Origin of the sequence: Psychrobacter sp. AOP5-GZ1-6 (assembly GCF_052376345.1) — a bacterium.
GTDB lineage: Bacteria > Pseudomonadota > Gammaproteobacteria > Pseudomonadales > Moraxellaceae > Psychrobacter.
Map to the genome: position 1 here is coordinate 1 of NZ_JBQSVP010000014.1, position 44,800 is coordinate 44,800.

Below are 44,800 nucleotides of genomic sequence, written 5' to 3' on the forward strand. Positions count from 1 at the left end.
ATGCCGTTTGGTAAGATGTTTTAATAATACAAACTTTACCCTTGAACAATCCATCTATCGCCCTGATTTACTTACTAACTCATTTATAAAGCTATCAATTATAAAGATAGGTATAACCGTAGGAAGTTGTTATGTTAAGTCGTCATCTTGAAGTTTCTTTGCGTTTAGCAATGACACTTGCGCGTCAAAAATCGCATGAGTATCTTACTGTTGAACACTTACTACTAGCATTGTTAGAAAATACACATGCTGCTAATACATTGACTGCTTGCAATGCAAATGTCTCAACGCTGCGTACTGAGCTAGAAGCTTATATTAATAAGCACACGCCAACGATAGATGCAGATACAGAGCAGTCACCACAGCCAACTCAAAGTTTCGATCGTATCCTGCAGCGTGCTATTTTTCATGTGCAGTCTATCGGTGGTGGACGTTTGGTAGAAGGCTCAGATATTTTGGTGTCTATGTTTTCAGAGCATGATACGTATGCTGTTTACTTGCTCAAAAAGCAAGGTATCAGTCGCCTTGAGCTGACTCAATACTTGTCACATGGTCAAGATAAAGAAGAGCCATCTGAGCCACGTGCCTCTATGACTGGTGAGCGTCGTAATACTTCAGAGAAGACTAGCAAGGACCCATTAGTTGAATTCGCGACCAATTTAAATCAACGTGCTGCGGAAGGTAAAACAGATCCATTAATCGGACGCACTTCTGAGATTGAGCGTGCGGCACAAGTATTGTGTCGTCGCCGCAAAAACAATCCATTGCTAGTCGGCGAGCCTGGTGTTGGCAAAACGTCTATTGCTGAAGGCTTGGCATGGTTGATTATCAACGATAAAGCACCGAAGCCACTTAATGGTTGTGTGATTTATAGTCTTGATATTGGTTCGTTAATTGCAGGTACTAAATACCGCGGCGATTTTGAAAAACGCATGAAATCACTGTTAGACGCACTAAAGAAAAAACCCAATGCTATTTTGTTTATCGATGAGATTCACATGATTATTGGCGCAGGGTCGTCAATGAGTAGCAATATGGATGTGTCTAATTTAATCAAGCCAGCACTGGCTAACGGTGAGCTACGTTGTATTGGTTCGACTACATTTACTGAGTATCGTCAAGTATTTGAAAAAGACCATGCGCTCTCTCGTCGTTTCCAAAAAATTGATGTAAAAGAGCCTAGCGTTGATGACAGTATCGATATTTTGCGCGGTCTAAAACCACGTTATGAAGAGTTCCATAATGTTGAATATACTGATGAGGCATTGGTTACAGCCGTTCAGCTATCTGCCAAACATATTCACGAGCGTTTTTTACCAGATAAAGCAATCGATGTGATCGATGAAGCGGGTGCATATAAGCGTCTAGGTGTGATTCCTGATACCAATGATATCGATGCAGAAGAAAGCTTTATTGCGGATATAGAGCAAGACTTTGATGCGCAAATTGAGGCTGATGAAGAAGGCCTGAATGAAGAGAGCGATAGTGAAATTGACAATGATTTTACTAGTAGTGAAACACAGGACCAAACAAACACTGCAAAAGTTGATGATCCTCTCCAATCAACCAGTGAGGCAAAAGCGGCTAAGACCAAGAAGAAACCACCAATGAAAATCGATGTGGCGGATATTGAGGCCATTGTAGCTAAGCTTGCACGTATTCCGCCCAAGTCTGTATCTAGTGATGATAAGAGTATGCTGAAGCACTTAGACCGTGACCTTAAGCATCTCGTATTTGGTCAGGATGAAGCGATTGAAACCTTAGCAGATGCTATTAAATTATCTCGTGCGGGTCTAAAATCACCAGATAAACCAATTGGATCGTTTATGTTTGCCGGTCCAACTGGAGTTGGTAAAACGGAAGTGTCACGTCAGTTAGCTAATTTGCTTGGTGTTGAGTTGGTGCGTTTTGATATGTCAGAATATATGGAAGCGCATACTGCTTCACGTCTGATTGGTGCGCCTCCAGGTTATGTTGGTTACGATCAAGGTGGCTTGCTTACCGAAAAAATTAACCAGCATCCACATTGTGTGTTATTGCTTGACGAAATTGAAAAAGCGCATCCTGATGTCTTTAACTTGTTATTACAGGTTATGGATCATGGAACATTGACAGATAATAATGGTCGTGTTGCCGTCTTTAAACAGGTTATCGTTATCATGACCACCAACGTTGGTGCTGACAGTATTAGTCGCTCGTCTATGGGCTTTACTGAACAAGACCACAGTCGTGATAATACAGAGTCTCTCAAGCGCGTTTTTACTCCTGAATTCCGTAACCGTCTTGACGCTATTATTCAGTTCAATCCACTGGATACGTCAGTAGTGGTATCAGTGGTTGATAAGTTCTTGGTTGAGTTACAAGTCCAACTTGATGATAAACAAGTGACATTAGAGATTGATGATGATGTGCGTACTTATCTGGCTGAGAAAGGCTATGACCGCTTGATGGGTGCCCGTCCAATGCAACGTTTGATTCAGGATGAAATCAAAAAACCACTAGCTAGCATGATTTTGTTTGGTGAGTTAGTTAATGGTGGGGTGGTGCATTTAACCTTAGAACCTAGTGAGATGAACGAGACACAGAATGATACGGTTAAGCTTGATAAGTCTATAGATAAAGGAACAGAAGACAGTCGCATCACTTTGACGGTGGTTGAGACTCATGAGCCGTATTCTGATTCTGAATCAGTGGCCAGCTGATTGTTGTATTAGCAACATATTGTAAATATTAAACAAGCACGATAAAAACGGTTACCATGTTGTTGCGGTAGCCGTTTTTTTTATTGCTATAATTCATAATAGAACCAATCTAATATTAATTGTCATATGTATTGATTGTCACATGAGCCATAAAGTAGGTACATAAACGGTTATAACAAATAAAAAAGGATATATGATGGAGCTGTTTGATGAGCAAGCAACCAAAACCCCAGAGCAAAAGCAGGCAATTTTAGATAATGTGCGATTGCCAATAGATTGGAAGACTGCGTTAGCAGAGGAGTTAACATCTGAAAACATGGACAAGCTGAGAGCGTTTTTAAAAGAAGCTTATCAATCAGAGGATAGTGTTTATCCGCCTGCACCACTGATGTTTAACGCTTTTAATTTGACACCTTTATCTAGTGTTAAGGTCGTGATACTAGGGCAAGATCCTTATCATCGCCCAGGACAAGCCATGGGACTGTCATTTTCAGTACCTAAAGCGATTCCTAAGCCACCGTCATTAAATAATGTGCTGAAAGAGATGGCCAGTGATATCGGTATCGGTGCGTCTGCGCATGGTGACTTAACCTACTGGGCACAGCAGGGTGTACTACTACTTAATAGTTCGCTGACGGTAAAAGAAGGTGAGCCAAACAGTCATCAAAATAAAGGTTGGGAGCAGTTCACTGATGCAGTGATTGATGTGGTTAATGAACAAACAGAACACACTGTATTTATATTATGGGGTAGTAAAGCACAGAAAAAAGGTAAGTATATTAATACTGACAAACATCTCGTTTTAACAGCTGTGCATCCGTCACCACTTGCTGCGAATCGAGGTGGGTTTTTTGGCTCTAAACCGTTTTCTAAGACCAATGATTACTTAGTGCAGTATGGTCAAACGCCGATTGATTGGCAACTGCCACAGTAAATGATAAGTATTAAGCATATGAATTTAGGTACCTATTCGTTAGTTGATAATCTTACTAGTAATACTCTGCCAACCGAACATCAGATAAAAACCAGTATATTTTGGTCTATCGAAGATGCTAAGTGGATGCACAAAGCCCTTCAGCTTGCTGGGCAAGGTGCTGAATGCGGAGAGGTGCCAGTAGGCGCGATTTTGGTGCATGATGATCAGATCATTGGACAAGGATTTAATGAGCCGATTGGGCGACATGACTCGACGGCACACGCCGAAATTATCGCTTTACGAGATGCTTGTACGCGCTTACAGAACTACCGCCTGCCATTACAGACAACACTCTATGTGACCCTAGAGCCTTGCACAATGTGTATTGGCGCTTTGATTCATGCTCGTGTTGATAGACTAATATATGCAGCGAGCGAGCCAAGGGCAGGTATGGTTGGTAGTCAGATGGATTTATCCATACAGCCTTTTTATAATCATAATATTCGAGTGCATAGTGGTCTGTGTAGCAAGCATAGTAGTCAGATGCTTAAAACCTTTTTTCGCGAACGTCGAAAATTAGCAAAAAGCAAAGAGAAAACAAGTAATTAACAAGATAAGTATCTTGCTGCTAGTGATGCTATCGTTTCTTTGCTATAATATTGCCCTATTTGTTAATGTGATTATATATCTACTATCAAGTATTTGATAAACAAGTAAATATTGATCCATTGCTAACAGTGAGCTGTATAAGTATTGTCTACTATTTAAGTGAGTATTATGACCGTTTCTACATCTGATAATTCTACACTTAATGAGGTTAGCTCTGACAATAATGCCAACCCAATGCAATCACAACGTTACCCAGTTATTTGTATCGACGGGCCAAGTGGTGCAGGTAAGGGTACAGTCACGTGGCGTCTAGCCCAAGCATTGAATTACCAGCTGCTTGATTCAGGTGCTTTATACCGTATTGTAGGGCTTAAAGCATTCGAAGCAGGGTTGATTGCAGCAGATGCCAGCCAAGCCATTGATGAGGCAGCTGTATTAAAACTGACGCAGAGCTTAGAAATTGCATTCGTACCTAATAATCAGTCAGGGCGTGTCGATATTCTTGTCAATGGTGAGACTGTTGGTGAGCAAGTGCGTAATGAAACCGTTGGCGGTTATGCATCACAAATAGCTATATTTCCCAAAGTTCGCGAAGCATTGCTAAAGTTACAACAGGATATGGCAACTCGCTCAGGACTGGTAGCGGATGGTCGTGATATGGGGACCGTTGTGTTTCCAGATGCTGATGTTAAAGTGTTTCTGACAGCGAGTGCGAAAGCGCGTGCGGAACGCCGTGTAGCACAGCTACAAAATGCGGGGCAAGCAGCAGATTTTGACGCAATCTTAACCACAATTAAGGCCCGTGATGATCGTGATGAAAACCGGACAACAGCACCATCAAAGCCTGCAGAAGATGCGTTACGATTAGACAGCTCAACATTAGATGCTGATACGGTTTATGATCAAGTTAAGCAACACTGTCAGATTAAAGGTATATTTTTTAATAGTTAATAAAAACAATATATTAAGCATTAAAAGCTTTGCTATCAGGTTGGGTTTTGGTATAAAATCATACCTGCGAAAATTGACAGGGTTTAGACAACTTAGCAAAGATAGAGTTTTGCACGGTAAATATAATTTTTTTAATATAAGACAGTTGTTGTTAATTAGTTTGTTCTACAATGCGCTTATTAACAACAAAGGTTTTTATATATGATTGCATGAGATATAAAACCAGTATTCTCGTTTTATGCAATCATAAATTTGATCCGTACTGTGCTGGACAGGATACGGCTATACAAAGGTAGACATAATGGAATCATTTGCTGAACTATTTGAAGCGAGCATCGAAGAAACAGGTCTGGATATTGAGCGTGGCTCAGTTATCACTGGTACTGTTGTAGCCATCGATAGCGACTGGATCACTGTTGATACTGGTCTGAAATCTGAAGGTATTGTCGCTCGTGAAGAGTTTTTAAGCGAAGAAGGCGAACTTGAAGTTGAAGTTGGCGATAGTGTTGATGTTGTGGTTGAAGCAGTTGATAATGGCATGGGTCAAACCTTGCTATCACGTGAAAAAGCCAAACGTGTTGAAACTTGGAACTTCCTTGAAAAAATCGCTGATAATGATGAAATCGTAAAAGGTATTATCTCAAGCAAAGTTAAAGGCGGTTTCACTGTAGATATCGGTTCAGTACGCGCATTCTTACCAGGTTCATTGGTAGATGTACGTCCTATCCGTGATACGACGCATCTTGAAGGCAAAGAGCTAGAATTCAAAGTTATCAAACTTGATCAAAAACGCAACAACGTTGTAGTTAGCCGTCGTGCAGTTATGGAAGCTGAAAATTCAGCTGAGCGCGAAGAGCTATTGAACAAGCTTGAAGAAGGTATCGAAATCGAAGGTATCGTTAAGAACCTTACTGATTACGGCGCGTTCGTTGATCTAGGTGGTATTGATGGTCTATTGCACATCACTGACATGGCATGGCGCCGTATCAAGCACCCATCTGAGGTGGTTGAAGTGGGTCAAGACCTAAAAGTTAAAGTATTGAAGTTTGACCGTGAGCGCAATCGCGTAAGCTTAGGTCTAAAACAACTTGGTACTGATCCTTGGGATAACGTTGGCGGCACTTACCCAGTGGGTAGCGTTGTTAAAGCACGCGTAACCAACTTGACTGATTATGGTTGTTTTGCTGAGATTTCTGAAGGTATCGAAGGTCTAGTACACGTATCAGAAATGGACCATACCAACAAAAACATCCACCCATCAAAAGTTGTTCAAGTGGGCGATGAAGTTGAAGTAATGATTCTTGATATCGATGAAGAACGTCGTCGTATCAGCCTAGGTATCAAACAAACTCTTGCTAACCCATGGGATGAGTTTGATAAGAAACATGAGCGCGGTGATAAAATCACTGGTACGATCAAATCAATCACTGACTTCGGTATCTTTATCGGTCTAGATGGTGGTATTGATGGTCTGGTTCATCTATCTGATATCTCTTGGAACGAAACTGGCGAAGATGCTATCCGTAACTACAACAAAGGCGACACCGTTGAAGCAATGGTATTGTCAGTAGATGCAGAAGCTAACCGTATCAGCCTAGGCGTTAAGCAGTTAAGCTCTGATCCATTCAACGAATACCTAGTCAACAATGACCGTGGTGCTATCGTTAATGGTAAAGTAAAAGAAGTAGACGCTAAAGGCGCTACTATCGAACTTGCTGACGAAGTAGAAGCATACCTACGTGCCTCTGAAATTCAACGTGACCGCGTTGAAGATGCAACTAAGCATCTGAATGTTGGTGATGATGTTGAAGCTAAAATCATCAGTGTTGATCGTAAAACACGCAACATCAACTTGTCTATCAAAGCGAAAGACGAAGCTGAAGAGCGTCAAGCGATTAAAGAATTAAGCAGCACAAGTACTACTGCCGCTACTGGTTCTGAAGCTCAACCAAAAACTATTGGTGATTTGATCAAAGAACAAATGCAGTAAGCTGCTAAATTATTGATATTTAAGTAATAAAAAAGCGACTCCGGTCGCTTTTTTTTATGAATAACTTTTAACATTGAGATTCATTGGCGATATTTTTATCCAATATGGGCAAACTCTTATTTGCATTTACTATGATATCCGTTATCATTTGCAGCATTGAGTAACCATTTATGTAGAACGATTATAGTGTCTTAAACGTTTAATTTTCATATGAATGATATTTCATAGATATATGGCTTTAAGATTAATATCTAAAAAAGTTGCTATTGAAATAACAAATAAATATCGTTGTGACTCACAATCATTTTATCCATTAATTTACAAGGCAAGCGTAATAATGCAGCAAGCAATTAATAAGTCTGAATTTATTAGTAATTTGAGTGCGAACTGTGACAACATGGCTGATACCGTGGTCGATGACGCAGTACGTGAAATATTGAATCTAATGACCCATACTCTAGCCAATGATGGTCGAGTAGAGGTTCGAGGGTTTGGTAGTTTTTGTCTACATCATCGCCGCGCCCGTTTAGGACGTAATCCTAAGACAGGAGAGAGCGTGCCAGTACCTGCTAAGGCCATACCTCATTTTAAACCTGGTAAAGCACTACGTGAAGCAGTTAATGATACTGTTGCCAACGGTTAATTCTAATTATTGAGTAAAGCATTTCTTAGAAAATGCTTTGTTCTGTGCTTTTTTTGAAATGGTATTCTAAAAGTATAAATAACACTCCAAACTGAGGTAACTGTCTCATGCGTTTTATATTATTTGTATTATTGTTTTTGAGCTTTGCTTATTCACTTGGTTTGGTGTTGACGAATAATACTGAAGTCGGCGTAAATCTATTATTTTCGCAAGCACCTACGATGAATTTAGGGCTACTACTAATACTTTGTCTAATGCTTGGTATTGTTATTGGTATCCTATTGGCATTGCTTATTTTCCGTGTCTTACAGAACAAATGGGAGATTTCTCGTTTGCATAAACTCAATAAGAATCTGAAAGAGCAAGTTGAGCAAGCTAATATCGTGATTGATCGTCAGGCGAATGCGTCAACGCTAGATGAAGATGGTTATGAGTCTGCGACAAGGAATACAGATGATGTTATGGTCAATGATTTAGATGAAGGGTCTACGCTTACTAAGTCTAAGCGTGATTAACGACAAGCAAGAAGTTTGCAGCTAAACTATCTACACTTCTTTCATAACTCTGATATGGCAAAACTATGAATGATATAACTAAGTCTCCAGTCATCGTTGCTCTAGATAATATGACCATGGAGGCATCTTTAGCTCTGGCTGATCAATTAGATCCAGCATTGTGTCGTCTAAAAGTAGGCAAAGAGCTCTTTACTCGTTGTGGTCCTGAGATTGTTAAATCACTACATCAGCGCAACTTTGATGTATTTTTAGATTTGAAGTTTCATGATATTCCCAATACTACCGCACAGGCCGTCTTGGCAGCAGCTGAGCTAGGTGTATGGATGGTCAACGTGCATGCCAGTGCAGGCCTCGAAGCTATGTCGCTAGCAAAGCAGCGATTGCTAGATGGTGGCTATGAGACATTACTGATAGCAGTGACTGTTTTGACCTCTATGGATAACGAAGCATTGATGCAAACAGGCATTACTGATGGTTTAGATGCACAAGTAAGTCGATTGGCACAATTGACCAAGAAAGCCGGGCTTGATGGTGTGGTTTGCTCAGCACAAGAAGCCAAGACTCTTAAAGCTTTATGTGGAGCAGATTTTAAACTAATAACTCCTGGTATTCGCTTGTTAGAAGACAATGCTGATGATCAAAAACGCATTTGCACGCCGAAGCAAGCATTAACAGATGGTTCAGACTATCTTGTGATTGGACGCTCCATCACTCAAGCAGAAGATCCTGCTGCTAAGTTGCAGTTGATACTACAAAGTATCTGACGGTACATAGCACTAAATAACTCCAAGATATAAAAAAAGACAGCCAAACTCGCTGTCTTTTTACTTTTTGTTGGTAAGTAAAAAGGTGCTAAACTATTTATGTTTATTCAATGATGTTGACATATATGAAATTACAAATTTTGAGTGACTTACATATCGACAGTTATGCTCGTCAGTCACATCCGGTAGGACACATTCCTAAAACGAACGCAGATGTAGTATTAGTGGCAGGAGATACAGCAAACAGCGATAACGGTATGCCATGGCTGCAAGAACAAGCTGCGCGCTTACATGTACCACTCATTACCATTACGGGCAACCATGAGTACTTTGGTGAAGATGTGTTGAGCTTTGATAAAAAATTAGCAATATGGGATAACTATGACGAGGTTTTAGATCAAGGACTGCGTGTACTACAATGTCGTCATGTTGATATTGGGGACGTCAGGATTTTAGGGTGTACTCTCTGGACCGATTACCAGTATCAAGCCAATGAGGATACTATGGTAGCAGTCAAAAAATTTATGCGTGATTACACTCAAATCTATGCAGGTGACACATTATTTTCTCCTGAAGTTTCCATGCAATTACATGCAAAACAACGTCAATGGTTAAAACAGTCACTTATAACGGCACAACAATTGGGAAAAAGAGCTGTCGTGATGAGCCACCATAGTATCAGCCCTTTGTCTGTGTCTGAAAAATATGCATCCTTACCTAGCAATGCAGCTTTTGTTAGTGATTTTTCGGCATGGATGCAAGAGCCATGGGCGCCTGAATTATGGGTACATGGCCACACTCACGAGGCTTTTGATTATCAGATTGGTAAAACACGGGTCGTTGTTAATCCTCGTGCTTATCCAAACGAGGTGAGTAGTACCGCATTAGAGTTTGCATGGGATAGAGTCATCGATATCGGTTAGAGCCATCGATACAGGTTAGGCTGTGTTCTCATTTAAATTGAAAACATCCTCAATTTGATCAGTTAACGGGTTTCTATATCGGTAGGACGAGTATGTTGGTAGGTCTGCCAGTATCGCTTCTGAATGAATCAAGTGTCATCACGTCTATTTATCCAACACTTAAACAGTTATGGTATTCATTACTACCATAAAATCTGCTACGCTTGCTACCATGAGCCAAAATACGAATAGCACACTCTCACAAACTCCCGCTGAAAAGCTTATGAGTCACACTCGTAACGCACCGGCGCCCTCGCACCTGCCTGACAGTATGATTCCCTCAGTCAGCTTATTGCCTGAAAATAAGCGCCTGATTCTATTTACTAGACACTCTCTGCGTGAGCGTTCTGATGGTAATGGTTTTGCCAGTTATCAGTTGCCACTGACGCCGAAAGGTCGTGTATTAGCAAAGTCTTGGGGACGTTGGTTAGGAGGGAATCTACAGTATTCACTCGATGTCGATAGTATTTCAAGCCCGATTGGTCGCTGTGTTGATACTGCCGAGTTGATGCAAGAAGGGGCAGGTCTAAAACGGGATATCTCGCACCAGTCATTATTGGTAGAGCCTGGTAGCCTAGTTACTGAGCCTGATATTGCCAATCCCATATTCAAAGAAGTGGGTGTGCTTAACTTCATCAATCGATTTTTACAAGGCAATCTTGAAGGGACCAAAAATGCTTATCAAGGTGGTCTTGATATATTGTCACTGTTCTATCAGAACCAGCCACAGCACGGGCATTTAATGCTTGCTGTCAGCCATGATACTTTACTGTCTGCATTTTTAGCGGTGATGTTTGATGTCATTGAAATTGATTGGAATGATTGGCCAAAGATGATGGAAGGGGTGTTTTTGTGGTTTGATGACAAACCTTTTGAGCAGGCAAGCGCTCATTTTGTTTGGCGCGGTGTGCTCTATACTCGTCAAATCAATACTCTATTAGAAGGCTACTGTGCAGCAGGACATCATCCAAGCAAGTTATTATTACCACCAGCAGCAAAATGGGAGTGATTGTTTCTTATAACAACAATGCCAAAAAGTACGATTAGCAGTGTCAAATCTGTGTAGTCGACAGTGCGTAGTACCTGTTTTTATTGCAATGGTTTTTCTGACAATCGTTTTCCCCAAAGCTCTCATTTTTGTGAATGGTATCCGTTTTTAGACACGCATAAAAAAGACCTCATCGCTAGGATAAGGTCTTTTTTATCACGCTATTACAGCGTGATAGGGTCTAAACGTGACAAATCTTAAGCTTGTAGGCTTTTGATTGTTTTGTTTAGGCGGCTCTTACGACGAGCAGCTTTATTCTTATGAATAATACCTTTGTCAGCCATACGATCAAGAACTGGTACCGCTTTTTTGTAAGCTTCGGTAGCCGCATCATAATCTTTAGCTGTGATAGCCGCATCAACACGTTTTAAGTAAGTACGAACCATAGAGCGTTGTGACGCAGAGTTCTGACGACGTTTGGTGTTTTGACGGGCGCGTTTACGAGCTTGTGCAGTATTAGCCACGCGTATCTCCTTGATAAAGACAGATAAAATATGAATGTTGGGTGTAAAAAGGTTTAACAATCACCGGTGACGAGCAGCCTCTCGTCAAACATGATATCGATGTCTAATATTAAAGCATCTAATATTAATAGTGCATCGCAATCGCCGTAACTGTTTGGAATAATTAAACAGCGTTGACGTGTAAAGCCGGTTATCTTAGCAAATTATTGAGCTTAGAACAATAAGTTTGATGATTAATAGTAAAAGAAGTTATGCTAGCATATGAATTATCGGTTTCTCTAGTGGTTATTAGAGTTCTGTAGCACCTTTTAGGCCTAAAAGTATTAAGGGAGACTTATAATTCCCGACGGTTGATAACAACTTTTACAATATATTTTATAGAATACCGTCAGTTATGTATTAATTTAGGTATGATACTAAGGCATGTCCTCACTCTGAGTATTACTTTTAAAATGGGGACACTGCCTAAAGTGATGGGCTTATGAAATACAAAATTTAGCATCACTACAAAATTTTTAACACTATATAAATGGATAGGGTATGCAGCGAAAAGCAATTGTGATTGGTGCAACAGGGCTGGTAGGGCAGTATCTTGTTAAGCAACTTAGTGAGCTTTATGACACGTTAATTGTGATTGCAAGGCGTCCACCACGCTATATCAATGCCCGTATGCGTTTTTATCAGGTAAACGATTTTGACAACTTAACTGAAATATTTGCAAGCGTTGGTGCTGATCGTAAGACTGATGCATTTAGTTGCCTTGGTACTACCAAAAAAGAGGCTGGTAGTGATGAAGCTTTTAGAAAAGTTGACCATGATTATAATGTGAGATTTGCTCAATTGTGCCAAGATAAAGGGGTTGAAAACTTCTTTTTATTGTCCTCCATGAATGCCGATATTAGCAGCCGTTTTTTATACAATCGAGTCAAAGCTGAAACTGAGCAGTCCATTATATCATTGGGTTTTACACAGCTCGTGATTTTCCGTCCTTCATTGTTGCTCGGCAAGCATAAAGGCCGGCCACTTGAAAGTATTGGTCAAAAGGCTTTTAAGCTAATATCACCTCTCGTGTCAGAGTCATTGTCACTACATCCTATTTCCGCTAAACGTGTTGCTAGTGCAATAGTAATGAGCGCACATGATATCTATGAACGTAGTAAGTATCGTACTGGTCCTACGATTAAAACGACCGATATTATCGAAAATAAGCAGATGCTTGCGATGACTAGTGTTAATAAATAGCCTAAGTAAAAAATGAAGTAAAGATTTAAAAGTAGCACTGAATGACAAATAACAAGGAGTGTAACCATGCCAAACATGATGCCAGAATCACAAACAATGAATAAAGATAATTTTGTGACGTGTGATTTATTAGATGCTAACCCTAAGTCGCAAGTTTGCTTGCCAAATATCGAAGGTAAGTCGTTTTATAGTTTTGGTGGCAAAGACAAATTTTGTGGCGAAATTATTACAGTTAAGTGTTTTGAAGATAATAGTCGCGTGAAATCGTTGTTAAACAGTGATGGTAGAGATAAGGATGGCAATGGCAAAATATTGGTCGTCGATGGTGGAGGGTCGATGCGCTGTGCACTGTTAGGTGACATGATTGCGCAGGCGGCAATCGATAATGGCTGGTCAGGTGTCATCGTATATGGCTGTGTGCGCGATGTGGATGATATGGCTGCAATGGATATCGGGGTAAAAGCACTTGGTTGTATCCCGCGTAAATCGAATCGTCGTGACGAGGGGCAAACTGATATTGAAATTAGCTTTGGCGATTTAACCTTAACATCAGGTATGTATGTTTACGCAGATAATAACGGTATTATTGCAAGTGATGAGCCTTTAATAGCGTAGATTGTCGTTGGTTTAAATCTAACACAACCACAAACAACTATATATTACAAACGATTATAAAGAAAAAACCCAGTTCAATGACAGAACTGGGTTTTTTGGGTTAAAAATAAGCAATTCGTTAGTATTTTTCAAGCTCCGAGAGCATTTGCTCACGCGCCTTATAAATTCTACGTAAGCCAAGCCATAAGCTAATACACATCACGATCAATACTGAGGTAAAAGGTAAGCCTGTACTTACCGAGCCTGCTTGGATGGTTTTTAGGGCTTGTGCTCCGCCGCCATAAAGAAGCGCAATAGCAATAAAACCTTGAGCAACAGCCCAAAATACACGCTGGTATATAGAAGCTTCAAGCTTACCACCTGCGGTAATCGTATCAACCACCAAAGAGCCTGAGTCTGATGAAGTCACAAAAAACACCATCACTAGAATAATAGCAATTAAAGAGGTAATGGTTCCTAGAGGAAGATTTGCCAACATCTGAAACAAGGTTAATGAGGCATCACTAACCCCTCCTGCCAGCTCGCCAACTTGATTGTCGTATTGGCTCAATCCTGACTGTCCAAATACTGTCATCCAGACGATGGTCACAAGCGTAGGGGCTAACATCACCGAGGTAATAAATTCACGTACAGTACGGCCTTTTGAGATACGAGCAATAAACATACCTACAAATGGTGACCAGCTGATCCACCATGCCCAATAAAACACGGTCCAACCATGAAAGAAATCACCGTCACTGCGGCCTACAGGATTAGATAAGGGAATAATATAAGTGGCATAATCAACGACGGTAGTGCCAATTTGGCTTAGTAGTCCCAGTGAGTTGCCAACAAAAAATACAAATAGCAGTAGAGCTAAAGCGACTAACATATTAACGTTACTCAACAGCTTGACCCCACCATCTAGACCGCGTGCCACTGATATGGTGGCAAGAGCAGTGACGACAACTATAATGACAACCTCAAGTGAATTACCCGCGAAATCCCAACCAAATAAATAGTTGAGTCCGCTGGCTGCTTGTTGGGCACCCAAACCTAATGAAGTTGCTAAACCAAATATCGTCGCTAGTACGGCCAATATATCAATAATATGGCCAGGTAGTCCCCACGTTTTTTCTTTAAAAATAGGATAGAATACAGAGCGCATGGTCAATGGAAAGCGAAAATTATAAGCAAATAAGGCCAATGATAAACCAACAACTGCATAGATACCCCAAGGGTGCAAACCCCAATGGTACATAGTTGCACCCATAGCAGCACGGTAAGCTTCAGGACTGTCTGCTGCCACCCCAAGTGGTGTACCTGCCCAACCGCTTGTATAAGCTAATGGCTCAGCCACACTCCAAAACATGAGGCCGATACCCATACCAGCAGCGAACAGCATCGAGAGCCACGAGCGCCGACTGAAATCAGGTTTGGCATTTATACCGCCAATTCGGATGTTTCCATAGGGGGACACAATCAATATCAGACTAAATATCACCATGATATTAGCTGTGCTGATAAACAGCCAGTCAAAGCTATTGACGACCCAATCTTGGGTGCCATTAAGCCAAGCGTTAGCTGTATTAGGTAGTAATAATGCAAACAATACAAAGCCGATCACGGCAATAGCGGTAAAGAAGAATACAGGTCTGTGTAAATCTAAACCTAATATTTCAGTGTTGTTTTCACCCGTTTTATGCTCAGTGGTATAAAGTCTACGGCGAAACTTGTCGAGAAGGTGCTTTGGGATCTGTTTTTGCTCGTTCATAGGTGACGAATCTCCTGATGAGTTAGCTGAGCTGGACACCGTCAAAGTATCGACTATTCATTGATAATCAATAGTTTTTGGCAGCTACAAGCTTTAGATTTTAGGTGACGTAAAAATGCTTTTACAGGGTTATAACGAGTACAATCTACTGAATAGTTGACACTCAGTTAGACGTGTTTATAGGAGATATTTATTTGAGATAATATATAAAAATTTATATACAAATAATCAAATGCTAACCATAAAAAGTAAGCTTAAAACGGTAATTTTCAAAAGGGTGCCATATTAACAAACTGTTTGGCTTTGTCAAATCGTAGCTGCCCCTAAACCTGTAAATTAGTTTTGGTAATTGCGCAAATATTCGTATAATAGCTATCTGACTCTTAACTTTGACCTTATTCTTTATGCCTATCACTGCTTTGACTGACGCGTTTGACCCGATTAACCAGCAGTTGTTTCCTATCCAAAATGCTGAGCGGCGTTGGTTAGCGCCTGTGCATGGGGCTGTCAGTAGTTTATGGCTGGCAAGTTTGATGCAAACGTCGATAGGAGATGTTGCGGATCGGCTAAAAGTCGTGGTAACACGCGACCAAAACCAGCTCAATCAGATAGAGACTGAGTTGGCATTTAGCGGGGTCGATGCCTATGTGTTTCCTGATTGGGAGACACTGACGTATGATGAGCTGTCACCGCATCAAGACATCGTCAGTGAGCGTATCAACCTATTGACTGATATGCCAACATCAGGTGTATTATTGATATCGGTACAAACGCTGATGCACCGAGTTGCACCGCCTAGCTGGTTAATTGGTCAGCATTTTGATTTGAGCGTTGGCGATCAGTTTGATATTAATGTTCAACGTGGACTGCTAGCAAAGGCAGGCTACCGAGCTGTTGATAATGTCTTTGAGCCAGGTGAGTTTGCTGTGCGTGGTAGTATCATTGATATTTTTGCTATGGGTCAGCCGTTTCCGCTGCGTCTTGATTTGTTCGATGATGAGATTGAGACGATTCGATTTTTTAATCCGGAGACTCAGCGCACATTAACCGTTGATGATCTCAAGTCAATGATGAGCGGCAATGACAGTAGTATGGGTAAAGAGTCACTATCACTACTGCATAAATTGCCAGATATCTCAAAACCCATTCAGAAATTTCAAATACTACCCGCAAAAGAGTTTCCACTCGATGAAGGGCGTGAGACTTTTCGTACCAATTTTGCCGCGATGTTCCCCAATGCCAGTAGTCGTAAATTTGAGCTACACAAAGATGTGATGGCAGGTATCGCGAGCAGCGGACTTGAATATTATCAGCCATTGTTTTTTGATATAAAAGAGTGGGAAGCTGAGAGTAGCTTGTTCGCTTATTTACCAAGCGATGCGTTATTCATCACCGATGAGTTGATAACTGAAAAACAGGCAGACTATTGGTCACAAATTCAGCGCCGTTATGAAGAGCGTCGTCATGACATTGATAAGCCAATCGTCGCCCCTGAGTTGCTCTATTTATTGTCCAACACCCTTAATGAAAACCTCAATCACTATCCGCGTGTCGTTTTAAGTGTACGTGATGAGGTGGTTCAGAGTAAGCAACAAGGGTTAGTCACGATAAGTGCGCAAAAGCCGCCGCAGCTGGCAGTAAATCATCAAAAAGCTGAACCGCTTACTGAGCTGTTAGATTTTTTAGAGACACAAGTGCAAACGGCGACACCTGTGTTAATCGTTGCTGAAACAGCAGGTCGTCGTGAGATTTTGATTGAGCTGTTTAAAGGTAAAATCGATATCAAAGCCTATGACAGCTTTGAGGCGTTTTTATCATCCGATAAGACGCATAATGCTAGCAAGAATAAATTACCACAGGTTGGTTTGACCATTGCGCCTATTGAGCGCGGAGTGTATGTGCCAGAACGTTTGGCATTGATTAGTGAGACACAGCTGTTTGGTCGGCAAGTATTACAAACACGCCGCCGTCGTCAAAGCGGAGTGTCAGAAGAGTTTTTGGTAAAAAGTGTGACCGAGATAACAGAAGGCAGTCCTGTTGTTCATATTGAGCACGGCGTTGGGCGTTATAACGGTTTGATTACCTTAGATGTGGGTGATGGTGAGCAAGAGTTTATTCACTTAAAATACGACGATGATGCCAGTATTTATGTACCAGTTGCGAACTTGCAAATGATCAATCGCTATAGCGGTGGTGATCCAGCGCTTGCGCCACTGCATAAGATTGGTAATGGTAAATGGGACAAGGCTAAGCAAAAAGCATTGGAGCAAATTCACGACGTCGCTGCTGAACTGCTTAATATGCAAGCACGGCGTGAAGCCAAAGTTGGTATTCATTTTAAAATAGACCCTGCGCAGTATGATCTATTTGCTAGCCAGTTTGCGTTTGAAGAAACACCCGATCAAGCCAATGCTATTCATGCAGTGATAGAAGATATGAGACAAAACCAGCCAATGGATCGCCTTATCTGTGGCGATGTTGGTTTTGGTAAAACCGAAGTTGCCATGCGCGCCGCTTTTATTGCAGTTAGTGCTGGCTATCAAGTGGCGGTGTTGGTGCCGACCACACTGTTGGCAGGTCAGCATGAAGACAATTTTCGTGATCGCTTCGCGGATTGGCCGATACGTATAGAAACGCTATCACGATTTGGCGGCAAAAAGCATCAAGATACGGTATTGGCGGATTTAGCAGTGGGTAAAGTTGATATTGTCATTGGTACCCATAAGTTGTTACAACCTGATGTGAAATTTTCTAATCTAGGTCTCATGATTGTTGATGAAGAGCATCGCTTTGGTGTGCGTCATAAAGAGCGTATTAAGGCCATTCAGACCGATGTAGATAGCTTATCTATGACGGCAACGCCTATCCCTAGGACGCTTAATATGGCGTTGTCAGGCATGCGTGATATGTCAATTATCGCAACACCACCGGCACGCCGTCTTGCGATCAAAACCTTTGTGATGCAAAAGACAGAAGCCTTGATGAAAGAGGCTATCTTGCGTGAGTTATTGCGCGGTGGGCAAGTGTACTTACTGCATAATGATGTAGCGAGTATTGAGCGCATGGCAGAGACCATTCGTGAGTTGGTTCCTGAAGCACGTGTAGGTGTGGCACATGGGCAAATGCAAGAGCGCCAGCTCGAACAAGTGATGCAGCAGTTCTATCACAAAAAATTCAATGTACTGGTATGCTCGACCATTATCGAAACAGGCATCGATGTGCCAAACTCTAATACCATTATTATTGAGCGTGCTGATAAGTTTGGTTTGGCACAGCTGCATCAGCTGCGTGGTCGTGTTGGTCGTAGTCATCATCAGGCTTATTGTTATTTACTGGTGCCTTCTATTAAAGGTCTAAAAGGCGACGCGAAACGTCGATTACATGCGATTGAACGTGCCAATACATTGGGCGCTGGGTTTATGCTGGCAAGTGAAGACTTAGAGATTCGTGGGGCAGGTGAGATACTGGGTAAGCAGCAAAGTGGTAACATGCAAGTAGTTGGTTTCAGTTTATATATGGATATGTTAGAGCGTGCAACAAAGGCGATAAAAGCAGGCAAAGAGCCTGATTTGAGTACGCCATTGTCACTCACCAGCGAGATTAATCTACACAGTTCAGCACTGATACCAGAAGAGTATTTACACGATGTGCATCAGCGCTTGTTGTTTTACAAACGCATTAGTAATGCCGATGATAAAGAGGCGCTGATGGATATTCGGACTGAAATGATTGACCGTTTTGGGATGCTACCAGATCAAACCAAGCAGCTATTCGCTATTCATGGGCTGCGTTTACAGGCGGAGCCGTTGAAGATTAATAAAATCGATGCGAATAGCAGTAGTATGACACTAGAGTTTGCCCCTGATACACCCGTTGATGCCTTAGCCATTATTAAATTGATTCAGACAGATGGTCAGCGTTATCGAATGAACGGTGCGTCTGGTATTCGTTACCAAAATGCCGATAAACTCGAAACACCACAACAGCGTGTGACAATGGTTCAAGAATTATTACGCTATTTTAGCGAGCATATGGTGGCAGAGTCTGCTTAGTCGTTTACGTGCGTAACAGTATGCGAGTGATGGCGCTATTTTATCCGATAGATAACTGATAAAATAGCAAGATTATATCTTTCTACGCTTTTATTTAAGCTTCATAACAAGAGAACCGTTATTATGTTCCAACTTCATCATAAACTCGCTGCTGACAGTTTTTTAGTAGGTGATTTTCCATTATCAACCTGTCGCCTGATCAATGATTGTCAGTTTCCTTGGCTGATATTGGTGCCCCGTGTATCAGGTATTAAAGAACTGTATGAACTCACTGAAGCAGACCAGGCTCAGTTTTTGCGTGAGTCTAGCTGGTTGTCAAGCCAACTTGCTAAGACCTTTCAAGCAGATAAGATGAACGTAGCCGCACTCGGTAACCAAGTGTCACAGCTGCACTTTCACCATATCGTTCGTTATCAAAACGACATGCAATGGCCTAATCCAGTATGGGGCATCCCTGCTGTCCCTTACACTAAAGAAGTATTGGCGCAAATGCAGCAGACGCTTATGATGGCACTACGCGGTCACCATCAAATGCCTTTCGATTGGCAAATGTAGTTCAGTTGTTTCTTAAATGAAGGTCTTTCCAATTAAAAAGACTTTTTTGGTTCGTTATTTAAGGCGTGTTGAACATTCAAATATTAGGGCTGCTGATCGCTAAAATTGCATCAAACTAGGCGCAAGCCGACGATAATGTCGAGACCTTAACTAGGCTTGTAACGACGTTTGGGGTGATTTTAGCATCAGCCTTGAGAACGGATCCAGCAAAGCTCTGCTTTGCCCGTTTGCAAGGCGAGAGCTATGCTCGAGTGGAGGGCAGTACTCTTTTTTGCCAATACATGGCGAAATTGTTTAACCTAGAATGACTAGGCATCAAAAACTTCACTGCATATTGTCTAAAAAATAGTCACTGCCAGCACCACATTTGAATGTTCAACACGCCCTAATATTTACTGCCAATTAAATATAAAAAAGCTAGGTATTTATTATCTGGCTTTTCTATTGTCAGTATGGATAATGAATATTATAATTTTATTGATATAACTTTTAAGGCAGTTTGAGTGACAAATGGTAGACTTTTAGCTATCAATGACATAGTTTTTATTATATTTGAAAAGTATAATAATACGTTGACTAAGTTTTTTATATCAAAACAACTATAAAGGTAGGTTCTGTATTTCTCGATTATCCTCATGCCTTCTCGGCTTTCTGATTGTCTGTTCTTCTTAAGCGAATACTTCATATGCCTTTTCTAGATACTCCAAAACCGAATCGCCCATCAAAAAATGAAGCGACCTATCGATTTGACTATCCAGAAGTCTTTGTTTTGATAATTACTGTTGTTTTTCTTGCTTGGCATTTTGATTTCAAAGCTACGGCAATGGCACTTGTTGTGGTTGTTGTCCTACCTAGTTTGCTAATTTTGATTTACAACTACCGTCGCCAAGCCAGTTTTTGGACGTCTAATATTGTTATTATTTTATTGTCTTCAATTATTGGGTCAATACAGTTCTGTGCAGTAATGTCTATTAGCTTAATTACACTAATAATCTTACGTATTATTCTCAGTGGCCGTGAAAACCGATTTAAGCTGATAATCATAGCAATAGTTTCTATCATCATTTTTTATTATGTCAGCGTGACGTTAAATGGTTCAGGGGTAGACTGTAACGAAGGTTGGTTGTCGCCTTTGGTCTTATTGTCGAGTATGATGGCCATTCTATGGCAGTTCAAATATATTTATCAAAAATATATTGATTATGAAGTACGTGCTAATCAGGCAACCAAACAGTCGACTAAGATGGTTTCAGTTATCAATAAGCTGACACGTTTTATTCCACCGCAGATTTGGGAGCCGATTGTAAAGTCTGATGTTCCCGTGGCTGTCTCTAATAAACGTGCCAAACTGACGATTATGTTCTCAGATATCGTTGGTTTTACGGAATTATCTGATAGCCTGAGTTCTGATAATTTGGCTGATATTTTAAATACTTATATGTACTGTATGACTACGATTGCCAATAAGCATAACGCGGTACTTGATAAGTTCATTGGTGATGGCATGGTATGCTTTTTCGGTGAGCCTAATAGTCAAGGTGCGCGCCAAGATGCGTTAGACTGTATTGCCATGGCGATAGATATGCGTCGCGAAATGCGAACGTTAAGACAGAAGTGGCGTCTGATGGGCTTTGAGGGTTTATATATACGTATGGGTATTACCACAGGGTATTGTCATGTGGGTAATTTTGGCAGTAAGAACCGGCTCAGCTATACCTTAATCGGTAAGGAAGCCAATCTGGCCGCAAGGTTAGAGTCGAGTGCTGGGAAGGATGAGATATTGATCAGCGAAAGTACGTACGACTATATTTGTCATAATTATGAGTGTCAGCATGCAGGGGCATTTCAGCTAAAAGGATTTGATAGTAAAGTACATGCATGGCGAGTGTTTGATCCTGATATTGATAAAGTCCATCTGTCAAAGTGGGTTGATTACACACTACCTGGATTTAATTTACATTTAAATTTTAAAGACATGGATTATAACGATTATCAAGATATTAGAACACGACTAAACTTTGCATTAGAGCGTATTGAACAAGAGAAAGAAAAAGCGGTCACTGATAATGTTGCAGAGGACAAACACAATGACATTAATCGTCATTAGACTTTTAGAAAATAGTAGCCAAAGCCAAAAGTATTATTTAAGTGGCTGATATGTAAGTAGTCTTTCAAACGAAGTGCAAAAAAGCCAACTACCATGATGATAGTTGGCTTTTTAATCTGATAGTAAAGAAGTGCATTATTAATGCGTGCCTAATGGTTTTCTTTAGCGTGGTTTAGCGTATATTTAGGTACTTCGATGGTTAAGTCTTCATCATCGAGTATTACCTGACAAGATAAGCGTGAATCAGGTTCTAATCCCCAAGCACGGTCTAACAAATCCGCTTCGATATCATCCATCTCTTCTAGACTATTAAAGCCTTTACGTACGACCACATGACAGGTTGTGCAGGCTTTTGACATCTCACAGGCATGTTCAATTTTAATGCCTTTTTCTACTAATGCTTTGCACAGGTTACTTCCTGCCTCTAGTTCGACTTCGGCGCCGTCAGGGCAAATTTCGTGATGGGGTAGTACAGTAATTTTTGGCATAAATCGTCTTTCCGAGGCTAATCAATTTAAAGAAATAAAAAGTGTAATAGTTGTGTTTAGTATCATTGAACAGCTATATTTTTAAATATATGTATTACTGGGTGTATCTGTCTACCAATCTTGGGCACTAGTGCCAGCCATACTGGTTTTAACGCTTTGATTCATGATACGGGATGCAAAATTATCACTATGAGGCTTAAGCTGTGCCTGTTGTGTTTCAATAACAGCTAGATCATCAGTGCCTAGCGCTGTTTTTAACACTTGTATTTTCTCAGACAATGCATTTTGTTCTTCAGTGGAGAGCAACGCTGCAAATTCATTAAGTGCAGACTCTAGCGCAAGCACTTCACGCTCAGCTTCTACTTTGGTCTCAATTAAAGAACGTGCATTTTTATCTTCCTCGGCATGCTTAAATCCAGCAATCAGTAATTGTTCTTTTTGCTCATCTGATAAACCATAAGAAGGTACAATCTCAATTTTGCTTTCTGTTTTGGTTGTCGTTTCTTGTGCACTGACAGTTAGCTGTCCATTAGCATCAATACTAAAGGTGACTTCAATACGAGCAAATCCAGCTTTCATAGGTGGAATACCATACAGCTCAAAGCGGCCAAGTGAGCGGCAATTATCGACGGTTTCGCGCTCACCCTGTACCACATGAATTACCATGCCCGTCTGACCATCTTGATACGTGGTAAATACTTGACGTTTTTTAACAGGGATAGGTGTATTACGGGGTATGAGCACTTCTACCAAACCACCCATGGTTTCAAGACCAAGCGAGAGTGGTGTCACGTCTAACAACAGTAGGTTGTTGTCACTATCGCCATTGACCAATTGGTGTGCAGTTTGTGCGGCGCCTAGAGCAACGACTTCATCTGGGTTAAGTCGGCAAAGTGGCTGTTTGGCAAAGAAATCAGTCACGACTTGCTGGATAGCAGGCATACGTGTAGAGCCACCAACTAAGATAACTTCATCCAAATCAGCACTAGAGAGTTTGGCATCACGTAGCACTTGCTCGCAGACGCTTAATGTACGGCGGCTGACAGGTTCTATAATAGTCAGTAAATCTACGCGGCTCAAAACACCTTGATACGATTGATTATTGACTGTGATATCGATATCAACTTGTTCAGCATCAGTCAATGCTTGCTTATAAGCTTTGGCCTGTTGCGCCAATATTGATTTATCATGAAGACTGACATCCTTTGGATCGATAGCCAGTTGTTTGATAAGCCAGTTGGTGATGAGACGGTCGATATCATCACCGCCTAATGCACTGTTACCACCAGTTGCCAATACTTCAAAGACCCCATCTGTCAGTTTTAAGATAGAAACATCAAACGTACCACCACCCAAGTCGTAAATTAGGTAGTAGCTTTCCTTTTCGCTGGCTTCTGCAGATTGATCAAGACCATAAGCAACGGCGGCCGCGGTTGGCTCGTTTAACAAACGTAAAACTTTGATACCAGCTGCCTGAGCGGCATCTTTAGTCGCTTGACGCTGTGCTTCATCAAAGTAAGCAGGTACGGTAATAACAGCACCTTCAATACTATCTGCAGGCAGTGCACTCGCTGCACGTTGCTCAAGAGTGGCTAATATGCGTGCTGATACTTCAACAGGAGATACATTACCTTGAGCTGTCACAAACGTAGGCATATCATCTGTGCTGCCACTTAACTCATAAGGGTGAGAGAATTTGATGTCAGCTTGGCTACGACCCATAAAGCGTTTAGCCGAGACGATCGTATTTTTTGGATCATCTGCTAAATGGGCTAAAGCATCATAGCCGACTAATGGCTTGCCTGTGCTTGGGTAGTAGACAACAGATGGTAGTAATGTATCTGTCGCTGCACCGGCCTCTAAGACTTGTGCCTTACCTGAACGTACCACAGCAACTAATGATCGTGTGGTACCAAGATCGATACCTAGACCAAAACGATGCTGGTGAGGTTGGGCGCTTTGATTGGGTTCGGCAATTTGCAATAAAGACATAAAATAACTCAGAGGTAAAATGAATAAGTGAAATGGAGTCAGTGTAGCTTTAGGATAGTCCAGTGACTATAATCAACGCATGTTTAACTTGGTACGGTTTCAATCTCATTTACTGTATCGCCTTATTCTCTGCATTTGGTTGTTTTATATCAACCTTGAACTGCCTAAACTACAGTTAGTCTACTCTACAAATAAAAAGGAGTAATGGCTAACAGTTTTGAGATAAGAGAGTGTACGAGATTGCTACTGCTACTTTAAGTGAATATTGAGAAAATCGGTATTCGACTCTAGTTTATGAAGAAGTACAACTCGCAGATCTCTAAACGTATAAGTCATCGTCGTCTTGATGCTCTGCTGTTGCTACTTCATCAAGAGCAGTAGTGACATCAGCATCTAACTTTACTAAGAACTTTAATTTTTGTGTTGCATCAATTGCCGTATTCCAGTCTTGTGCCTGATAAGCGTCATTAAAGCGTTGCGACTGGTTAGCTAAGCGCCCTGTAATTTGCGGATGTAATTGCTGTAAGGTTAGACGATTTTTATCTTCGGTGGCTTCATCTAAGTCCATACGCATTTCCATAGCGTCTTCTAAAAACGCTAAGTCTGCGATTGAATGTTCTAGATTTTGAGCTTGATCTGCTATGTCTAATAGATAACTTGCACGACTATCAGGTGAGCTAAGTGTCTGATAAGCTTGATTGATCAGTGCTGAATATTTTTCAGACTTTAACTGTGCTTGGATAATATCTGTCTGATTTTTGGCGACATTATCAGGGTGATAACGTTTTTGTAGCAGGCGTAAGTGTTGATCGAGACTGTCTTGATTAACTTCAAATTGTACTGGCTGCTCAAATAAGGCAAAGAAGTTATCAAACTGTGCTTCTGGTGTGATGTCTGTCATATCATACGCCTTGCTTTTTTTGTTTGGTTTGATATTGCTGTCTGGTTAATATTTTATAACTTGATTTGTAATATGGATTGCGGTGGAAGTTATTGACTGCGATTCCAACTTCAGCTTTAAGTAACGCAGTAGGGTTATTATCTGATAGGATACCCTAAATCATTACACTGTAAATGACTCACCGCAGCCACATTCACCTTTTTGGTTTGGGTTGGTAAACTTAAAGCCTTCGTTTAGACCTTCTTTTTCGTAGTCCATCAGCAAACCATCTAAATACACCAAGCTTTTAGGGTCAATAAAGATGCTAACACCACGGCTTTCATAGCGTGTGTCATTTTCGTCAGGTGTGTCTACAAACTCTAAGACATAAGCTAACCCTGAGCATCCTGCTGTACGAATACCCACTCGAATGCCTTCACCTTTACCGCGATTGTCCAAAAAGTCTCGAACATGCTGAGCGGCGCGTTCTGTCATTTCTATCATGCCAACTCCCATTGACTATTAATCATAAATATCAAAATATGTGTACACTGGCAATCAAAATCACGAGTTTGCCAAAGTAATATGCTAGCGACTATCAAGAAATTCAAGTAGAAAATAAAAGGTGACAATTACATAAGTGTCATTGTCACCTCTTTAGCGTCAGTAGCTGTTTTTAACGTATTACTGCTATTATACGTGGTCAATCTAACACCAGGTACAGGCTAGTAGGTTCAGCTTAAATAGTAGCTTCTTCGGCTACTGCTGCTGCGCCATGCTTACCTTGATAGTCGCTAATAGCGGCTTTAATGGCATCTTCTGCAAGAACAGAGCAATGTACTTTTACTGGTGGTAATGCCAGTTCTTGTGCGATATCGTTGTTTTTGATTTCGCCAGCTTGATCCAAGCTTTTGCCTTTGAGCCACTCGGTAACCAGTGAGCTTGAAGCAATGGCTGAACCGCAGCCGTAAGTTTTGAAACGAGCATCTTCAATGATACCGTTGTCATCGACTTGGATTTGTAAGCGCATTACATCGCCACAAGCTGGGGCACCGACCATACCGGTACCAACATTTTTGGCGTTTTTGTCAAGGTTGCCAACGTTGCGTGGATTTTCGTAATGATCAATAACTTGGTCGCTATAGGCCATGGGGTTTTCTCCTAGTTAGATAATGAGCAGTGCTAATTGCTTTGAGGTGCTTCTGCTCATTGGTAATTGGGGTCAAACACTTAATCTTAATTGTCTGATCAATCGTTTAATGGTTATTACTAGATAACCATATCGTTGTTTGCGGTGGCGTTAGTGCTCAGCCCATTCAACTGAATTTAAATCAACACCTTCTTGGTACATATCCCAAAGTGGAGATAGGGCACGTAATTTATCAACGGCTTCATGCATCTGTTTTATCACAGTATCGATATCTTCATCAGTCGTATAACGGCCGAAGCTAAAGCGAATCGAGCTATGTGCCAATTCATCTGGACGACCAATAGCACGTAGTACATACGATGGCTCAAGCGTCGCTGATGTACAGGCTGATCCTGAAGATACAGCTAAGTCTTTAAGTGACATCATTAGCGACTCACCTTCAACAAAGTTGAAGCTGATATTTACAATATTAGGTACGCTATTTTCAAGATCGCCATTTAAGTAAATTTCTTCGATGTCTTGTAGACCATCCCAAAGTCTTTGACGTAATTCAGCTGCATGTGCATGGTCTTCTTCATAGCGCTCATTGGCTAAAGCAAATGCTGCACCTAAACCAACGATCTGATGCGTTGGCAAAGTACCTGAACGCATACCACGCTCATGACCACCACCATGTTGCTCTGCTTTTAGGCGAATACGTGGCTTGCGACGAACAAATAATGCGCCAATACCTTTAGGGCCGTATGCTTTGTGGCCTGAAAAGCTCATTAAATCCACTTTCATCTCTTCAAGATTGACAGATATTTTGCCTACAGATTGTGCGCCATCGACATGGAATACGACACCAGCTTCACGAGTGATTTCACCAATTGCGGCAACATCAGTAATCGTACCAAGCTCATTGTTTACCATCATCAACGACACTAGAATTGTATCATCGCGTAGCGCTGCTTTTACTTGCTCTGGCAAAATAAGGCCAGTGCTTGGCTGTGGCTCAAGATAAGTAATCTCAAAACCTTCTTGCTCAAGCTCACGGCAAGTATCTAGTACTGCTTTATGCTCAATTTTGCTGGTGATGATGTGCTTACCACGAGACTGATAAAAGTGTGCAGCGCCTTTGATAGCTAGGTTGTCAGATTCAGTTGCACCTGAAGTAAAAACGATTTCGCGTGGATCAGCGTGGATCACTTCAGCCACTTGCTGACGAGCTGTTTCTACTGCTTCTTCTGCTTGCCAGCCATAGCCATGCGAGCGTGAGGCCGGGTTGCCAAAGACACCATCTACAGTCAAATACTCGCTCATTTTAGCAGCAACTGATTTAGCAACTGGTGTAGTGGCGGCATAATCTAAGTATATAAGGTTATTATGTTGGCTCATGCTGGGTTTGCCTCGCTGTTCGATAGAGTAATGGTATTTATATCTTTTATGGAAATCTCTTTAGTAGAGCTATGCTGGCGTTCTGAGACCGACTGCACATTTTCCATATCTAATAATTGTGCTAATGTTATATTATTCAAGTACTGTTCGATATGATTGGACAGTGCACACCACAAATCATGGGTTAAGCACATTGTACCACCTTGACAATCACCGCGTCCTTCACACTGCATCGCATTAACTGACTCGTCAACGGCCGATATGATGCTCATGACATCTATTTCATGTAATGGCTTTGCTAAATAGTAACCACCTGCGGCACCACGAATGCTGGTAACAAGTCCACGTTTGCGAAGTTTGGAGAATAGTTGTTCAAGGTAAGAGATAGAAATCGATTGCCGTTGAGCGATATCAGATAAAGATACTGCGTTTTCTTGTTGGCTAGTTTGTAATGCCAAATCTAGTAACGCAGTAACGGCATATCTGCCTCGAGTAGTCAAACGCATGTGTTATCTCCAAACTCTTATATTATTTTATTTAACAACGATCTTAGCGGAATGATATTTATCATCACTTATATAAATTGCTGATATAAATTCTGAATAGCTAAGTTGTGTCTTATCGCTATTAAACAACAGATGGTTAACCCGATGTGTGCAACGATTAAGGTAATTATACTTAATCCTGAGTAAATTAGTCAAGATTAAAATGTGGTTGAATGGTTAATCAATCTTATTACTATGATTGATAAAAACAATGGTTGGAGGGGAGGGTGGAAATCAGGTTGTGCGTAGTAAAGGTTAACCCATTTGAATGACCATTGGTTGAATCGAGGGTAAATTGAACATTGTTATCGGTGTTAAATAAAGGAGGCACCCATACCAACCATGTGATACTGGCATACATCTTCCTTTCTATGACCGTGGAAACAAACAAAGCCTACGCAAAATGCACCTAGTGTCGCTGTATTTATTTTTATAATGGGTAAACTATATGATGACTGAATATGCATCATGTTCCGCTCATAAAAAAGCCATAGCGCAGGGTTAAGTGAGCTAAATCAGCCAATCAATAATGCAGTGATTGCGATAATCATGATAATAAGTGCAGCGATGGTTACGATAATAAGTGTTTTTTGCTTGCTTTGTAATTCTTTGGTCGTGGTTTCAAGCTCGCGATTTTTCATGGTTAGGGTATTGATTTGGGTTTGCTGTTCTTTAATACGTAATTTGTAGTTTTCTTTTTTTTCTTCGGTTTCAGCTTCGGTAGGTTTAGACTTGTCTTTGCCGCCTTTAAATTTTTTAACCAAGCCTTGAATCAAGCTAGCAACTCCGAGCTGCATAATAAACTGTTTGACCAGCTGTACTTGCACGGATTCGCCGCGCATTTGTAACTTTTCAGTCGTTTCACTGTCGTGTGTCGTGATGGCATTGATAACTTGGATGCTATAAGCATTGATGATGACATCAGGCTCACTGCGTCCCACTGGTAACTGGGCATCCAATAAAACGCCTTTGGTACTGAAAGTAGCAAAAACTTCAACATGAGGTAGATATAAGCGTAGGGCGACGACAGTACCTTGCTTAGCAAGGGGATAAGCGGCTTTACGTAGTTCAGGATCTAAACGTAACAATAATGTCAACGCCGACTCGGTGAACATCAGAACGATATTAGAAAAAGAGTGAGACAACGTAGAACGCTTCATGTAGATAATCCGTTTTTGTATGTATTACATTAAAAATTAGAAATAAACAAGCGTCACAACACATCTGAAATATATCGTTCGACTATCAGTATGCAGTGATATTTTGCCTATAGTAACGTCTTTATAATAAAAAGTAACGCTAGTTTCTGTCAGTGCTTAAGTTATTACTTTACAATTTACAAGTCAACAAAGACACTGGTATTTATGACTGATAATGTATTAGTATTAGCTGCCAAGTCTTTGACACGAAAGGACGACATATAGTCAGTTATTTCAAAAACAATCAAGTCTCTCTAATATTAAGCATTGATATAGCAATTGCAGATACTTTGCGTAACATTGAGTGTCAAATACGTAGTACAGTAGACAAAAATATGTAAAATCGCTTGCGCTCCTTATGCTGCCTTGATATAAAGACGATAACAAAGCGAGACCTGTTAGTACATTAATCAGGCGGTTTTTATTGCTTAAATGCTATGAGAGCGTTAAAATGCTTGGCGTGAGCGTTTATTATCCCCCTTAAACTTGAAGGAAATTTTATGAATAAGTCAGAATTAATCGATAGCATCGCAGACAAAAGTGGTCTAAATAAAACCCAAGCTGGTGATGCATTGAATGCTGTTATGGAAAGTGTTGGTGAAGCGCTAGAAGCTGGCGATAGCATCTCATTAGTTGGTTTTGGTACTTTTAGCGTAAAAGACCGTAAAGCCCGCACTGGCCGTAACCCTAAGACTGGTGAAGAGCTTAGCATTCCAGCAAGCAAAGTACCAAGCTTTAAAGCTGGCAAAAACTTAAAAGAGCGCTTGAACTAAGCCGTTTTATTATAAGCAGACATTGTGTGATGACGTAATATACGACAAAGCAAAGTCTGTAAATAATGAAATAATAGATGATGTATCGTATCGCTTTAAGCTATAATGTACATTATCAAAAAGCACCTAAATATTAGGTGCTTTTTTTATTGCGACAGTTTGTAGCATGCAGCGTGAATATTTTGAGTCTACACCAAAAATCACGTATCATAGGGCGCGCGCGATAGATACGTTGTTTAAATAAGATGGCTTTGATTCGCCTTATTCTTTTATATCAAATGCACGCGTGCTTACTCTTACCATTGCCAGTTTAAATAGCATTGATTTTCATATTAATATTACAATGGTTTTTCATCAATATAGGTTAATAAAGCAGAGATAACTATGGATAAGTTGCGCGATTTTTTAAAAACCTGGCCAGGTCGCATTTTATTGATTTTATGCCTATCGCCGCTCGCTCTATTGGGTATCGAAAGCTATTTGGGAGCAGGAGTCGATCCCAACCAAGTTGCTCAGGTAGGTGATGCCAGCGTGGGACTGACTCAATATCAGTCTGCTGTCAATAGCCGTCGTACTGAGGTATTAGAACAAGTTGATGATGCCAGCTTATTAAATGAAGATGTGCTGCATGAGCAAGTATTAAAAGGTTTGATTGACCGTACGCTACTAGAGCAGCAAGCCGGCAAGTTGGGTATGACCGTCTCTGATGACACAATTAACCGTTTGTTACGTCAAGAAGAGGTTTTTCAGGATGCTGATGGTAACTTTTCTAACGATCAATTTGCCAGTTTTTTGCGTCAGCGCAATATGACGAAAAATCAACTGTTTGCTGAGTTTCGTAATCAGCTCAGTCTGGACCAGCTCAATGCCAGTATCGTTAGTACCGCAGTGTATCCCATGCAAGCGGTCAGTCAGTTGATAGACCTGCAGCTTGAGTCGCGCAATATTTGGTTGTACCGTTTTAATTGGCAAGATTATACGGATCAGGTTAACGTAAGTGCGGGTGATATCCAAACTTATTATGATGCCAATAAAGAGACACTCAAAAGTGCGGCAATGGTAGATTTGGCTTATCTGCAACTCAGCCCTCAAACTATTCAGGTAACTGACATTACGACAGAAGATTTGCAGCAGCAATATGAGGCTTATAAGCAAGAGCAAGCAATCGTTGATGAGCGTCAAATCAGTCAAATTCTATTAACCGGTGATGATGCTAAAGCAAGAGCAGATCAGGTTAAAGCTCGTCTAGATAATGGAGAGTCTTTTGTCGCCTTAGCAAAATCAGAGTCAGATGATCCATCAGGAGAAACAGGTGGTGCTATCGGTCTCTTTAACCCTTCGGTATTTGGTAATGACGCGGTAGCCGTTGAAGATGCCCTAAAAGGACTGAGTGTTGGCGATGTGACAACCCCTGTTAAGACCAGTTTTGGTTATCAGATATTTACGGTTACTGAAGACAATGGCAGCGCTATACCGACACTAGAAAGCATGCGTGATGAGTTAACAGCTCGAGCGACAGAGTATAAGCGTCAAGAGATGTATGCAGACAAAGTGACAGCGATTAATGACATGGCAGCAGATGGCTTTAGTATCGAAGATATCGCTGAGCAAGAGAATGTCACATTGAAAAGCATCAAAGATTATCGTAAAGAGAATAATAGCTCAGCATTGCCTCAACCAGCAGTGATTAAGCAAGCCTTTGATGAATTTACCCTTCAGGATCAGGCTGTGACTGCCGGTATTGAAGTAGGTGCTGGAACAGTATGGGTGCAACCAAGTAACTATCGTCCTACTAAGACGCTGACTTTAGAAGCTGCCACGCCAAGAGTGACTCAGATACTACATCAGCAAAAAGCCACAGCATTGGCACTAAAAGAAGCCAAAGCACTGGCCACTGGTATTAAGATTCCAGCTGATATTAGTCAGCAACCAGTTGCACTTCAGTCATTAGGTACAGTAAATCGTCAAACACCACTATTGACAGAAAAAGAGCGCGGATTGGCGTTTAGTCAGCAAGCTGCTAACAATGGTGTCGTTGCTATCGCTAGTGAGACTGAAATAGGTGCTACTCTGCTAGTCGGTGATCGTATTAAAACAGAACCGCAGTCTCAATTGACTGATGACCAACGTGCGCAAACGGCGACTATTATCCGTGATAATTTGGGTCAAGATCAACTGCAAGATTATCTGGATTATCTACGTTTGGTATATAAAGTTGAGATCAATGATGCCAATGTAGCGAATGCGCAAGGGCGTTAAGTTAAGTATTGATAAGTACAAAAAAAGCCACTGTAGATATATCTACAGTGGCTTTTTTATGCTCGTACTATCCACGTCAGTCTTATTGCGTATGACGTGGACTCTGGTTTCTTAATGGCGGAAATGGCGCATACCAGTGAAGACCATCGCGATGCCATGCTCATTTGCTGCAGCAATGGTTTCGTCATCACGCATAGAGCCACCTGGCTGGATGATAGCAGAGATGCCTACTGCAGCAGCGTTATCGATACCATCACGGAATGGGAAGAAAGCGTCTGATGCCATAACAGCGCCTTCAGTCGCTAATCCAGCATGCTCTGCTTTGATAGCAGCGATACGAGCTGAGTTAACGCGGCTCATCTGACCTGCGCCCACACCGATAGTGCGCTGTCCTTTAGCATAGACAATGGCGTTAGATTTAACGTATTTGGCCACATTCCAGCTGAACAATAGATCTGCAATTTGTGCTTCGGTTGGTTGTACGTCTGTGACGATTTTTAAATCGTTAGCCGTAATTAAACCAAGATCTTGTTCTTGGACTAGTAAGCCGCCGTTGACGCGCTTATAGTCAAGTTGAGGGTCACGTTGATTTGGTGCTGGTAGCTCACCGCATACCAATACACGTACGTTTTTCTTAGCAGCCGTTGCTTCGAGCACACCATCTTCGATACTAGGCGCAATAATCACTTCTACAAATTGATTGTCGATAATGGCTTTTGCTGCTGCAAGTGTTAATGGGCGGTTGAAGGCGATAATACCACCAAATGAAGACTCAGGATCGGTGCTAAATGCAGTGTTATAGGCAACTACTTGGTCATTGTCAACCGCGACACCACAAGGGTTGGCGTGTTTTACGATGACACAAGCTGGAGTGCTGAAAGCTTTAACGCATTCAAGAGCTGCATCAGTGTCAGCGATATTGTTATAAGAGAGTGCTTTACCTTGTAGCTGCTTAGCAGTCGCTATAGAGGCCTGTTGGCTCTTTAGAGGTTGATTTTCGATGTAGAAAGCAGCGTTTTGATGTGGGTTTTCGCCGTAGCGTAAGTCTTGTGCTTTCTCAAGCTGCACATTGAATGTACGCGAGAAATTTTCTGGTTCTTGGTTTTCGTTCACACGGCTACCTAAGAAGTTGGCAATCATACCATCGTATTGGGCTGTATGTTCGAAAGCTTTAACTGCTAAGTCATAGCGTAGAGCAGAGGACAGTTTGGTGCTATCGCCTAAAGCAGTCAGGATACGATCGTAATCTGTTGGATCAGTGACGATACCCACGTGGGCGTGGTTTTTTGCAGCCGAACGTACCATAGTAGGGCCGCCAATATCGATATTTTCGATAGCGTCATTCATAGTCACATCAGCACGAGCAATGGTTTCAGCAAATGGGTATAAATTTACTACCACCAAATTAATGCGCTCAATGGCGTATTCGCTCATGACAGCATCGTCTGTACCGCGGCGCCCTAAGATACCACCATGGATTTTAGGGTGTAGCGTTTTTACACGACCATCCATCATTTCAGGGAAACCAGTATAGTCTGAGACTTCGGTGACAGCGACGTTGTTTTCTGTGAGCAGTCGATAAGTCCCGCCAGTAGACAGTAAGCCAAAACCTGCTTTGATAAGGCCTTGAGCAAATTCAACAATATTAGTTTTATCGGAGACCGATAATAGAGCAAGTGGGGTAGTACTCATAAAAAAACTTCCATAAAAAAAGCCTGACACAAACGTCTGGCAAGGTGATCAAGACAATTACTGTAGACAGTATCAGGATAGATAATGTCACGAATATTAAATTGCCGTGCATAATGATAGTTATTAAAGGTAAGTGCGCTCATAGAGCAGGGGCTACATTAAGTCATAAGTTTTGAGTTTTTTGCGTAAAGTACCGCGGTTGAGACCTAGGATTTGCGCACATTTGGTTTGATTTCCACGAGTTTTTTCAAGGACAACGGATAACAGTGGCTCTTCTACTTGTTTTAAGATTAGATCGTATAAGTCGGTGGGTATCTCATCGCCTAGCATCGTAAAATACTGCCGTACCACGCGTTCAACATGCACCCGTAGTGGCTCGTGCGCATGGTTCGCATAGCCATCTTCTGAGCTGCTAAAACGGTGCTGAGAATAATGAGGGTGGTTTTCTTTATTATAGTCGGCAGGATGCTCAGAGCTTGTAGCAAAATGAGGCGCATAATGCTGTGCATGAGGTGCCATAAGATAATGTCCTTGGGATTGGTGAGAATCAAACCATAAGATATTGAGGTATTATATCAAATTAATATCATTTGGCACTGATAGATTGACAGTTAGTTTTGCAGTATAGTCATGCCACTATAAAAATATTATGGCGTTACCCAATAGTCAGTCCTAAATAAAAAAGATACAAATGTAACCATGCGATACAGGCATATATTTTCCTTGCTTGCTGTGCCTGCGCAGACAGAGGCTACGCAAAATGCACCCAGTATCGCTGTGTTTATTTTATAGTGGATCGACTGTACTTAGACATACAATCTACAGTTGGCTGTCTGTATTACTTTTGAATTGCCTTGACTATAGAGTTTGTCCTTATTGCAAAAATGGAAAAAACTGTCATCAAACGAGAAAGATAGCGTAGGTAATGTAATATCGAGATATCGATCAACTATTTGACGATGTTTGGCAGCATTCAGTTCAGTTAGATGATGACTATCGTTTGAACCAAAAAGACGCCCTAATATACATGGCTTACGCTAATGTCACGAATTTTTGCATTAGAAACAGGCACAGTGAAAAGTATATTGCGGCTACTCTCTGCAGCCAATTGGCTTTGTTTGCTTAATAAATAGTCACCTGGATCAGCGATAAACTCACCAATCAGGTCATTTTCACCATATACACTGACTTTAACACTCGGATATAGCTGTGTATTTGCGCTTTGATTATTTAATGTAGCGCTAATATCGCTGAATTTTCTAGACCTTTTTATTTGACTCGATTTATGAGTGGCATTAGTAATTTTCCAAGCATTTATGTCAGCATTCGGCAAACTGCAAGCAGCTGCTGAACATATTGCTTGTAGCCTTTCAGCATAAGTGGGGTTTTTTACTAAGGTTTCTAAGTTGAAAATGACATACTGTGCAAAAAGTAGCAGTGCCAATACCAAGCATCCAAGTATCCATAATAACGATGCTGCCGAACGTTTTTTCGGCGTTGGTATGAAGCTTTCCTGTGTTTTTCTTCTACGCTCGTTAAGAGCTTTATCTTCGTCTTTGAGAGGCACACCCATATCTAGCAATAATCGAGACAGGTCTGTATCATCCTGTGGCATGTCTTCATGTTTGTTTTGGTCTTTGAGCAGTTTTTCGAGCCATAAGTCGTCGTTCTTTTCATCAACATTGGCATGAATATCATTTGATGCTGCTGAACTGGTACTTTGATTGATAGTTTCAGATGCGCTCTTTGAGGATTCATTAGCCGAAGGGGTGGATGCATTATTTATTTGATCTAGCCATGCGTCCATACTCTCTAAAGAATCGTACTCTAAAGGGGTTTCTTCTGGCTCATAAGCATCCATGTCGTCATAGATTAATATATCAGAAGACGGTTTCTTTGGACGTTGTTTATTGAGTGAAGATTTAGAATCGTTTGAGCCATTTTTATTATTAATATCAGTTTTCACAGTGTCTGCTTGATTAGGTGCTGTGGTGGTATCAGATGTCACAACAAGATTTTTGTTTACCAAAAAACTCTGTTGGCATTGATTGCAGCTTACAATGGCGTTTTCTTTATTTAACTGGGTTGATTGTATTTTAAAGCAAGCTTTGCAATGAGGGCACTGAGTTTTTATGGGCGTGGTCATAGGGTCGAATCCAAAAAAGTATGGTTATCAATACCGATTCGCCACTCAATAAAGGTCGCCTATGACGCCAAGAGAGTTGTTGAAAAGCTCTTAAAGGCTGCGAGTCATAGGCAAAAATAGAGTGGCGTCAAACACATAATATCTGACTACCCTCTATCGTAACAGATGTAATTAAATGTTGCTAGCCTGTAAATGTACCAGATAAACGTTGCCAATGTTGGTCTTCTTGTGATGTAAAAGCATGCTTTGCATCAAGCGCAAAGTAAGCTTGGTAAGCAGCAGTCACTTCATCTGTTTGTGACTCGATCAGTCCTGCCAAAACAATACGGCCTTTCTGTGCAATTAAAGTAGCAAAGTAAGGTGCTAAGCCAATGAGGGGTTTTGCTAAGATATTGGCTACAATGATGTCGACTGGAATAATGTCGTTTTGTGAGCAATAATCGGTAAACTCTTCTGGCAAAAAAGCTTGCAAACGATCGTCGACATGATTGCGTGCTGCATTTTGGTTGGTCGCCAAGACCGCTTGTGGGTCGATATCAACCGCATAAACTTTACGTGCACCTAACAGTAAAGCAGCGATACCCAAAATACCTGAACCACAACCATAATCAATAACCACTTTATCTTTAATCTCTTGCTCTGTTAACCAGTCTAAACATAATCGGGTAGTAGCATGATAGCCAGTACCAAAGGCCAGCCCTGGATCCATAATAATATTGGTCGCGTCAGGATGGGGCGGTGTTATCCAGTTGGGCACAATCCATAGATCATTGGCACATTCTATTGGATGATAGTTGTTCATCCATTCACGTTCCCAGTCTTTGTCATCGACAGCACTTAACCAAATACGAGTGGCTTGTACTTGTGCTGCGATTTCATGGCTTAATTTCTCGACAGCTTGGCGACTGCCAGCATCGGTCGTGGCATCAAACAGTCCTGTAAGTATGACCTCATCCCATAATGGAGACTCACCTGGTAATGGCTCAAATAAAGGTTGGTCACCTGCGTCATCTAAGGCGATGGATAGTGCACCTGCTTCTAGTAGCAATGCCTCAGCCAAATCGACGTTTGCTTTTTCACATTGTAAATGTAGTTGTTGCCATGCCATAACGATAACCTTAAGCTAAATTGAAAATAAATATATATTTTGGATGAATTCTGAATATAGAAAATACAGAAAGCGAATAGGTTGTAAACTTGAAACCTATTCACTCAGATATGCTGCTAGATCTACTATGTTATTAGCGCAAGGCTTGTTTCGCCTCACTGATCACACGTGAATTGCCTTGTGTTTGTCCTGATTGCAAGATGATTTGCCATAGTGCGCGTCTGCGGTTGGCATCTTGAGAGACACTAAGGCCACGGCGTGCCATAGCCTCTGCCTTACGGGGTTGGTTTTTTTTCAATGCGACTTGTGCCAAATAGAAATACACAGCCGATGATTTGGGTGCTAGGCGCTGTGCACGGGTAAAGCTGTTTTCAGCATTGGTTAGCTGATTTGCTTTAAGCTGACTGATCCCTGTCTGCATTAAACTCCGAAACGCTGGTAGGTTACTATTATTAGAGGTAGTTTGTTGCGCTCGTTGCTGCGAGTTATTTCTAGCACGTTCCAACATTTCGCTGTGTGACGGTAGAGACGGCTCAGGGACGACGTACTCCTCACCAGAAGGAATAATAATAACGGTGTCAGGTTGTTGAGTTGGTATAGGCTCGGATGGGACAAAGACTGGAGGCTCTTGCGTCAACGGGTTTGTCTGAGTCGTTTGTTCAGATGAGATGCTCGGTTCAATGACATATTGGTCATCGTCATCCGCTTCAGTGACAGTTGTTGGTGTCACAGTTGCCGCAGGTGTCTCGGGTATCTGTGATGATGGCGCTGTCTGAATCGGTGTGGTATTCATCGTCGTGGGTGCGGTCTGACAAGCGCTGAGGCTCAACATGCTGATAAGCGTACCAGTTATCAATACTGTATTGGTTGGGATGGTGTTTTTGGGAAAACCAATAACAGCTTGCTTAACTGACATAGTTTGTTTGGAAATTGACAACATGTTGAGACCTTTTGTAATGTTTAAAAGCAACTTTAGAACCATTCAACCGCACGGTCAAACCAAGTATCCGCATCGTTTTCATCTTGCTCGTTGCCTTCTTGATTTTCCGAATCAATAGCTTCACCATCGGTGCTGCCAAAACCGCCATTATCACCTTGTTGGTTTTGAAATTGTGACAGTTCACGAGCACGATCTTGTTGATACAAGCCTATCGCACAACTACTGGCTTCTTGTGGCAAGTGAGATGATAGTACTGGTAAATAGCGTGCATCAGCACAGCGCTCATTAGACAGCTTTCCTGAGTTGTTCTCTAGCCATAACCATTCAATTCCTTTCGGCTCTGGTAGCGATACAGGCGTCAGTTTGAGACGGTCCATATAGTCGATCCAAACTGGTAATGCGCCACTACCACCGCTCAAACCAATGGGTTGGTTATCATCACGGCCTACCCAAACCACGCTGACATAGTTGCCACTGTAGCCTGCAAACCATGCATCACGATAATCATTTGTAGTACCTGTTTTGCCTGCTAAGTGTAAATTGCTACCCAGTGATTTTGCCCGTTTAGCCGTACCAGTTTCCACCACTTGCTGTAACGCATAGTTAGTCAAGAAGTTGGCCTCAGGTGGAATGCTACGCTGAGTATTAAGACCAGTACGTTGTAAGATACTGCCGCGATCATCAATAACAGTACGAATACTATGAATAGGTGTACGAAAGCCGCCTGTGGCAAAGACTTGGTATACACCCAACATATCCATTGGGCTAAGGTTGACAGAACCTAGCAATGCCGAAGGATAAGGTGGTACTTCTTCTTTGACGCCCATGCGCTGTAGTTGTTTGACAAAGGTATCGACACCGAACTCCATACCTAGATGTACCGCCGCTTGGTTATATGATTGTGAAAGTGCTGTCGTCAGAGGTACATAACCGTGGTCACGGTTGTCGTAGTTTTTAGGGTTCCACTTAGAGCCATCACCGAGGTTGACTGTGATAGGGGAGTCATCGACTGGGCTTGCTAGATTATAGCGACCACTTTCGAGTGCTGTCATATAGATAACAGGTTTTAGTATCGAGCCTACTTGGCGTTTGGCATCGACAGCACGGTTAAAACCAGTAAACTCACTACCACTACCTACCACAGATACCAGTTCACCAGTTTCAGGATTGGCACTGACGAGCGCACCTTGTAAGTCTTTAGTTTTGCTGTTTTTACGACGTAGCTCACCCAGTTTTTTATCTACCGCTTTGTCTGCTGCTAATTGGGCGATAGGATCTAAAGTACTGATGATTGTCAGACCTTCGTTTTTGAGGTCGTCAGAATAGTATACTTCATTCAACTCACGTTTAACGATGTCCAAAAAGTCAGGGAATTGACTCTTGCCTTCGACTGCCTTTTCAGCAATACCCAGTGGTTGCTCTATTGCTTCATCGTAATCTTCTTGAGCCAGCGATCCCACCGTCAACATGTTTTTAAGCACAATATTACGACGTTCTTTTGAGTCGTTTGGATTGCGGCGTGGATTGTAAAGACTCGGGCCTTTTGCCATACCTACCAACAGCGCTTGTTGGTCTAGGCTGAGCTCTTTGAGGGGTTTGTTAAAGTAAAACTGTGACGCCAAGCCAAAACCATTAATAGAGCGTTTACCGTTTTGACCTAAGTAAATCTCGTTGAGATAGGTTTGTAGAATTTCGTCTTTGCTATAATGTAATTCAAGCAATACAGCCATTAATGCTTCGTTGGCTTTGCGTTTGAGCGTACGGTCTGAATTGAGATAGAAGTTTTTAATAAGCTGCTGAGTAATCGTTGAGCCACCCTGACGAGAGCCGCCAGAGAAGTTGTTTATGACAGCACGTGCGATCCCACGTATAGAAACACCTTTGTGCTCATAAAATGCACGGTCTTCAGTGGCTATCAGTGCATCGATAAGCGGTTGTGGCACATCCTCTAACGAGACGACCATACGATCTTCATTGCTGTCTGGGTAAATACCACCGATATTAACGGGCTCTAAGCGGATAATGCCACTTTTGGCAGGTAACGTGCTTTGGATAGATGCAATTTTATTACCATTAATAGTCATTTTGATGACTTGCTCTTTATCCACATCATTAGCGCTATAAGTAAAGCCACGCGTATGGATAAAGTAGGTATTACCAGTCTTATGATAAGTACCAGTACGATCATAGGCTTTGTTGCTCTGGTAGTTGAGCAGCTCTAGCCACGTCTTCATCGTATCTGTATCGACATTTGCACCTTGATATAATTCAAGTGGCTGCGAGTATACTTTTGCAGGGATATCCCAGCGCTTACCCTCAAATTTTTGGGTAATGGTGCGATCAAGTTTAATCAAGTATAGTGCCAACAGCACCATACCAACGATAATAATAATTAATATGAGACTACTAAGTACTAAACCACGCTGTTTTGAAGGTAGCGTATTTGTCATAGCCTTAGAAGACTGTGATAATTTAGTATTTGGTAGCTTTGGATTTGATTTTTGCACTGATGTCGCACCATTTTGGTATAAAAAACTGCTTCATAATGACGTAAATTGACAAATTTTTCAATCTATCATCGCTGAAGCAGGCATTCATGAGTATTAGACTGTGAGTAGTGACGCCACTCACAGCACTTGCTTGTAGTATAATCTCTATAAAAACACTTGTATCAATATCTTCGTATCGATACCTTTATATTAGTATTAAAGCTTTTAGTGCTTTTAATTTAGATGACGAGCGCCATATAAGATCGTTATCTACGATAGCAGTTTAATATTGCTGCAACGATGTGTTTTTTATGAATTATCAGTTGTTATTGTTGTTATATACTTTCATAGGATTTGAGCATCTTTAATGATGAGTATGTATATAAAAGCGAATTTACTGCAAGTGAATATGGTTCGAGCAAACCTGTCTAAAGGAAGTAAGCGCGATTATGTCTAGTGTCCCTCCATCAACAGCCTCTACCCAAAATCATCATCATGAAAATAGCTCGATTACCGAAGGTTTGGTGCTACCACTCGAGGACCATTGTTTTCATTGCGGTGATCCTGTACCGCAGCCGCCGTTTTATGCCGATATATTGGGTCAATCACGTGAGATGTGTTGTATGGGCTGTCAGTTGGCAGCGCAGAGCATCGTAGAGGCTGGGCTTGAGCAATATTATCTGGATCGCTCAGAGATCAGCCGTACGGCCAGCTTACCGGTAGAGATGACACGCCTTGAGGTTTATGATCATGATGAAATAAAGCAGCAGTTTGTGTATGCGCAGGATGGCATGTCGGTGGCAGAGCTGTCTGTGAACAACCTGCGCTGTGCAGCGTGTACGTGGTTGATTGAGTCACGTCTCGATGAGTTGGACGGTATCAGTAAATGTCAGGTCAATTTGACCAATCAGCGTATGCGGGTGATTTGGAACGAAGATAAGTTACCGATTAGTCGTATTTTAGCGGTTATCAATGAAATCGGCTATGAAGCCAAGCCTTATCGTCAAGACACGCATGAGGCTATGCTGGCACGTCATACCAATCAAATGCTGCTGCGGCTTGGTATCGCAGCACTAGGCTCGATGCAAGCGATGATGTATGCGGTGGCGCTTTATTTTGGTGAATATAGCGACATGCTGATATTGCAGCGTGACTTTTTGCGCTGGGTCTCATTGTTTGTCAGTACGCCAGTGTTTTTTTATGCTGGATTACCGTTTTTTACGTCAGCTTGGTCAGCGATTCGCGCCCGTCAAGTTAATATGGATGTGCCTGTCAGTATTGCACTGGTTGTGACTTTTTTTGCTAGCCTCTATGCCACCATTACTGGGCAAGGGGAGACGTATTATGATTCGGTCAGTATGTTTATTTTCTTCTTGTTGGCAGGGCGTTACATCGAACATAATGCCCGCCTCAAAGCTGCGACCATGGCCAATGATTTGGTGGTAGTAGAGCCTGTACTGGTGCAAAAAATTGCTGAAGATAAGCAAGCGGCTGAGCGTATCTTGCAACAAATCTCGCAGAACCTGCTGCATGAAACGGCTGTGAGTACAGAAAATAATACCGCTGATATTCAAAGCGATACGCTTACTATTAAAAATGACACTATTGCTATTCAAAACGATGCTACTGCTATTCAAAAAGATAATCTTGCCACTCAAAACAATGCTCTAGATAGCATGAGTAGCCAAGATTTATCTAGCGCTATGCCCAATTTTATGAAGAGCATAGATGCTAATGTTCATGAGCTAACCACACGTATTGCCCAAGATTGGCAACAGTCGCGTAATCAACGATTGCCACTGTCAAATATCAAAGGCAGTAAAGACACACAAGAGAGTACAGAAGACAAAAAGATGGTGACTGCTCACAGCTTGCAAGTGGGTGACATCATCATGGTAGAAGCTGGATCTGAGATTATCAGTGATGGTATTTTGCTTAGCCCAACCGCCACCGTCTCGCAAAGTCTGCTGACGGGTGAGGGTGACTTGATTACCAAATCTCAAGGCGACTATATCGTTGGCGGTGCGCAAAATGACAGTCAGCCATTTGAGATGCTGGTCACCGCATTACCAGAAGACAGTCAGATCGGCTTGATTGACAGACTTATGAACCGTGCCATGAGTGAAAAACCAAAACTGGCGCAGCAAGCGGATAAGCTGGCACGCTGGTTCGTGGCGCGGATTTTAGTATTGTCTGTCTTGGTGTTTGTCGGTTGGTATATCGTTGACCCAAGCCAAGCAATATGGGCGACCGTTGCGGTATTGGTCGCGACCTGTCCTTGTGCGCTATCCTTAGCGACGCCTATCGCGCTAACGGTAGCGACCAACCGACTCGCTAGCTATGGGTTTCTGACCACGCGTGGACATACGCTGCAAACGCTTGCTGAAATCACGCATGTAGCATTTGATAAAACGGGAACGCTGACTTATGGTCAGCCAAACTTGCTCAATATCGAGTTAACGGATTCTTTAAATCAAACAGAGACAGAAGGTTTAGCATTATCTGATCAAAAAGATAAGATATTAGCCATCGCTGCTGCTCTAGAAGTGGGTAGTCGCCATCCCATTGCCCACGCATTGCTCACGGCGGCTTATCAACTGCATTTGCCAACCACGCAAGCATTACAGCATTATCCAGCGGGTGGGGTAGAAGCGACAATTGATGGTATGTCATATCGAATTGGTCATGTGGGTTTTGCCTTAGACAATACCAATGATGCTAGTGTAAATAATAGTATAACTATTGATTTAGTAGCACAGCGTGCTAGTTCAGCGGTAGTTTTGTCTTGTCAAAATTATGATTCAGAAAACTGGCAGGCGCTGGCATGCTTTTATTTCAATGATAAGGTGCGTGACAGTGCGAAGTCGATGATTAATGCCCTTAAAGAAGTGGGCATTGAGTCTGTGATGCTGACCGGTGACCCAAGTCCACAAGCATTAGTCATGGCTGAAGGTTTGGGCATGGAGTCTGCTTATAATGGTCTATCACCAACGGATAAGGTCAATCATATTCAAAAATTGCAGTCTGAAGGTGCAGTAGTTCTGATGGTTGGCGATGGTATCAATGATGCACCTGTACTGGCAGCGGCAGATGTCTCGACCTCGATTGCTGGCGCAGCAGATTTGGCGCAAGTATCGAGTGATAGTATTATCTTAAATGGTCAAATAGAAGCTATTACTGCGGCCAAACGTATCGCTGATAAAACAGAACGTATCATCAAGCAAAACTTCCGCTGGGCAATTGCATATAATAGTATTGTTCTCATACCAGCCGCTTTGGGCTACGTGCCACCATGGCTCGCTGCTATTGGTATGTCGCTCAGCTCATTATTTGTGGTATTGAATGCATTGCGTTTGAAGCGAGCTTAGGGATGACTTCAAGACGTGAGGCAAGGCGCTCTGTGATTGATAAGCACTAATAATTGAGTGCTAGGAGATTAGGGATCAGGCGATTAGGTACTAGGAAATTGGTAATATTCGAATCAATGATAGGAATTCAGTGAATGACTCTATGAGCGTTCAAGGTTTAATATGATAAGAAAGTACAATATCGGTCTAACTAATCGTTAATTTATCTATCATGTCAAAATTACATTCGGCTATAGGATGACCTGTTTGTCTTACGCCCCAAAGCTCAAAATATAAGTCGTCATATGAAACATAGGTATGAAAAATTTTATCTTTAATTGATTGGTCATTATACAAGGTAATATTGTTATCAATCTTATACGTATAGCTACTGTAAAGCTCATCAAATATTTCAACAGCCTTATCATGATTGTTAACTATCAAGTTAATAGTTTCAATCATTTCTAATTGGTCTTGCTCTGATAATGTATGGCCAGACTCATTTCGAATAAATGGGTTTTTAAAGC

General features: G+C 41.6%; 35 protein-coding genes. 18 read left to right on the plus strand and 17 right to left on the minus strand.

The features are described 5' to 3' along the window. The first annotated feature begins 131 nt into the window (after positions 1-131). The 10 genes from ACT3RN_RS03460 to ACT3RN_RS03505 all read left to right on the plus strand — a co-directional run bounded on the left by ACT3RN_RS03460 (position 132) and on the right by ACT3RN_RS03505 (position 11,061). Entirely contained in the window at positions 132-2,702 is a 2,571-nt protein-coding gene (locus ACT3RN_RS03460) for an AAA family ATPase (protein WP_192992146.1), read from the plus strand. 196 nt (positions 2,703-2,898) lie between these two features. Further along, the gene (locus ACT3RN_RS03465) at positions 2,899-3,636 is read left to right on the plus strand and encodes a uracil-DNA glycosylase (RefSeq protein WP_192518414.1); all 738 of its coding nucleotides are present in this window, start codon (positions 2,899-2,901) and stop codon (positions 3,634-3,636) included. 18 nt (positions 3,637-3,654) lie between these two features. Beyond that, positions 3,655-4,227, plus strand: a complete 573-nt coding sequence (gene tadA / locus ACT3RN_RS03470) for a tRNA adenosine(34) deaminase TadA (RefSeq protein ID WP_225739072.1) — start codon at positions 3,655-3,657, stop codon at positions 4,225-4,227. Between the two features lie 234 nt (positions 4,228-4,461). After that, positions 4,462-5,178: a (d)CMP kinase gene (cmk, locus tag ACT3RN_RS03475; RefSeq protein WP_192992155.1), complete on the plus strand. Its 717-nt coding sequence runs from the start codon at positions 4,462-4,464 to the stop codon at positions 5,176-5,178. A gap of 301 nt (positions 5,179-5,479) precedes the next feature. Continuing rightward, entirely contained in the window at positions 5,480-7,168 is a 1,689-nt protein-coding gene (gene rpsA / locus ACT3RN_RS03480; protein ID WP_192518416.1) for a 30S ribosomal protein S1, read from the plus strand. 337 nt (positions 7,169-7,505) lie between these two features. Next, a complete protein-coding gene (locus ACT3RN_RS03485) occupies positions 7,506-7,811 on the plus strand; it encodes an integration host factor subunit beta (RefSeq protein ID WP_192518417.1) in 306 nt (101 codons plus the stop codon). A 107-nt stretch (positions 7,812-7,918) separates the two neighbouring features. Beyond that, the gene (locus ACT3RN_RS03490) at positions 7,919-8,326 is read left to right on the plus strand and encodes a lipopolysaccharide assembly protein LapA domain-containing protein (RefSeq protein ID WP_192992147.1); all 408 of its coding nucleotides are present in this window, start codon (positions 7,919-7,921) and stop codon (positions 8,324-8,326) included. A gap of 65 nt (positions 8,327-8,391) precedes the next feature. Next, positions 8,392-9,090, plus strand: coding sequence for an orotidine-5'-phosphate decarboxylase (gene pyrF / locus ACT3RN_RS03495; protein WP_192992148.1), 699 nt, complete (start codon positions 8,392-8,394; stop codon positions 9,088-9,090). A gap of 125 nt (positions 9,091-9,215) precedes the next feature. After that, positions 9,216-10,013 carry a metallophosphoesterase gene (locus ACT3RN_RS03500; protein ID WP_226945104.1) on the plus strand — a complete coding sequence of 266 codons (798 nt, stop codon included), beginning with the start codon at positions 9,216-9,218 and terminating at the stop codon, positions 10,011-10,013. Positions 10,014-10,224: 211 nt separating this feature from the next. After that, on the plus strand, positions 10,225-11,061 hold the full coding sequence (locus ACT3RN_RS03505; protein WP_192992150.1) for a histidine phosphatase family protein: 837 nt from the start codon (positions 10,225-10,227) through the stop codon (positions 11,059-11,061). A 236-nt stretch (positions 11,062-11,297) separates the two neighbouring features. Here the strand turns inward: ACT3RN_RS03505 and rpsT are convergent, their stop codons facing one another. Further along, a complete protein-coding gene (gene rpsT / locus ACT3RN_RS03510) occupies positions 11,298-11,564 on the minus strand; it encodes a 30S ribosomal protein S20 (protein ID WP_192518422.1) in 267 nt (88 codons plus the stop codon). 540 nt (positions 11,565-12,104) lie between these two features. On the opposite strand from rpsT, the gene ACT3RN_RS03515 reads away from it, so the two are divergent. Together ACT3RN_RS03515 and rraA are read left to right on the plus strand one after the other, a co-directional pair. Continuing rightward, positions 12,105-12,806 carry an NAD-dependent epimerase/dehydratase family protein gene (locus ACT3RN_RS03515; RefSeq protein ID WP_192992151.1) on the plus strand — a complete coding sequence of 234 codons (702 nt, stop codon included), beginning with the start codon at positions 12,105-12,107 and terminating at the stop codon, positions 12,804-12,806. A 78-nt stretch (positions 12,807-12,884) separates the two neighbouring features. Beyond that, the gene (gene rraA, locus ACT3RN_RS03520; protein ID WP_192992156.1) at positions 12,885-13,421 is read left to right on the plus strand and encodes a ribonuclease E activity regulator RraA; all 537 of its coding nucleotides are present in this window, start codon (positions 12,885-12,887) and stop codon (positions 13,419-13,421) included. Between the two features lie 118 nt (positions 13,422-13,539). Here the strand turns inward: rraA and ACT3RN_RS03525 are convergent, their stop codons facing one another. Continuing rightward, a complete protein-coding gene (locus tag ACT3RN_RS03525) occupies positions 13,540-15,174 on the minus strand; it encodes a BCCT family transporter (protein WP_192992152.1) in 1,635 nt (544 codons plus the stop codon). A gap of 404 nt (positions 15,175-15,578) precedes the next feature. Here ACT3RN_RS03525 and mfd point away from each other — a divergent pair, with 404 nt between their 5' ends. The 3 genes from mfd to ACT3RN_RS03540 all read left to right on the plus strand — a co-directional run bounded on the left by mfd (position 15,579) and on the right by ACT3RN_RS03540 (position 21,888). Further along, a complete protein-coding gene (gene mfd / locus ACT3RN_RS03530) occupies positions 15,579-19,226 on the plus strand; it encodes a transcription-repair coupling factor (RefSeq protein ID WP_192992153.1) in 3,648 nt (1,215 codons plus the stop codon). 123 nt (positions 19,227-19,349) lie between these two features. Beyond that, positions 19,350-19,781: an HIT domain-containing protein gene (locus ACT3RN_RS03535; protein WP_192992154.1), complete on the plus strand. Its 432-nt coding sequence runs from the start codon at positions 19,350-19,352 to the stop codon at positions 19,779-19,781. Between the two features lie 685 nt (positions 19,782-20,466). Then, positions 20,467-21,888 (plus strand): adenylate/guanylate cyclase domain-containing protein, encoded by a 1,422-nt coding sequence (locus ACT3RN_RS03540; protein WP_192991993.1) that lies wholly within the window; start codon positions 20,467-20,469, stop codon positions 21,886-21,888. Between the two features lie 149 nt (positions 21,889-22,037). Here the strand turns inward: ACT3RN_RS03540 and fdx are convergent, their stop codons facing one another. The 8 genes from fdx to ACT3RN_RS03580 form a co-directional block, all read right to left on the minus strand. Then, positions 22,038-22,376: an ISC system 2Fe-2S type ferredoxin gene (fdx, locus tag ACT3RN_RS03545; RefSeq protein ID WP_192518427.1), complete on the minus strand. Its 339-nt coding sequence runs from the start codon at positions 22,374-22,376 to the stop codon at positions 22,038-22,040. 111 nt (positions 22,377-22,487) lie between these two features. Beyond that, positions 22,488-24,368 carry a Fe-S protein assembly chaperone HscA gene (hscA, locus tag ACT3RN_RS03550; protein WP_192991994.1) on the minus strand — a complete coding sequence of 627 codons (1,881 nt, stop codon included), beginning with the start codon at positions 24,366-24,368 and terminating at the stop codon, positions 22,488-22,490. A gap of 319 nt (positions 24,369-24,687) precedes the next feature. Beyond that, complete coding sequence (gene hscB / locus ACT3RN_RS03555) at positions 24,688-25,269, minus strand: Fe-S protein assembly co-chaperone HscB (protein WP_192991995.1); 582 nt, start codon at positions 25,267-25,269, stop codon at positions 24,688-24,690. Between the two features lie 162 nt (positions 25,270-25,431). Beyond that, complete coding sequence (gene iscA, locus ACT3RN_RS03560; protein ID WP_021814983.1) at positions 25,432-25,752, minus strand: iron-sulfur cluster assembly protein IscA; 321 nt, start codon at positions 25,750-25,752, stop codon at positions 25,432-25,434. A gap of 235 nt (positions 25,753-25,987) precedes the next feature. Further along, positions 25,988-26,398 (minus strand): Fe-S cluster assembly scaffold IscU, encoded by a 411-nt coding sequence (gene iscU, locus ACT3RN_RS03565; protein WP_192991996.1) that lies wholly within the window; start codon positions 26,396-26,398, stop codon positions 25,988-25,990. 150 nt (positions 26,399-26,548) lie between these two features. Then, positions 26,549-27,775 carry an IscS subfamily cysteine desulfurase gene (locus ACT3RN_RS03570; RefSeq protein ID WP_192518432.1) on the minus strand — a complete coding sequence of 409 codons (1,227 nt, stop codon included), beginning with the start codon at positions 27,773-27,775 and terminating at the stop codon, positions 26,549-26,551. Then, positions 27,772-28,281 (minus strand): Rrf2 family transcriptional regulator, encoded by a 510-nt coding sequence (locus tag ACT3RN_RS03575; protein WP_192518433.1) that lies wholly within the window; start codon positions 28,279-28,281, stop codon positions 27,772-27,774. The genes ACT3RN_RS03570 and ACT3RN_RS03575 overlap by 4 nt, the downstream gene beginning before the upstream one ends. Before the next feature lie 554 nt (positions 28,282-28,835). Continuing rightward, the gene (locus ACT3RN_RS03580; protein ID WP_192991997.1) at positions 28,836-29,480 is read right to left on the minus strand and encodes a hypothetical protein; all 645 of its coding nucleotides are present in this window, start codon (positions 29,478-29,480) and stop codon (positions 28,836-28,838) included. Between the two features lie 539 nt (positions 29,481-30,019). On the opposite strand from ACT3RN_RS03580, the gene ACT3RN_RS03585 reads away from it, so the two are divergent. Beyond that, entirely contained in the window at positions 30,020-30,292 is a 273-nt protein-coding gene (locus ACT3RN_RS03585) for an HU family DNA-binding protein (RefSeq protein ID WP_045445077.1), read from the plus strand. Positions 30,293-30,676: 384 nt separating this feature from the next. Continuing rightward, positions 30,677-32,551 carry a SurA N-terminal domain-containing protein gene (locus ACT3RN_RS03590; RefSeq protein ID WP_192991998.1) on the plus strand — a complete coding sequence of 625 codons (1,875 nt, stop codon included), beginning with the start codon at positions 30,677-30,679 and terminating at the stop codon, positions 32,549-32,551. Between the two features lie 111 nt (positions 32,552-32,662). On the opposite strand, the gene purH is transcribed toward ACT3RN_RS03590, so the two are convergent. From purH to mrcB, 6 genes are all read right to left on the minus strand, one after another. Further along, positions 32,663-34,243 carry a bifunctional phosphoribosylaminoimidazolecarboxamide formyltransferase/IMP cyclohydrolase gene (gene purH, locus ACT3RN_RS03595; RefSeq protein WP_192518436.1) on the minus strand — a complete coding sequence of 527 codons (1,581 nt, stop codon included), beginning with the start codon at positions 34,241-34,243 and terminating at the stop codon, positions 32,663-32,665. Positions 34,244-34,396: 153 nt separating this feature from the next. Beyond that, positions 34,397-34,762, minus strand: coding sequence for a helix-turn-helix domain-containing protein (locus tag ACT3RN_RS03600; RefSeq protein WP_192518437.1), 366 nt, complete (start codon positions 34,760-34,762; stop codon positions 34,397-34,399). 499 nt (positions 34,763-35,261) lie between these two features. Continuing rightward, a complete protein-coding gene (locus ACT3RN_RS03605) occupies positions 35,262-36,389 on the minus strand; it encodes a DUF3426 domain-containing protein (RefSeq protein WP_192518438.1) in 1,128 nt (375 codons plus the stop codon). A 181-nt stretch (positions 36,390-36,570) separates the two neighbouring features. Continuing rightward, the gene (gene prmA, locus ACT3RN_RS03610) at positions 36,571-37,497 is read right to left on the minus strand and encodes a 50S ribosomal protein L11 methyltransferase (RefSeq protein ID WP_192518439.1); all 927 of its coding nucleotides are present in this window, start codon (positions 37,495-37,497) and stop codon (positions 36,571-36,573) included. 133 nt (positions 37,498-37,630) lie between these two features. Next, positions 37,631-38,437 (minus strand): tetratricopeptide repeat protein, encoded by an 807-nt coding sequence (locus tag ACT3RN_RS03615; RefSeq protein ID WP_192518440.1) that lies wholly within the window; start codon positions 38,435-38,437, stop codon positions 37,631-37,633. A 32-nt stretch (positions 38,438-38,469) separates the two neighbouring features. Continuing rightward, the gene (gene mrcB, locus ACT3RN_RS03620; RefSeq protein WP_192518441.1) at positions 38,470-40,944 is read right to left on the minus strand and encodes a penicillin-binding protein 1B; all 2,475 of its coding nucleotides are present in this window, start codon (positions 40,942-40,944) and stop codon (positions 38,470-38,472) included. Positions 40,945-41,375: 431 nt separating this feature from the next. Between mrcB and ACT3RN_RS03625 the strand changes: the two genes are divergently transcribed. Further along, positions 41,376-44,294, plus strand: a complete 2,919-nt coding sequence (locus ACT3RN_RS03625) for a heavy metal translocating P-type ATPase (RefSeq protein WP_192518442.1) — start codon at positions 41,376-41,378, stop codon at positions 44,292-44,294. Positions 44,295-44,480: 186 nt separating this feature from the next. On the opposite strand, the gene ACT3RN_RS03630 is transcribed toward ACT3RN_RS03625, so the two are convergent. Then, a partial coding sequence (locus tag ACT3RN_RS03630; RefSeq protein ID WP_444518486.1) for a hypothetical protein occupies positions 44,481-44,800 on the minus strand: 320 nt, incomplete at its 5' end.

What these genes read in the sequence shown, in the direction of transcription:
- ACT3RN_RS03500 (WP_226945104.1), top strand. Translation starts at nt 9,216, where the DNA reads ATGAAATTACAAATTTTGAGTGACTTACATATCGACAGTTATGCTCGT.
- ACT3RN_RS03485 (WP_192518417.1), top strand. Translation starts at nt 7,506, where the DNA reads ATGCAGCAAGCAATTAATAAGTCTGAATTTATTAGTAATTTGAGTGCG.
- rpsA (WP_192518416.1), top strand. Translation starts at nt 5,480, where the DNA reads ATGGAATCATTTGCTGAACTATTTGAAGCGAGCATCGAAGAAACAGGT.
- ACT3RN_RS03605 (WP_192518438.1), bottom strand. Translation starts at nt 36,389, where the DNA reads ATGACCACGCCCATAAAAACTCAGTGCCCTCATTGCAAAGCTTGCTTT.
- fdx (WP_192518427.1), bottom strand. Translation starts at nt 22,376, where the DNA reads ATGCCAAAAATTACTGTACTACCCCATCACGAAATTTGCCCTGACGGC.
- ACT3RN_RS03575 (WP_192518433.1), bottom strand. Translation starts at nt 28,281, where the DNA reads ATGCGTTTGACTACTCGAGGCAGATATGCCGTTACTGCGTTACTAGAT.
- rraA (WP_192992156.1), top strand. Translation starts at nt 12,885, where the DNA reads ATGCCAGAATCACAAACAATGAATAAAGATAATTTTGTGACGTGTGAT.
- ACT3RN_RS03460 (WP_192992146.1), top strand. Translation starts at nt 132, where the DNA reads ATGTTAAGTCGTCATCTTGAAGTTTCTTTGCGTTTAGCAATGACACTT.
- ACT3RN_RS03585 (WP_045445077.1), top strand. Translation starts at nt 30,020, where the DNA reads ATGAATAAGTCAGAATTAATCGATAGCATCGCAGACAAAAGTGGTCTA.
- prmA (WP_192518439.1), bottom strand. Translation starts at nt 37,497, where the DNA reads ATGGCATGGCAACAACTACATTTACAATGTGAAAAAGCAAACGTCGAT.
- ACT3RN_RS03505 (WP_192992150.1), top strand. Translation starts at nt 10,225, where the DNA reads ATGAGCCAAAATACGAATAGCACACTCTCACAAACTCCCGCTGAAAAG.
- ACT3RN_RS03625 (WP_192518442.1), top strand. Translation starts at nt 41,376, where the DNA reads ATGTCTAGTGTCCCTCCATCAACAGCCTCTACCCAAAATCATCATCAT.
- hscA (WP_192991994.1), bottom strand. Translation starts at nt 24,368, where the DNA reads ATGTCTTTATTGCAAATTGCCGAACCCAATCAAAGCGCCCAACCTCAC.
- ACT3RN_RS03570 (WP_192518432.1), bottom strand. Translation starts at nt 27,775, where the DNA reads ATGAGCCAACATAATAACCTTATATACTTAGATTATGCCGCCACTACA.
- hscB (WP_192991995.1), bottom strand. Translation starts at nt 25,269, where the DNA reads ATGACAGACATCACACCAGAAGCACAGTTTGATAACTTCTTTGCCTTA.
- mfd (WP_192992153.1), top strand. Translation starts at nt 15,579, where the DNA reads ATGCCTATCACTGCTTTGACTGACGCGTTTGACCCGATTAACCAGCAG.
- iscU (WP_192991996.1), bottom strand. Translation starts at nt 26,398, where the DNA reads ATGGCCTATAGCGACCAAGTTATTGATCATTACGAAAATCCACGCAAC.
- ACT3RN_RS03540 (WP_192991993.1), top strand. Translation starts at nt 20,467, where the DNA reads ATGCCTTTTCTAGATACTCCAAAACCGAATCGCCCATCAAAAAATGAA.
- ACT3RN_RS03600 (WP_192518437.1), bottom strand. Translation starts at nt 34,762, where the DNA reads ATGGCACCTCATGCACAGCATTATGCGCCTCATTTTGCTACAAGCTCT.
- ACT3RN_RS03615 (WP_192518440.1), bottom strand. Translation starts at nt 38,437, where the DNA reads ATGTTGTCAATTTCCAAACAAACTATGTCAGTTAAGCAAGCTGTTATT.
- ACT3RN_RS03525 (WP_192992152.1), bottom strand. Translation starts at nt 15,174, where the DNA reads ATGAACGAGCAAAAACAGATCCCAAAGCACCTTCTCGACAAGTTTCGC.
- ACT3RN_RS03580 (WP_192991997.1), bottom strand. Translation starts at nt 29,480, where the DNA reads ATGAAGCGTTCTACGTTGTCTCACTCTTTTTCTAATATCGTTCTGATG.
- pyrF (WP_192992148.1), top strand. Translation starts at nt 8,392, where the DNA reads ATGAATGATATAACTAAGTCTCCAGTCATCGTTGCTCTAGATAATATG.
- purH (WP_192518436.1), bottom strand. Translation starts at nt 34,243, where the DNA reads ATGAGTACTACCCCACTTGCTCTATTATCGGTCTCCGATAAAACTAAT.
- cmk (WP_192992155.1), top strand. Translation starts at nt 4,462, where the DNA reads ATGCAATCACAACGTTACCCAGTTATTTGTATCGACGGGCCAAGTGGT.
- ACT3RN_RS03490 (WP_192992147.1), top strand. Translation starts at nt 7,919, where the DNA reads ATGCGTTTTATATTATTTGTATTATTGTTTTTGAGCTTTGCTTATTCA.
- ACT3RN_RS03535 (WP_192992154.1), top strand. Translation starts at nt 19,350, where the DNA reads ATGTTCCAACTTCATCATAAACTCGCTGCTGACAGTTTTTTAGTAGGT.
- tadA (WP_225739072.1), top strand. Translation starts at nt 3,655, where the DNA reads ATGAATTTAGGTACCTATTCGTTAGTTGATAATCTTACTAGTAATACT.
- iscA (WP_021814983.1), bottom strand. Translation starts at nt 25,752, where the DNA reads ATGATAGAAATGACAGAACGCGCCGCTCAGCATGTTCGAGACTTTTTG.
- ACT3RN_RS03515 (WP_192992151.1), top strand. Translation starts at nt 12,105, where the DNA reads ATGCAGCGAAAAGCAATTGTGATTGGTGCAACAGGGCTGGTAGGGCAG.
- ACT3RN_RS03465 (WP_192518414.1), top strand. Translation starts at nt 2,899, where the DNA reads ATGGAGCTGTTTGATGAGCAAGCAACCAAAACCCCAGAGCAAAAGCAG.
- ACT3RN_RS03590 (WP_192991998.1), top strand. Translation starts at nt 30,677, where the DNA reads ATGGATAAGTTGCGCGATTTTTTAAAAACCTGGCCAGGTCGCATTTTA.